At 59.2% G+C, this 57,671-nt stretch carries 48 protein-coding genes (2 of these 48 cut by a window edge); 32 read left to right on the top strand and 16 right to left on the bottom strand.

Annotation, left to right across the window (positions count from 1 at the left end; translation table 11 throughout):
• The 7 genes from SPHS8_RS15055 to SPHS8_RS15025 form a co-directional block, all read left to right on the top strand.
• Positions 1–687, top strand: the 3' portion of a protein-coding gene (locus tag SPHS8_RS15055) for a hydantoinase B/oxoprolinase family protein (RefSeq protein WP_236575190.1). The gene continues 1,116 nt to the left of window position 1, outside the view; the window shows 687 of its 1,803 coding nt (coding positions 1,117–1,803); the start codon falls outside the window, past its left edge; the stop codon is at positions 685–687.
• A 5-nt stretch (positions 688–692) separates the two neighbouring features.
• On the top strand, positions 693–2,222 hold the full coding sequence (locus tag SPHS8_RS15050) for an APC family permease (RefSeq protein ID WP_201516251.1): 1,530 nt from the start codon (positions 693–695) through the stop codon (positions 2,220–2,222).
• Positions 2,223–2,253: 31 nt separating this feature from the next.
• Positions 2,254–3,024, top strand: a complete 771-nt coding sequence (locus tag SPHS8_RS15045) for an SDR family NAD(P)-dependent oxidoreductase (RefSeq protein ID WP_201516250.1) — start codon at positions 2,254–2,256, stop codon at positions 3,022–3,024.
• Between the two features lie 57 nt (positions 3,025–3,081).
• Positions 3,082–4,410 (top strand): aspartate aminotransferase family protein, encoded by a 1,329-nt coding sequence (locus tag SPHS8_RS15040; protein ID WP_201516249.1) that lies wholly within the window; start codon positions 3,082–3,084, stop codon positions 4,408–4,410.
• Positions 4,411–4,415: 5 nt separating this feature from the next.
• Positions 4,416–5,210 carry an SDR family NAD(P)-dependent oxidoreductase gene (locus tag SPHS8_RS15035; protein ID WP_201516248.1) on the top strand — a complete coding sequence of 265 codons (795 nt, stop codon included), beginning with the start codon at positions 4,416–4,418 and terminating at the stop codon, positions 5,208–5,210.
• Between the two features lie 25 nt (positions 5,211–5,235).
• Positions 5,236–5,994 (top strand): SDR family NAD(P)-dependent oxidoreductase, encoded by a 759-nt coding sequence (locus SPHS8_RS15030; RefSeq protein ID WP_201516247.1) that lies wholly within the window; start codon positions 5,236–5,238, stop codon positions 5,992–5,994.
• Between the two features lie 78 nt (positions 5,995–6,072).
• Positions 6,073–8,466: a membrane-bound PQQ-dependent dehydrogenase, glucose/quinate/shikimate family gene (locus SPHS8_RS15025; protein ID WP_201516246.1), complete on the top strand. Its 2,394-nt coding sequence runs from the start codon at positions 6,073–6,075 to the stop codon at positions 8,464–8,466.
• Positions 8,467–8,494: 28 nt separating this feature from the next.
• Here SPHS8_RS15025 and SPHS8_RS15020 read toward each other — a convergent pair whose 3' ends face one another.
• Entirely contained in the window at positions 8,495–9,982 is a 1,488-nt protein-coding gene (locus SPHS8_RS15020; RefSeq protein WP_201516245.1) for a class I adenylate-forming enzyme family protein, read from the bottom strand.
• Between the two features lie 670 nt (positions 9,983–10,652).
• On the opposite strand from SPHS8_RS15020, the gene SPHS8_RS15015 reads away from it, so the two are divergent.
• The 10 genes from SPHS8_RS15015 (at position 10,653) to SPHS8_RS14970 (ending at position 23,113) form a co-directional block, all read left to right on the top strand.
• A complete protein-coding gene (locus tag SPHS8_RS15015; RefSeq protein WP_201516244.1) occupies positions 10,653–12,812 on the top strand; it encodes a TonB-dependent receptor in 2,160 nt (719 codons plus the stop codon).
• A gap of 135 nt (positions 12,813–12,947) precedes the next feature.
• On the top strand, positions 12,948–14,585 hold the full coding sequence (locus SPHS8_RS15010) for a carboxylesterase/lipase family protein (protein ID WP_201516243.1): 1,638 nt from the start codon (positions 12,948–12,950) through the stop codon (positions 14,583–14,585).
• A 145-nt stretch (positions 14,586–14,730) separates the two neighbouring features.
• Complete coding sequence (locus tag SPHS8_RS15005) at positions 14,731–15,138, top strand: nuclear transport factor 2 family protein (protein ID WP_201516242.1); 408 nt, start codon at positions 14,731–14,733, stop codon at positions 15,136–15,138.
• Positions 15,139–15,287: 149 nt separating this feature from the next.
• On the top strand, positions 15,288–16,526 hold the full coding sequence (locus SPHS8_RS15000; RefSeq protein WP_236575189.1) for a cytochrome P450: 1,239 nt from the start codon (positions 15,288–15,290) through the stop codon (positions 16,524–16,526).
• Positions 16,527–16,563: 37 nt separating this feature from the next.
• Positions 16,564–17,331 (top strand): SDR family NAD(P)-dependent oxidoreductase, encoded by a 768-nt coding sequence (locus SPHS8_RS14995; RefSeq protein WP_201516240.1) that lies wholly within the window; start codon positions 16,564–16,566, stop codon positions 17,329–17,331.
• A gap of 39 nt (positions 17,332–17,370) precedes the next feature.
• Positions 17,371–18,105 carry an SDR family oxidoreductase gene (locus tag SPHS8_RS14990; protein ID WP_201516239.1) on the top strand — a complete coding sequence of 245 codons (735 nt, stop codon included), beginning with the start codon at positions 17,371–17,373 and terminating at the stop codon, positions 18,103–18,105.
• 32 nt (positions 18,106–18,137) lie between these two features.
• On the top strand, positions 18,138–18,938 hold the full coding sequence (locus tag SPHS8_RS14985) for an MOSC domain-containing protein (protein WP_201516238.1): 801 nt from the start codon (positions 18,138–18,140) through the stop codon (positions 18,936–18,938).
• A 177-nt stretch (positions 18,939–19,115) separates the two neighbouring features.
• Entirely contained in the window at positions 19,116–20,087 is a 972-nt protein-coding gene (locus tag SPHS8_RS14980; RefSeq protein ID WP_201516237.1) for a PDR/VanB family oxidoreductase, read from the top strand.
• A 71-nt stretch (positions 20,088–20,158) separates the two neighbouring features.
• Positions 20,159–21,802, top strand: a complete 1,644-nt coding sequence (locus SPHS8_RS14975; RefSeq protein WP_201516236.1) for a long-chain fatty acid--CoA ligase — start codon at positions 20,159–20,161, stop codon at positions 21,800–21,802.
• A 102-nt stretch (positions 21,803–21,904) separates the two neighbouring features.
• Entirely contained in the window at positions 21,905–23,113 is a 1,209-nt protein-coding gene (locus SPHS8_RS14970) for a cytochrome P450 (protein WP_201516235.1), read from the top strand.
• A gap of 292 nt (positions 23,114–23,405) precedes the next feature.
• On the opposite strand, the gene SPHS8_RS14965 is transcribed toward SPHS8_RS14970, so the two are convergent.
• Together SPHS8_RS14965 and SPHS8_RS14960 are read right to left on the bottom strand one after the other, a co-directional pair.
• Positions 23,406–23,702 (bottom strand): hypothetical protein, encoded by a 297-nt coding sequence (locus SPHS8_RS14965; RefSeq protein WP_201516234.1) that lies wholly within the window; start codon positions 23,700–23,702, stop codon positions 23,406–23,408.
• A gap of 80 nt (positions 23,703–23,782) precedes the next feature.
• The gene (locus SPHS8_RS14960) at positions 23,783–23,959 is read right to left on the bottom strand and encodes a family 1 glycosylhydrolase (protein WP_201516233.1); all 177 of its coding nucleotides are present in this window, start codon (positions 23,957–23,959) and stop codon (positions 23,783–23,785) included.
• Positions 23,960–24,231: 272 nt separating this feature from the next.
• On the opposite strand from SPHS8_RS14960, the gene SPHS8_RS14955 reads away from it, so the two are divergent.
• The 4 genes from SPHS8_RS14955 (at position 24,232) to SPHS8_RS14940 (ending at position 32,033) form a co-directional block, all read left to right on the top strand.
• Entirely contained in the window at positions 24,232–26,835 is a 2,604-nt protein-coding gene (locus SPHS8_RS14955; protein ID WP_201516232.1) for a TonB-dependent siderophore receptor, read from the top strand.
• A 123-nt stretch (positions 26,836–26,958) separates the two neighbouring features.
• The gene (gene trxA, locus SPHS8_RS14950; RefSeq protein ID WP_201516231.1) at positions 26,959–28,215 is read left to right on the top strand and encodes a thioredoxin; all 1,257 of its coding nucleotides are present in this window, start codon (positions 26,959–26,961) and stop codon (positions 28,213–28,215) included.
• Positions 28,216–28,302: 87 nt separating this feature from the next.
• Positions 28,303–30,060 (top strand): ABC transporter ATP-binding protein/permease, encoded by a 1,758-nt coding sequence (locus SPHS8_RS14945; RefSeq protein ID WP_201516230.1) that lies wholly within the window; start codon positions 28,303–28,305, stop codon positions 30,058–30,060.
• Between the two features lie 38 nt (positions 30,061–30,098).
• Positions 30,099–32,033, top strand: coding sequence for a S9 family peptidase (locus SPHS8_RS14940; RefSeq protein WP_201516229.1), 1,935 nt, complete (start codon positions 30,099–30,101; stop codon positions 32,031–32,033).
• A gap of 92 nt (positions 32,034–32,125) precedes the next feature.
• Here SPHS8_RS14940 and SPHS8_RS14935 read toward each other — a convergent pair whose 3' ends face one another.
• Both SPHS8_RS14935 and SPHS8_RS14930 read right to left on the bottom strand, forming a co-directional pair.
• On the bottom strand, positions 32,126–33,154 hold the full coding sequence (locus SPHS8_RS14935; RefSeq protein WP_201516228.1) for a YeiH family protein: 1,029 nt from the start codon (positions 33,152–33,154) through the stop codon (positions 32,126–32,128).
• Between the two features lie 6 nt (positions 33,155–33,160).
• Entirely contained in the window at positions 33,161–33,412 is a 252-nt protein-coding gene (locus tag SPHS8_RS14930) for a DUF6356 family protein (protein ID WP_201516227.1), read from the bottom strand.
• 116 nt (positions 33,413–33,528) lie between these two features.
• On the opposite strand from SPHS8_RS14930, the gene SPHS8_RS14925 reads away from it, so the two are divergent.
• Positions 33,529–33,999 (top strand): Lrp/AsnC family transcriptional regulator, encoded by a 471-nt coding sequence (locus SPHS8_RS14925; protein WP_443018589.1) that lies wholly within the window; start codon positions 33,529–33,531, stop codon positions 33,997–33,999.
• Positions 34,000–34,024: 25 nt separating this feature from the next.
• Here SPHS8_RS14925 and SPHS8_RS14920 read toward each other — a convergent pair whose 3' ends face one another.
• From SPHS8_RS14920 to exbB, 3 genes are read right to left on the bottom strand one after another with little or no spacing between them, the layout of a single operon-like run.
• Complete coding sequence (locus tag SPHS8_RS14920) at positions 34,025–34,834, bottom strand: energy transducer TonB family protein (protein WP_201531063.1); 810 nt, start codon at positions 34,832–34,834, stop codon at positions 34,025–34,027.
• The gene (gene exbD / locus SPHS8_RS14915; RefSeq protein ID WP_201516225.1) at positions 34,809–35,231 is read right to left on the bottom strand and encodes a TonB system transport protein ExbD; all 423 of its coding nucleotides are present in this window, start codon (positions 35,229–35,231) and stop codon (positions 34,809–34,811) included. The genes SPHS8_RS14920 and exbD overlap by 26 nt, the downstream gene beginning before the upstream one ends.
• Before the next feature lies 1 nt (position 35,232).
• Positions 35,233–36,033 (bottom strand): tonB-system energizer ExbB, encoded by an 801-nt coding sequence (exbB, locus tag SPHS8_RS14910; RefSeq protein ID WP_201516224.1) that lies wholly within the window; start codon positions 36,031–36,033, stop codon positions 35,233–35,235.
• A gap of 358 nt (positions 36,034–36,391) precedes the next feature.
• Between exbB and SPHS8_RS14905 the strand changes: the two genes are divergently transcribed.
• Together SPHS8_RS14905 and SPHS8_RS14900 are read left to right on the top strand one after the other, a co-directional pair.
• Positions 36,392–36,925, top strand: a complete 534-nt coding sequence (locus tag SPHS8_RS14905) for an RNA polymerase sigma factor (protein WP_268933205.1) — start codon at positions 36,392–36,394, stop codon at positions 36,923–36,925.
• A 44-nt stretch (positions 36,926–36,969) separates the two neighbouring features.
• A complete protein-coding gene (locus tag SPHS8_RS14900; RefSeq protein WP_201516222.1) occupies positions 36,970–37,923 on the top strand; it encodes a FecR family protein in 954 nt (317 codons plus the stop codon).
• 154 nt (positions 37,924–38,077) lie between these two features.
• Here the strand turns inward: SPHS8_RS14900 and SPHS8_RS14895 are convergent, their stop codons facing one another.
• Together SPHS8_RS14895 and SPHS8_RS14890 are read right to left on the bottom strand one after the other, a co-directional pair.
• On the bottom strand, positions 38,078–39,097 hold the full coding sequence (locus tag SPHS8_RS14895) for a zinc-dependent alcohol dehydrogenase (RefSeq protein ID WP_201516221.1): 1,020 nt from the start codon (positions 39,095–39,097) through the stop codon (positions 38,078–38,080).
• A 285-nt stretch (positions 39,098–39,382) separates the two neighbouring features.
• The gene (locus tag SPHS8_RS14890; RefSeq protein ID WP_268933206.1) at positions 39,383–40,048 is read right to left on the bottom strand and encodes a TetR/AcrR family transcriptional regulator; all 666 of its coding nucleotides are present in this window, start codon (positions 40,046–40,048) and stop codon (positions 39,383–39,385) included.
• Between SPHS8_RS14890 and SPHS8_RS14885 the strand changes: the two genes are divergently transcribed.
• Entirely contained in the window at positions 40,047–41,309 is a 1,263-nt protein-coding gene (locus SPHS8_RS14885; protein ID WP_201516219.1) for an amidohydrolase family protein, read from the top strand. The genes SPHS8_RS14890 and SPHS8_RS14885 overlap by 2 nt on opposite strands.
• Positions 41,310–41,389: 80 nt before the next feature.
• On the opposite strand, the gene SPHS8_RS14880 is transcribed toward SPHS8_RS14885, so the two are convergent.
• Positions 41,390–42,145 (bottom strand): TetR/AcrR family transcriptional regulator C-terminal domain-containing protein, encoded by a 756-nt coding sequence (locus tag SPHS8_RS14880; protein WP_201516218.1) that lies wholly within the window; start codon positions 42,143–42,145, stop codon positions 41,390–41,392.
• A 503-nt stretch (positions 42,146–42,648) separates the two neighbouring features.
• Here SPHS8_RS14880 and SPHS8_RS14875 point away from each other — a divergent pair.
• The 3 genes from SPHS8_RS14875 to SPHS8_RS14865 all read left to right on the top strand — a co-directional run bounded on the left by SPHS8_RS14875 (position 42,649) and on the right by SPHS8_RS14865 (position 46,851).
• Positions 42,649–43,062, top strand: a complete 414-nt coding sequence (locus tag SPHS8_RS14875; RefSeq protein WP_201516217.1) for a VOC family protein — start codon at positions 42,649–42,651, stop codon at positions 43,060–43,062.
• 33 nt (positions 43,063–43,095) lie between these two features.
• The gene (locus SPHS8_RS14870; protein ID WP_201516216.1) at positions 43,096–44,160 is read left to right on the top strand and encodes a hypothetical protein; all 1,065 of its coding nucleotides are present in this window, start codon (positions 43,096–43,098) and stop codon (positions 44,158–44,160) included.
• A 180-nt stretch (positions 44,161–44,340) separates the two neighbouring features.
• Positions 44,341–46,851: a TonB-dependent receptor gene (locus SPHS8_RS14865; protein WP_201516215.1), complete on the top strand. Its 2,511-nt coding sequence runs from the start codon at positions 44,341–44,343 to the stop codon at positions 46,849–46,851.
• Between the two features lie 77 nt (positions 46,852–46,928).
• Here SPHS8_RS14865 and SPHS8_RS14860 read toward each other — a convergent pair whose 3' ends face one another.
• Positions 46,929–47,771, bottom strand: a complete 843-nt coding sequence (locus SPHS8_RS14860; RefSeq protein ID WP_236575186.1) for an SDR family NAD(P)-dependent oxidoreductase — start codon at positions 47,769–47,771, stop codon at positions 46,929–46,931.
• Positions 47,772–47,804: 33 nt separating this feature from the next.
• On the opposite strand from SPHS8_RS14860, the gene SPHS8_RS14855 reads away from it, so the two are divergent.
• A complete protein-coding gene (locus SPHS8_RS14855) occupies positions 47,805–48,536 on the top strand; it encodes an arylsulfatase (RefSeq protein WP_201516213.1) in 732 nt (243 codons plus the stop codon).
• 84 nt (positions 48,537–48,620) lie between these two features.
• Here the strand turns inward: SPHS8_RS14855 and SPHS8_RS14850 are convergent, their stop codons facing one another.
• From SPHS8_RS14850 to SPHS8_RS14840, 3 genes are all read right to left on the bottom strand, one after another.
• Positions 48,621–50,342 (bottom strand): PAS domain-containing protein, encoded by a 1,722-nt coding sequence (locus SPHS8_RS14850; RefSeq protein WP_201516212.1) that lies wholly within the window; start codon positions 50,340–50,342, stop codon positions 48,621–48,623.
• Positions 50,342–50,665, bottom strand: a complete 324-nt coding sequence (locus SPHS8_RS14845) for a hypothetical protein (protein ID WP_201516211.1) — start codon at positions 50,663–50,665, stop codon at positions 50,342–50,344. Before SPHS8_RS14845 ends, SPHS8_RS14850 begins: the two co-directional genes overlap by 1 nt.
• A 110-nt stretch (positions 50,666–50,775) precedes the next feature.
• Positions 50,776–53,130, bottom strand: a complete 2,355-nt coding sequence (locus tag SPHS8_RS14840; RefSeq protein WP_201516210.1) for a TonB-dependent receptor — start codon at positions 53,128–53,130, stop codon at positions 50,776–50,778.
• Positions 53,131–53,469: 339 nt separating this feature from the next.
• Here SPHS8_RS14840 and SPHS8_RS14835 point away from each other — a divergent pair, with 339 nt between their 5' ends.
• Entirely contained in the window at positions 53,470–55,416 is a 1,947-nt protein-coding gene (locus tag SPHS8_RS14835) for a cellulase family glycosylhydrolase (protein ID WP_201516209.1), read from the top strand.
• Between the two features lie 6 nt (positions 55,417–55,422).
• Here SPHS8_RS14835 and SPHS8_RS14830 read toward each other — a convergent pair whose 3' ends face one another.
• Positions 55,423–56,316: a LysR family transcriptional regulator gene (locus SPHS8_RS14830; RefSeq protein ID WP_201516208.1), complete on the bottom strand. Its 894-nt coding sequence runs from the start codon at positions 56,314–56,316 to the stop codon at positions 55,423–55,425.
• 129 nt (positions 56,317–56,445) lie between these two features.
• Here SPHS8_RS14830 and SPHS8_RS14825 point away from each other — a divergent pair, with 129 nt between their 5' ends.
• Together SPHS8_RS14825 and SPHS8_RS14820 are read left to right on the top strand one after the other, a co-directional pair.
• Positions 56,446–57,594, top strand: a complete 1,149-nt coding sequence (locus tag SPHS8_RS14825; RefSeq protein ID WP_201516207.1) for an isovaleryl-CoA dehydrogenase — start codon at positions 56,446–56,448, stop codon at positions 57,592–57,594.
• Positions 57,591–57,671: the 5' end (the start) of a carboxyl transferase domain-containing protein gene (locus SPHS8_RS14820; protein WP_201516206.1), read on the top strand. 1,521 nt of this gene lie beyond the right edge of the window; the window shows 81 of its 1,602 coding nt (coding positions 1–81); it begins with the start codon at positions 57,591–57,593; the stop codon falls past the right edge of the window. The genes SPHS8_RS14825 and SPHS8_RS14820 overlap by 4 nt, the downstream gene beginning before the upstream one ends.

Genomic DNA, 57,671 nt, shown 5'->3' with positions numbered 1-57,671 from the left:
GGCGTGGGCGTGGGTTATGCCGTGCTGTCTGGGCGCGACCATCGCTATGACGACGCGCCGTTCGTCAATCAGCTGGTCGTAGCGGCCAATGGTGGCCCCGCAAGTGACAGCGCGGACGGCTGGGTCACTTATGGTTTGCCAGTAGTCAGCGGTCTCATGTACCGCGATTCGATAGAGATCGATGAGCTTAAAATGCCCATCATCTACAAGCATATGCGCTTGCGAGGTGGCACCGGCGGTGCGGGCAGACGCCGCGGCGGTATGTCGTGCGATCTGGCCTATGGGCCGACCAACTATCCCGTTACCGCCATCTATCAGCTCGACAGCCAATATTATGCGCCAAAGGGCGTGCGCGGCGGCCAGGATGGGCTGACCGCAGGGGGCTGGCATGTGCTGGCAGACGGGACGGAGGTCGCGTTGCCCAACTCCATTCAGGTGGAGCTGAAAAGAGGCGAATATCTACGGGGCTTCGACTCCTCGGGCGGTGGATACGGGAATCCGCGTGAGCGTGATCCTGCGCTGGTGCTCGACGATGTGCTGGAAGGATGGGAAACGATCGACCGAGCAAGGGATGTCTATGGCGTCGCCTTCACGGGCCGGGTCGAGGATGAGACGCTGGCGGTTGATGCAGAAGGCACCGCTGCCCTGCGCAGGAACGCAGCCGTGTCCCAGTTCCAGGCAGGGTGAAGGCAGTGACGACGCCCAGCCTGTCCACCTCTCCTGACGTCATCCTGTCGTCCGCGCCCGCCGCGCATCCGGTCGAGCTTCATGGCAAGCTGTCCGGTAATATGGGCGCGTTCGATCTCACCATGACGGTGCTGGCGGCGTCCGCCCCCCTTTCCGTCATGGCGGCGTTCGCGCCTGTGTCGATGGCAGTCGGCAATGGTGTCGGCCTGGTGTCGTCCTTCCTGATCGCCGGCGGTGCCCTGCTTTTCTTCGCCTTCGGCTTCATGGCGATGGCACGGTCCATCGCCAACAAGGGGGAGGGAGCGGGTGCCTTCTACATCTATCTGACCAAGGGGCTGGGTCGGCAGTTCGGGCTGGGCGGCGCGTTTCTGGCGATATTTTCATATACGTTGATCCAGACGGGCACGATCGGCATGGTCGGCGTGTCGATCGTTGACTATCTGCATAGCAGGTTGGGCGTTCCAGCCTTTCCCTGGTGGGTGGCGACCGGCATTGCCTGGGCGATCGTTGGCGCCCTCGGCTACCGCCGCATCGACCTTTCAGCGCGCGTTCTGGGCCTTGCGATGCTGGGAGAGATCGCGATCGTTGCGGTTCTGGATGCAGCCGTATTCCTGCGTGGAGGGGCGACCGGCAGCCTGGACTTCACCCCCTATTCGCTTTCATCGCTCCTTTCCGGCAACGCGGGCATCGGCATCATGATGGCGGCCGCCAGCTTCCTCGGGTTCGAAGCAACCGCCATCTACAGCGAAGAGGTTCGATCGCCGGACAAGACCATTCCCAGGGCGACCTTCATGTCGATCATCTTGATCGCTCTCTTCTATTCCATATCGACCTTCCTTCTCGTCAACGCCTATGGCGTGAAAGAGGCGGGCATAAAGCTGCATTCCGATCCTACCGGCATGTTCCCCGACGCGCTTGCCGCCTATGTCGGCCAGCTGTCAGTGGATGCCATGTACCTGCTGCTGATCAGCAGCCTGGTCGCGGCCGTGCTGTCCTTTCACAACGCCATTGCCCGTTACTTCTTCAATCTGGGCTGCGACGGCGTGCTGCCGGCGGCATTCGGGAAGACCCATGCGCGCCATGGATCACCTGCGCTGGGGTCGCTGCTGCAAAGCGCCACAGTGGTCGCGGTCATCGTGCCCGTCGTCCTGTTCAACATTGATCCCGTGCTGCAATTCTACGCATGGGCCGTGGGCCTTGGCACCATGGGCATGCTGCTGCTGTTTGCGATCGCGTCGCTGGCGATCATCCGTTACCTTTCGTGGCAGGAACAGAGGGGTAGCCTCTGGAGCTACCGTATTGCGCCCGTGCTCGGGTTCATCAGTCTCACGGCGATTGCGATCTACGCGACGATCAACTTCGAAGTCTTCGTCGATGCCTCGCCCACATTGGCAACGATCTTCCTGGTGTCGGTTTACGCGACCTTCGTCGCTGGCGTTGGGTTGGCCATGCGCTGGCGAAAGACACGGCCGGACTGGTACGGCCAAATCATCACCGCGAGCACGTTCCCCGATGACGGCGCGCAACGACATTGATCCCCACATGCCAATGAACAGGTTTTGATCCATGAAATATGACGGAAAAGTGGTAGTGGTGACTGGAGCTGGTTCTGGCATGGGACGAGCAATGGTGAGCGAATTCGTTGCTCAAGGCGGACGAGTGGCCGCTCTGGGGCGCACGCTCGACAAGATCAGCCAGACTGTGGAATTGGCTGGCGGGCCCGAAAAGGTCATGGGCATCCGCGCGGATGTCGCGGTTGAAGCCGACGTGACCGCCGCCATTGACAAGGTTATCGCGCGCTGGGGCCGCATCGACCTGCTCTGCAATAATGCAGGCGTGCTCGACAGCTACCGCCCGGCTCATGAGGTCAGCCTGGAGGAATGGAACGAGGTGATGGCCGCTAATGCGACCGGGCCGTTCCTGATGGTGAAATACGCCATTCCCCACATGCTGAAGCAGGGCAAGGGCAACATCATCAACATCGCCTCGACCGCCTCATTCAGCGCGGCGGGTGGCGGTTCGGCCTATACTGCGTCCAAACATGCGGTGCTTGGCCTCACCAAGCAGCTCTGCTTCGAATATGGCGCGCTTGGCATCCGGGTCAATGCGATCTGCCCGGGCGCGACAGCGACGCCGATGGCCATCCCCGAAGCACAAACGGCGACCTCCCCGGACATGGAGGCTGCGGTGGCTAAAGTCCCCGCTCGGCGTTGGTGCCAGCCGGAAGAAATAGCGAAAATGGCGATGTTCCTGGGCAGTGACGATGCCGATTACGTGCACGGCAGCGCTTATGTCATCGACGGCGGCTGGCTCACGGCGGCGCGGGAAGCATTCTGAAAATGGCGGGTCATTGCCCCAAGGCGATGCCCTGTTCTGATACTGACGAGGTTTAAAATGGCTATCTGGCCCGATGAGGACTCCCAGTCAAAGCGGCTCTACGAACGCGGGCTCAAAGTCTATCCCGGCGGAATTACGCGTCTGGTTCCATGGCTTGAGCCCTTCCCGGTCTACACGAAATTCGGCAAGGGCGCCTATGTCACAGACGTTGATGGCACGTCGCGCCTGGACCTGCTCAACAATTTTGCGTCGCTCATCCACGGTCATGCCAATCCGGCGATCATAGAAGCCGTGTCCAAGCAGTTGATGCTGGGGACGGCCTTCACCAATCCGACCGAGGTGGAGATCGAGCTGGCTGAACTATTGTGCGATCGCATAGATACGGCCGAAAATGTCCGGTTCAGCAATAGCGGTTCAGAAGCGGTGATGTCCGCGATCAAGGCTGCGCGCGCCTATACCGGCAGGCCCGCGATCGTGAAGGTCGAAGGCGGCTATCATGGCTCCTACGATTATGCCGAAGTCAGCCTGGATACGCCCAAAGAGCAGTTCACCACGCCGCCCAAGTCGGTTGGCTATGCTGCCGGTGTGCCTGACCGGCTGCTGGAGGATGTCTATGTCATCCCTTTCAATGATCCGGAAACCGCCGCCAGCGTCATTCGTGCGCACAGGGATCGGATCGGCGCGATTTTGCTGGATGCAGCGCCAAGCTATTTGGGCTTTACGCCTGTATCGTCCGAATTTGCCGCCAGTCTGCGCGACCTTGCGACCGAAATCGGCGCAGTGTTCATCCTGGATGAGGTCATCAGCTTTCGGCTCGATCATGGCGGAGCGCAGAAAAAATTTGGCGTGAAGCCGGACCTCACCGTTCTGGGCAAGATCATTGGCGGCGGTTTTCCTGTCGGTGCGCTGGTCGGGTCGAAGGAGGTAATGCAGGTCTTCGATCATCGCGTGGGCAGGCCGCTGGTTCCCTGGAGCGGGACCTTCTCGGCCAATCCCATGACAATGACGGCGGGCAAGGTCACGTTGGAACTGCTGACCCCGGAACTGGTCGCGCATATCAACATGCTGGGCGATCGTGTTCGCGCCGGTTTGACGCAAGCCTTCGCCTCATCAGGGTTCTCAGGGCAAGTTACGGGTGTGGGATCCATGTTCAAGATCATCACGCATCAGCGCCCCGTCTATGATTATCGCAGCCAGCGGCACAGCCCTGCGGAAAGTGCGGCGATGATGGAATTGCAGCGCATGCTGGTGCTCAAGGGATTCCATGTATCGGGCGCAGGCATGGGGTTCCTTTCCACTGCCATGGTTGCGCAAGATATCGACAATTTCTGTGCGGCTACGGAGGAATGCCTCCGTCAGCTTCCTCATCCTGAAAGCGGGAAATGACCCAAATGTTCAGACATGAACGCCTGAAGGGAACATCGGACGCTTCGCCCGAGCGTGCGCTCGTCACCGGGGCGACATCGGGCATCGGCCGCGCCACCGCGCTGCGGCTTGCCGGACGGGGGGCGACCGTCTGCCTGGTGGGGCGAAATGAAAACGCGGCAGAAACATTGCGCGCCCAAATCGAAGATATGGGCTGCCAAGCACTCGTTATTCTCACCGACGTCAGTGATGGTCATGCGGTGGAACGAGCGGTGCGCAATTTCGCAGAAGCTTATGGCGGTATCGACACAGTGGTCGCGTCGGCTGGTATTGCTCCCAAAGGAAATGCGACTGAAACCAGCATCGAAGACTGGAAACAATGCATATCAATCAACCTGGATTCAGTCTTCTATCTTGCACGCTTCGCAATGCCGGAACTGATCAAGACGCAGGGTACGTTCACGATCATCAGCTCGGATGCGGGCATGTGGGGCGATTCCGACTTTGCAGCCTACATTGCTTCCAAACATGGCGTGCATGGGCTGATGAAGTCACTTGCCCTTGATTATGGACGTTACGGCGTCCGGACCAATGCCGTTTGTCCCGGGTTTGTCGAAACGCCGATGGCCGACAAGCTGTTGGCGAACCTGTCGCCTGAAAAGCTTGAGGCGCTTCGAAAGGCGGTGCCTCTGGCGAGATTTGCGCAGCCTGAAGACGTAGCCGACGTCGTGGCCCATCTATCTTCGGACGCAGCGCGCCACACCAATGGCACTGAATACCGGCTCGATGGCGGCAAGACCTGTGGTCACTACAAGCCCTGATAATCCCCACGGCCTATGAACTCGAATGGACCAGGAAGATATGGGTGAATTTTCGGGCAAGTCGGTCCTGATCACGGGTGCGGCCGGGGGGTTCGGCCGCGTGCTGACATCCAAACTTCTGGAAGCTGGCGCCAACATCGTCCTGGGCGACCTCAATGAGGCGGCGCTTGCGGAACTGGCGGCCTCGCTTCCTGGGCGGATCGCCTGGATGCGCTGCGATGTCACGGTGGAAGCGGACCAGAAGGCATTGGTCGATCTTGCAGTCGCCACTTATGGCCGCCTTGACATCGCCATCAACAATGCGGGCGGCACATCGCCCATGAAGAGCTTTCTCGACACGACCGAACAGGACCTTGATCGGAACTTCGCGCTGAATGCCAAGAGCATTTTCCTAGGCATGAAGCATCAGATTGCCGCGATGATCGATGGCGGCGGCGGCTCGATCATGAATGTTGCGTCCGTCGCCGGTATCGCAGGCGCGCCGAAAAATGTCGCTTACGGCGCGGCAAAGCATGCGGTGATCGGCATGACGCGCACCGCCGCGGTCGAATTTGCGCGCAGCAATGTCAGGGTGAATGCGGTCTGCCCCTATTTCAGCCTCACTCCGCTCGTCACGCAGAGCAACCTCATCGAACGCAAGAAGCAAATGGAAGCAGCCGTTCCCATGAAGCGCCTGGCCGAACCGGAAGAGGTCGCGTCTGCCATATTGGCGCTGGTGTCGCCTTCCAACAGCTATTTGACCGGTCAGGCCGTTGCCGTCGACGGCGGACTGACCGCTTTTTGATCCAGCGGACACCCCGCGGCGCCCCGCCCAATGCGGCTGGCTCAGACGAGCAGGCGGCGGTCGAAAAAGGAGCAGCACATGCCGGTTGACCCAACGGGAAGCGGCGCTCAGTCCAAGAGCGCCCCTAGCCGCTTATTGCTGAGCGTCTGTCGGCTGTTGGGCGCGCTACTTGTGCTTGTGGGGTTGATCCTGCTGCTGGGAGGTGCATGGCTCGTCCTGCTGGGCGGAACGCCATATTATCTGGTGTCAGGCGCTGCCTTGGCGCTCAGCGGTGGTTTGCTGGCGCGGGCGCGGGTGGCCTCATTCTGGGTTTTTGCGGCCGCCTATGCGGGCACGATCATCTGGGCATTCGCGGAGGCTGGATTGAATTTCTGGCCTCAACTGCCCCGGCTGGGACCCTTTCTTGTCATGGGAGTCATCATGGCGTCGCTCTGGGGATGGCTGGTCCCCCCGATGCGCCGCGCAGCCCGGTCGGCGATGGCAATGCAATTGCTCGTGATCGGTGCCGGAATTGGCGCCATGTTCCTGCCGCATGGCGTGATCCACAGCGCGGAAGCCCGAGCCGACGGCTTGAATGGGGTGAACACCCCGGCATGGCAGTGGCGATCCTATGGTGGGGACACAGGCGCGGGACATTTCGCGCCATTCACGCAGATCAACAGGGACAATGTTTCCCAATTGAAGCCCGCCTGGATATTCCGAACCGGAGAGATCAACGATAGTCCTGACATGCAGGCAACGCCGATCCAAGTAGGATCAAACCTCTATTTCTGCACGGCGCATAACCGCATATTTGCAGTCGATGGGGATACTGGGCGGCGCGTCTGGTCATTCGATCCCCATGTTCGTTCCGATGGCACCTGGAACAGGTGCAGGGGTGTCGCCTTCTATGAAGCTGCTCCTTCACCGGCAGGGGCTAAAGCCGAGGGCAATTGCGCGCGGCGCATTTTGGCCACCACCATCGACGCCCGGCTGATCGCGCTCGACGCGGCCAATGGACAGCTCTGCCGCGACTTCGGCCGCAACGGACAGGTCGATCTGACGGCCGGATTGGGTGAGATGAAGCCGGGATGGTACTATCCCACCTCGGCGCCGCTGGTGGCGCGGGGCAAGGTGATCGTCGGCGGCTGGATATCCGACAATCAGTCGGTCGATGAGCCGGGTGGGGTGGTGAGAGCATTCGATGCCGTCACGGGCCGCCTTGACTGGGCGTGGGACCCTGGGCGAAAGGTAGGGCAGCAGCAGCCCGGTTCCGCTCAGGACCAGTCCGTAAAATTCGCTCGCTCCACACCGAATTTCTGGGGCACGGCAACCTTTGATGAGCAGCTAGGACTCGTCTATGTTCCCACCGGCAATGGCACGTCGGACCATTGGGGCGGGATGCGCTCGCCCGAAACCGACCGCTACTCGACTTCCGTCATTGCCATCGACGTAGAGACCGGACGCCTCGTTTGGCATTATCAGACGGTACATCACGACCTGTGGGATTGGGATCTGTCCGCCCCGCCCGCATTTGTAAACATGCCCGATGGGCGCGGAGGTTTGGTTCCCGCCCTGGTGCAAGTTGGCAAGGCCGGTCAGATCTATGTTCTGGACCGGCGCAATGGGCGTCCGGTCACACCGGTTGTCGAGCGCCCGGTTCCGCAAACTGCTGCGCCCGGAGACTATCTGTCACCCACGCAGCCCTATTCCGTTGGAATGCCGCAACTGATCCCGCAACGTTTGAAAGAGCGGGACATGTGGGGCCTTACCTTCTTCGATCAGCTTGCCTGCCGTATCGCTTACCGCAAATTGCATTATGAGGGGCAATATACGCCCCCGGGTGAACGCGACACGCTGATCTGGCCCGGCTATCTTGGCGGCATGAACTGGGGCGGCGTGGCGATCGATCCCGCTCGCAAGCTGCTGATGGTCAACGACATCCGCCTGTCCACCATTGTGCGACTGGTGCGGCGCAAGGACGTGGAAGGCAAAGTCCAGGCCAATTTCAGCCATGCAGGTTATGAACTCCATCCCGTCAAAGGTGCGCCCTTCGGCGTGGAGTTGAAGAGCTTCCTCTCGCTCCTCGGATTGCCGTGCGAACAGCCTCCCTGGGGCAAGATCACGGCGATCGACCTTCAGAGCCGCCGTGTCAGATGGCAAGTGCCGGCTGGAACGGGTCTGGAGCAGACATTCAATCTCGCAGGCGTGGAACTGCCGGTGAAGCTGGGCATGCCATCCATCTCATCGACCATGATGACAGCATCCGGCCTCGTTTTCTACGCTGGTGCCAATGACCCTTTCCTTCGGGCGTGGAATTCCGCCAGCGGGCGCGAGCTGTGGAGGGCGCGGCTTCCCGCCGGGTCGCAGGCGACGCCCATGTCCTATCTTTCCCCACGCACTGGGCGGCAATATGTCGTCGTGGCTGCGGGAGGCACGCCCTATAGCGCGCGCGTCGGGGATTATGTGGTGGCCTACGCCCTGCCGCGATGAATTCCCGCCCGTTCGCGATCGGCAGCGCTCATTGTCCGCTTCGGGCAATCGCGAGGGCAAGGGCGGCCGTGCGATCGATCTTGCCCGAGGCCATTCGCGGCAGGCGATCCACAATGACATAGTTTTTGGGAACGGCATAGCAGGGCAGGTTAGCCGTCAGATGAGCCACAGCGTCATTGCAACTGAATTCCTGACCCTCCCGACATTCCACGACAGCGACGGGCACTTGGTTCAGCACTGGATCAGGCATGCCAACGATCGTGCAGTTGGCGACGCCGCGACATTCCGACAGCAGGCATTCGACGTGGGAAGGCAGGATCTTCTCGCCGCCGCGATTGATTATGTCATCAACCCGGCCGCTGAGATACAGCAGCCCATTCTGATCCATCTTTCCCAGGTCCCCGGTCCGTAACCATTCGCCGCGGGTCTTTCGCGCGGTTTCAGCCGGACAGCGCCAGTAGCCCAACATGCGCGTCGGACCCGCGACCCATATCTCGCCGACCGCACCCGTCGGCACATCCCTGTCCTGATCGTCGACCAGCCGCATTCTCACGCCTGGCGCGGGGAAACCGACCGATGCACCATGGTTATGGATAAGTGCAGGCGGGAGAAACGTGCAGGCGGATCCGAACTCGGTCAGACCATAGCCGTGGACTAGTTCCAGATGAGGCCAGCGGTCATCAAGTTCACGCGACCAGGCCGGGGGCATCGGCGATCCACCGAACACGACAAGGCGGGCAGGTCCGAATATCAGATCGCTTTCGTCCATCAGCATCAACATCCGCAGCACGCTGGGAACAGCGGTGACGAAGGTGGAGGGCGACAGGCGGAAAGCCTCGATCGCATCTTTGCGATGAAATTCTGACACCAGCACCGTCTCGCCACCGACGATCAGCATGTGCCCCAATTGATCGATAAAGCCGGTATTGTGGAACAGCGGCGAAAGGACGATCGTGTTGTCGTCCGGGCCGGTGTTCAAAAATCGCTGATAGGTGGCCGATGCCTCAACTATGGCTCGCGCGCTCAATACCGCGCCTTTTGGCAGCCCCGTCGTGCCCGATGTGAAGCTTATAACCGCTGGATCGTCGGCGGCGGGAAGAGGCGGAAGAGACAGTCGAGGCGGGCGTTCCCATGCTTCCAGCACGTGGAGCGGCACGTCGGCGATCCCGAACATATATTGATGCTTGATGTCCGCCAGGGCGAGCTTCGCCTCCAACAGCGAAGCGCAGTCCGCCATCTGCTTGGGCGAAATCCGGTTGTTGACGAGAACTGCGATGGCCCCCAAGCGCATGATGCCGAGATAAGCGACCACCCAGTCAATGCTGTTGTAGCCCACGACAATGACTCGGTCGCCTGCAGCCACGCCCAGATCCATGAGCCATTGCGCTCGGCACTCCGCTTCCTTCGTCAGTTGGGCGAAGGTCAGCAGCCTCGATCCGTGCCTGACCGCAGTCCGATCGGAACCATGCTCAGCCCAGTGATAGAGACTGTCCCAAAGGCGTTCGGGTTTGCACATCGGGGGCGGACTCTCTCTGGAGTGATCCGTCCGGCTGACAGCATCAGATAGGATCATCGCTATTGCGCCACTTCCTCTCGCCATATCCGAACGCCGATGAACGCAGGCAGCCTGGAAAGGCTTGTCTGTTGGCTGCAAAGATCGGCGTAACGTTTCTTTTGCCACTATCCATATCGTTACTCCCCCAGCGACGGCAAATGATCTTTGTCGTCGCGTGCGGATCGCGCGCCCGCTGGACACCTGTCAGGATGGCTCGACTACATGCCTACAACGGACGGCGTTCACCAGTCCTCCAGTCCCATCCTTCCTGCGCTGCGAAGACGGCCTGTTCTGCGGGATAAGATCATCCGCTGTCTTCTTCGACAGGGCTCCCACGATGACGCGAAGACGCATATCAGCCAATAGGCTTGACATACGAACAACCGTTCATTAATATTCTTATCACTCCAGCAGATCTTTACAGAGAGGACGGGGGGGAATCATGAAAATATCGGACAAACTTACGTCGAACGCGCGCGATCGACTCGGTGGCATCTCTCGCGTCAGGCGCGGCCGGAGGTCCATATGGCGACAGGCGTGTCGCGCCGGTCTTCTTGCGGGCGGATGCCTATCGCTTGTCATGGTCAGCCCGTCCTATGCGCAGGCGCCTGAGCCACAAGCCCGTGAGAGCATGGGTGAGATCATCGTGACCGCACAACGGCGTGAGCAATCGATCCAGAAGGTCGGCATCGCTATCACGGCGCTGTCGGGCGACGAACTGTCCAAACTGGGGGTCGCGACCGCATCCGACATAGCCCGCCAGGTCCCCGCGCTGGAATTTGACAGCGGCAGTGGCGGTGGGCTCAATGCCTTTGTTACAATACGGGGCGTGTCGCAAGTCGACTATTCGGAGCATCAGGAAGCGCCCAACGCGGTCTATCTTGACGAGGTCTATGTTCCGACGCCATCGATGGTCGCCTTTCCGGTCTATGACCTTGCGCGCGCGGAAGCGCTTCGCGGGCCGCAGGGAACGCTTTTCGGCCGTAATTCCACTGGCGGCCTGCTTCAGTTCGTGACCAAAGACCCCACCAAGGATTGGGACGGCTATTTCAATACCGAATATAGCAGTTTTTCCACAGGCCGAGTCGAAGGCGCTGTCGGCGGTCCGATAGCCGACGGCGTTTCGTTCCGTCTCGCGGGCTTTGGACAGATCGGTAATGGATGGTTCAAGAACAATAATCCGAGCGGCAAGGACAGTTTCGAATCCAACAGCTTCGGCATACGCGGGAAGCTTGCTTTCGACATCGGTTCTGACTGGAAGGCGATCGTGACGGGGTCGCTGAACAAGAGTCCGAGGCATCGGGAGGGCGTCTACAAATCCTACCCGGTCTATGTGGATGCCAATGGGGTTACCCAGTTCGTCCCCGCCAATGTCGATATCTACGGTACGGGCGCCGGCAATGATCCGTTCGGATATCGCGACCCCAGTAGTGACGGAACCGAAGGGTCGTTCAACGATGTCGGTTTCCTGAAAAAGCAGACCTATTATGGAACGCTGAAGCTGCAAGGGTCGGTCGGCGGTGCGACGCTGACGTCGATCAGCAATTATACCAAGTCGGACATCGATTATCTCGAGGATTCGGACGGTACGCCCAATAACATCTTCAATTTCGGAAGCGGTGGCTACACTCGCCAATTTTCCCAGGAATTGCGGCTGTCGGGCGATGCAGGTCCATTGAATTGGACAGTAGGCGGCTATTTCCTGGACCTCAAAGGTTCCTATTACACGGACTTCATCCTGATTGGCATCTTCGACGCCATCAACACATATCAGCAGCGCACACGCTCTTACGCCGCCTTTGGCCAGATCGAATATGAAATTCTGCCGTCGGTGAAGGTTACCGTCGGGGGACGCTACACCCATGACCGTAAAGTGTTCAATTCTCAGGTTGCGCTTGGGCCGCAAGACCCTAACTACACTGGCACATCTGCTGACCAATATTGGAATTTCAATGCCCAATCGGCAGCGGCATGGGGCAGCTCAAACAGGCAGAGCCGAGGAGACTGGACCGGCAAGTTCCAGCTCAGCTATGAACCCGACAACAATCTGCTGCTTTATGCGGGGGTCAGCCGTGGCATTCGTGCTGGTGGCTTCAATGCCACGGCTGACGGCACGCTCGGTCTCCAGCCCGATGGCGTGACGGTCGACTATTCGGCAGTTCCCTTCGGAAACGAGACGGTGGTTGCCTATGAAGGCGGTGCGAAGTTGCGCGTTTTCGACGGCAAGGCCAATATTCGCGCGAGTGCTTTCTATTATGATTATACCGGTTATCAGGCATTCAACTACAATGGCCTGATCTCCACCGTATCAAACAATGACGCCTATTATACGGGCGGTGAGCTTGAAATATTCGCGAACCCGATGGAAGGTTTGAATATATCCTTGGGCGCAGCCTATCTGGACGCGAAGGTAAAGGACATCGTGACGCCCGGAGGCGTTGTCGATGTCAGGCCAGTCAAGGCACCCAAATGGTCCCTGAACGGCCTTGTCACGAAGACCTTCGACATCGGCATCTATCAACTCGGCTTGCAATATGATTTCGACTATCAGTCGGAAAGCAAGGCCAATCTGATCGTGTCGCCTGTGACCACATTGCCGTCCAGCTGGATGCACAACGCGCGCATCAGCTTTGGTCGTGAAGATCAGGGATGGGAACTGTACGGCTTCGTCCGCAACTTTACGGACGTGAACCGCAAAGCCTTTGCCTACGACAATAGTTGGACGGGGCTGGCTCTTGGTTCCTTTGCTCCGCCGCGTACCTATGGCGTCGGGTTCCGTAAGGATTTCTGAGCCGATTGGAGCCGGTGGCTGCCAGCCGCCGGCCTTCCCCAAGAATGCAGGCTGGCATGCAGATAGCTGAGACGAGAGATCGTGACCGGGGTAGAGAATGGCATCGGACATTGTTGTGCGTCTCAGGAAACCGCAATGAACCTTGATCGGCGTCGTTTTGTGACGGCAGGTACGAGCGCTTTGTTCATGGGGCAGGGGTTGCTGGCAAGTTCGGCGGGAAACGCGGCTACGGTTGCCCGGCGCCTGGTCAAGACGGTCGAAGGCACGTTGCGTGGCTATGAAACCGCAAAGCTCGCCATCTTCAAGGGTGTCGCCTATGGAGAGGACACCACTCATCGGCGTTTCCAGGCGCCTGTTTCAGTGAAGCCGTGGAATGGCGTGCGAGATGCGTTTGCCTGCGGGTCGCCCTGCTATCAGAATAATCCTGATCCCCCCGCATGGCAGGACGCCCAGCCGGAGAGTGAGGATTGCCTGAAGCTCAATATATGGGCGCCCAAGGACGCGCGGAATGCGCCCGTCATGGTCTGGATTCACGGTGGCGGCTATTGGTGGGGTTCAGGCGGTCTGCCAGCCTATGATGGTTCTGCCCTGGCGGAAAGAGGCGGAGTCATCGTCGTTACGGTGAACCACCGGCTCAACGTCTTCGGTTATCTCAATCTTGGCGCCTTGGTTCCTGAATATGAAGGCGTTGGTAATCCCGGTCATCGAGATCTGGTGGAAGCACTGCGCTGGATTCGGCGGAACATCGCGGTTTTCGGCGGCGATGCTGATCAGGTGACGATCTTCGGGGAATCCGGCGGCGGCGGCAAGGTCACCGCCTTGCTTTCCACGCCTTGTGCGAAAGGGCTGTTTCAGCGCGCGATCGTGCAGAGCTGTTCAGCCCCGCGATTCCGGACGAATGACATGGCCCGAAAGGAGGTGCACGACCTTTGCGTGCTGGCCGGGATCGATCCAGACAACCCGAGCGCTCTGGCCGATGTGCCTGCGGCCCGGCTGAAGGTCGCCTATGCCGAATTCTTCAAGGGCGACGTGCTGAAGGGAGATATTGGCCTGTTGCCGATGGCGCCGGTTCAGGACGGAAATCTGCTGCCCTATCAGCCGCGCGACCCGCGGGCGATGGCCCTGTGGGCGGATGTGCCGCTCCTGGTGGGCACCACGCGTGACGAAGCAGTGTGGCTGATGTCTGTGAACGGGGCCTTGCCGAACCCGTCGAACGACGAGGAGCTTCTGGCTGAACTTGCGCCGATGCATGATCTTGGTCGGCTGCGGCTGAAAGCCTTGGTCCAGGCCTTGCGCGATCAGATGCCCGGTGCTGATTTGCAGCACCTGATGGTCGCGGCCGGAACCGCCATCTGGATGGGTGCCAATGCAGTGCGTCAGGCGGACATGAAAGCCGCTCTCGGCGCCGCGCCAGTCTATTATTATCGCTTCGATTGGGAAGAACCGATCGCGGGTAAATTCTGGGCCTTCCATGGAGCTGATGTGGGCTTTGTGTTCGGCACGCAGGATTTGCCGACGATCATCGAAGCGAAATCGGATGCCGTTGCGGAACGGACCAAGCGCTACCGCAGCGAGCAATGGCATGCCGTTCGCGATGCCATGATGGACAGCTGGATCGCTTTTGCCAAAACCGGGAATCCGGGCAACCCGACGGTGCCGGACTGGGGACCATATTCCCTTACCAGCCGCTCGTTCATGCGGTTCGATACCCGGCCTTTGGTGGACGAGGGTCCTCTTCCTGCTGAAGTCATTGCCCTGTTGTATGATGCTTGAACATGGGCTCTGGGCTTGCCCGATGCTGGACGCCAACGTCATCGCAGGAACATTGACTGACGGGCATGGCCATGCGTAGCTTTGTTAAAGGAACAATCGTTCATTATCAAATCCATATTTCATCTTTCGTGCTGATGAGGTCCCTATGAGCAAGGCTGAATTCAACCGCAAATTGATCAACGACTATCTCGATTGCTGGGAACGCGGCGATATCGAGACGGCGCAGAGCTATTGGTCTGACGACATGTTTTTCTTCCAGGCCGGCCACAGCAAACTGGCTGGAAAATTCGACAGTCCGGCAGATTTCAACAAGCGTTGGGTGCAGCCGTTGCTCGAAATGACCAACAACCGCTGGATGGTTACATCCAACCCGGAAGTCATCCTGTCGGGCGATGATGGCTGTGTCGTGAACATCTATGAAAAGATGGTGCGCGACGGAAAGGGGGCGATCGATACGAACAAGCTGGTCGTCTACACCATTCGCGGCGACAAGATTACCAGCTGTCGTATGTATGACGGCGATCAGGGTGCCATCGACGATTTCTGGTCGTGAAGGGTGAACGCGCGTGGGAAGTCGAGCAGGTGCTGCAGCTGAAATAGCGTGATGTGGCCACAGCATCCACTGACCGCTTCTTGACATACGAACAACCGTTAATTAATATAATTGCAACAGGGCGAGGTGGAGCAGCGATCATGGAAGTGATGGACGAGGCGAGTCTGAAGCAGTTCGATGTACCCGATCATATTCCAAGGGAACGTATCTACGACTTCGACATGTACAACCCCGCGGGCAATGGTGAAAAAGATTATTATGATATTTGGCGAACGCTGCAGGAACCCGGCGTGCCGGACATCATCTGGACCCCGCACAATGAGGGCCACTGGATCGCCACGCGCGGCAGCACAGTCTCGGAAGTGTTGAAGGATTACACCCGTTTCACCAGTGAGATTTTCTTCATCCCCAAGACGATGGGTGCGGAATGGGACGGTCTGCCGTCCATGTTGAACCCGCCTGAACATACGCCCTACCGTCAGATACTGAACCGCTACATGGGGCGCGATAAGATCATGGCGATGGAGCCTGAGATCCGGGCTTTGTCGATCGAACTGATCGAAGCGTTCGCCGCCGATGGGCATTGCGAACTGAAATCGCAACTGGCGAACATATTCCCGATCAAGATGTTCCTCGCGCTCACCAAGCTGCCTTATGAAGATGCCGACAAGCTGCTCCGTTATGTGGCAATGATGATGAAACCCGAAGGCACGGCCGAAGAAATGGCCGATAGCCTGGTCCGGGGGAAGAAGGCGCTGTATGATTACATCGCGCCTGTCCTAGCGGAGCGCACTGCCAATCCCGGTAGCGACATCATCAGCGGAATTGCTCATGCCACAGTTGATGGGCGGCCGCTGACCACGGATGAGAAGAACCGCCTGATCACGATCGTACTGCTGGGCGGGCTCGACACGGTACTGAACTTCATTCCGGTATGCTTCGCTCATCTCGCCCAGCATCCCGAGGTGGTGGAAGAGATACACAAGAATGCCGATCGTCTGGCGATGGTAAGCGAGGAACTGTTCCGGCGCTTTCCGCTCGTGAACGAGGGGCGAATGGTCGCGAAGGACATCGAATATGATGGCGTCCTGCTGAAGGCGGGCGACATGGTGCTTGCACCCACAACGATGCACGGCATCGATGATCGTGAGAATGAGTGCCCGATGAAGGTGGACTTCAACCGCAAGAGGAAGTCGCACAGCACTTTTGGCGCGGGCGCGCATGTTTGCGCCGGGATGCATCTTGCGCGGATCGAAGTGATGATCCTGCTGGAGGAATGGCTGAAGCGCATCCCTCGATTCCGCATGAAACCAGGGTTCAAGTTCGTCACGCGGAGCGGCATCATCGGTTCGGCTGACGCGCTCGAACTCGAATGGGACGTGAACTGAGGTTGCTCTCCGGCAACACGATCAACGCAAAAAGGTAATGACGAAGATGGGCAGACTGGACGGAAAAGTAGCGTTGATCACCGGCGGAAGTGCTGGCTTGGGCCGGGTGACCTCGCTCCTTTTCGCGCGGGAAGGGGCCAAGGTCGTGATCAGCGATCTTGCCGATGGCGCGGAAGCCGTCGCCGATATCGAGGCGATTGGCGGAGAAGCGCTGTTCGTGAAGGCGGATGTCAGTAAGTCGGCTGATGTCCAGAATATGGTGCAGGCGGCCGTCGACCGGTTCGGCCGGCTCGACATCCTCTACAATAATGCCGCCATCTGGTTCGAACAGCCGCCGCTCGCGGATATTTCCGAAGAGGATTTCGACCGTGTCTACCAGGTGAATGTCAAGGGCGTTTTCCTGGGCATGAAATATGGCATCCAGCAAATGCTGAAACAGGGTGGCGGCACCATCGTCAATTGCGGGTCTATCAATTGCTTCGTCGCAGAAGCGGGATCGAGCGACTATGCGACCACCAAGGGCGCGGTGCTGATGCTGACGAAGCAGGGCGCCGTTGAATATGCGAAGAAGAACATTCGCATCAACTGTGTGTGCCCCGGTCCGATGCTGACGCCTATGGTGCGCGCGGCGGCCGAAAAGGCTGGTCAGACGATCCCGGAATTTTCCCAGCAGTGGAAACTTCCTCGTGGGCTGGTTGCCGATCCGCTGGAAGTGGCGAAGGTCGTTCTGTTTCTGGCCAGCGACGATTCTTCCAATCTCTTCGGCGCGTCTATCTTGGCGGATGGAGGCTACACGGCACTATAGCCGGTTGGTCAATGTAAGATCCGGAAGGACGAACGAAAGATGAGCATGCAAAGCGGCCGCGTCGATGGGAAGGTCGCGCTGATCACCGGCGGCGCAAGCGGTATGGGAGAGGCCATCGCCACCCGGTTCGTGCGGGAGGGGGCGTCGGTCGTCATTGCCGACACCGACGCCAGTCGCGGTAAGGCGCTGGAGGAACGGCTAGGCCTACAGGCGCGCTTCATGCCGCTGGACGTGCGGTCGGAGGGAGATTGGAACAGCGCCGTCAATGAGGTCGAGCGGCAATTTGGTCCCCTCAGCATCCTCGTGAACTGCGCTGGTATCTTGAAGGAATCGTCGCTCGAATACACGACGCCGGAGGAATATCGCCTCCTGACCGATGTCATGCAGTTTGGTGTTTATCTGGGCATGCGCGCCGTCGCGCCATCCATGCGCAGGGATGGCGGCGGATCGATCATCAACATTTCCTCGACCGCGGGCATAGTTGGCTATCCCCAGACCTTCGCTTACACGGCAGCGAAATGGGCTGTGCGTGGCATGACAAAGGCAGCGGCGTTGGACCTTGCGGACGGAAAAATCCGCGTGAACAGCATCCATCCCGGCAATACGAATACGCCCATGATACAGTGCAATGACTACTCGGTGGAGGATGTGCCGCTCAAGCGCAACGCGAGCGCGGAGGAGATCGCCCATCTTGCGCTGTTCCTGGCATCCGATGAATCCCTTTATATCACCGGTGCGGAGCATGTAATCGATGGCGGTTTCACCGCATATTGATACGACCGGTAGACGGGAACGAAAGTAGGGGCATGATGAAGGTCAAGGACATCGGCATGACCTTCGTCAAATGCACCCGGTTCCTGAGCGTGGACACCGCGCGCATTGAGATGCATGGCATCGACGGCGACAGGGAGTTCATCCTGCTCGACCAGCATGGTGCGCCAATGCCGCCTCATCATCATGGGCTGTTCGCGCCGCTCGCCTTCTCTTTCGATCCGACGAGCGCGCGGCTGACTCTGACCTTCCCCGACGGCCGCACCGTCGAAGGCAGCGGAGCAGGGAGCAGCGCAACCATGGCGCTGGACTATATGGGTATGCGGACGATCAATGTCCGTGATATTGATGGGAATTGGAACCAGATTCTAACCGAGCATGTCGGCCGACCCGTGCGCATGGTCCGCACCGTCCGGGCCGGTGGCGGTATAGATGTCCTGCCGATTACCTTCTTCACCACGGCCTCACTCCGCATCCTGTCCAAAAAACTGGGACAAGCCGTAGATGCACGACGATTCCGGGCGAATTTGGTGATCGATCATGACCAGCCCTTTGCGGAGGACAGCTGGGAAGGCTGCACCTTGAGGATCGGCGAGGCGTTGCTGCGCGTGCGTAGCGGAGTGCCGCGTTGCGTGGTGACTCAGTATGATCCGGAAACAGGCGAAAATGACATGGCGGTCGTTCCCGCTTTGGGTAAGTTCCGAAACCGCGTTCACCTGCCCGATGGGCTCATGCCGCATTACTGCACGCCTGCTTTCGCTGCCTATGCCGAGGTACTCGAGTCCGGTATCGTACGGCGGGGAGATCAGGTGCAACTTACGGACAGGCCGCATTGACGGAGCTAATGTGCGTTGCTATAAGAACGATCGTTAATTAATATTGTCATGCGCCAAAGAGCCATTGCCGATCAGGCCGATATCCCGCTCCTCTTCATAGAGGCTTGCAAAAAGCGAGGGTAACCGCCGGTACGACTCTTTGCGTAGCTGGACGATGAGGGTGTGAGGATTGTAGGAATGACCACCGGAAACCCGCATTTGGGCGAGTCCAAGCTTGACCTCGTCATCCTGTCGCGGCGCGTGGCGGCCGAAGGCGTGGTCGTACTGGAGTTGGGATCGAGCGATGGTGCTGACCTGCCAGCGTGGGAGCCGGGTGCGCATATCGACCTGGAACTGGCTAACGGGATGATCCGGCAATATTCGCTGTGCGGGTCGCCATCGGATCGCAAGTGCTGGACGATTGGCGTGCTGCGCGAGCCGGAAAGCCGGGGTGGGAGCGCTTTCATTCATGATGTGCTGAAGGAGGGCATGACGGTCCACGTCGTCGGCCCCCGCAACCATTTCAAGCTGGAGCCGAGTGGGCGCTACATCTTCATCGCGGGCGGCATCGGCATCACGCCGATCCTGCCCATGATCGCAGCCGCCGATGCTGCGGGGGCGGACTGGACATTGGCCTATGGCGGCCGCTCGCGGGGATCAATGGCCTTTATGGAAGAGCTTTCCGGTCGCGGTCCTGCCGTTTCGGTGCAGCCTTTTGACGAAGTTGGTCATATCGACCTGGCGTCTCTCCTCGATCACCCGGATACCAGCGCGCTCGTCTATTGCTGCGGCCCTGAGCCGCTGCTTTCCGCGGTGGAAGGCAAATGCGGGAACTGGCCGAGCGGCGCTCTCCATCTGGAGCGCTTTTCTGCCAAGCCGCTGGAGCAGCCCTCCTTCGACGGCCCGTTCGAGGTCGAACTGGCGAGCAGCGGTCAAGTTTATACCGTCACGCCTGGTGAATCGATCATGGAGGTGCTGGAGGATGCGGGCCTCGACGTTCTCTGCTCCTGCCGGGAAGGTGTATGTGGCAGCTGCGAAACGGCCCTCATTTCTGGACCAGCCGACCATCGCGATTCCGTCCTGTCCGAGGATGAGAAGGCACAGAACAGCCGGATCATGATTTGCGTATCGCGCAGCCGCACCGGCGAGCGGCTTGTGCTGGATTTGTGACGGTCGCAGCATGTCGGTGTCGTAAGCTGCTGATAACGGTGAACTTGATCGTGGAAGAATGTGAGCTGTAGATGATCGGGACGATGATGGATTATGAGCTGACGATAGGCTCTATCCTGCTGCATGCGGACCGTTTTCACGGAACCCGCGAGATCGTAGCGCGCCAGCCCGACGGCAGCATCACGCGTAGTTCCTATTCGCAGGTTCTCAACCGAGCGCGGCAGCTGTGCAATGCGCTGACCGGCCTGGGTGTGGTCGCGGGAGACCGAGTCGCCACTCTGGCCACCAATTCCTTACGGCATCTGGAGGTATATTTCGCCGTTCCGGCCATGGGTGCGATCATCCACACCGTAAACCCTCGGCTGTTCCCGGAGCAGATCGAGTTCATCATCAATCATGCGCAGGACAAGGTCCTGTTGGTTGAGCCGCAATTCGTTCCCCTTGTCGAGCAACTCAGGGCAAGCCTGAAAAATGTTCGTCACATCATTGTCATGGGGTCGGGCGGCAGTGACGCTGTTGGGCTTTTGCCTTACGAGGAATTGGTAGAAGCGGCTTCCGGCACCTTTGACTTTCCGGTGATCGCCGAACGGACCGGATCAGCGCTCTGTTACAGTTCTGGCACGACCGGGGTGCCCAAGGGAGTTCTTTATTCCCATCGCTCGGTAGTATTGCAATCACTGGTGATTTCGGGCGTCGACTGGTTCGCGGTCCGACGCCGGGACAGCCTGCTTCCCATAGTCCCCATGTATCATGTGAATGCATGGACGCTGCCTTTTGCAGCGGCGATGAATGGGTCGAAGCTTGTCCTTCCGGGCAGCGCCCTTGATTCACGCAGCCTGTTCGAACTGATCAGCAGGGAACAGGTGACGCTGGCCGCGGGGGTGCCCACCATCTGGAGCGACCTGATCCAGTTTCTGGAAGCGCAAGGCAAACGCATCGACTCGCTTGAGCGCGTAATCGTGGGTGGGACGGCTCCCACGCCTTCGATGATCAAAACGCTGGAGGAAAAATACGGCGTTCAAACCTGTCATGGCTGGGGGATGACCGAAACCAGTGCAGGCGGCCTTTTCAACGCTCCGCATGATTGGGATCATCTCGCCAATGAAGACAGGCGCGTCATGCTCGGCAAGCAGGGACGCACGCCCTATCCTTTCGACATTCGCATTGTCGATGCAGGCGGGGAAGAAGCTCCCTGGGATGGGAAGACTTTCGGCAACCTGCAGATTCGTGGTCCAAGCGTCACATCCTGCTATTATAACGGCGGTGGCCCCCCTGTCGAAGCCGCTCAGGACGGATGGCTCCCGACTGGCGACATCGCGATAGTTGATTCCGCTGGCTATGTCGAAATCGTGGATCGCGAAAAGGACGTCATCAAGTCCGGCGGAGAATGGATCAGTTCCATCGCGCTGGAAAATATCGCTACGTCTCACCCCGATGTTGCCGAAGCCGCGGTCATCGGCGTTCCGCATCCAAGATGGGATGAAAGGCCGCTGCTGGTCGTCGTTCCTCGCGGGGGCTGTCGACCGGATCCCGCCGACCTCATCGCCTATTTCGCAGGCAAGTGCGCGAAATGGTGGATTCCCGACGAGGCCGTGTTGGTGGACAGCATCCCACGGCAAGCAACCGGCAAGGTCTTCAAGGCGCGGCTACGGGAAGACTATGCACACGCCAGAGCGCCAAGCGCGCCCAGTGAAGCCGGCCCAAATACGGTCTGAATTGCCAGGCCCCCGCTTTTCCTCACGCATTTTTCGGCGGGCCTGCTGATATGACCAGCAACAGACATTCGGACATCAAAGAATAGCGGCGGGAGCAGGTAAGTGGTTCATATCCAGGATGATCTGGCCAAGGCACAGGACGAGTTCCTGCCGCTTGGTGACCCTGAATTTGTCAAAAATCCCTATCCCTGGTTCGAACGGCTGCGCAAGGAACGCCCCTTGCATCGGCTGCCGAATGGCACCTATGTCGTGTCACGCTACCATGACATCGTCAAATATGGGCGGTTGCCCGAGCTGACGATATTGGAACCGGAGGACGCGCCGGAAAATGCCTTTACGGCGGGCTTTGGCGATACGATGCTCAGCAGGGAAGGCCCGGCGCATGTCGCGCTGCGCGGCCGCACCGCCAAATGGTTTACCCCGCCGCTGATAAGACAATATGCAGCTGCTGCCGAAAAGGCGGTCAACCAGGTGCTGGATGATTATCAGCCTGGCGAAGTGATCGACGGGCACCACAAGCTGGGCATGATCCCGACGCACGCGCTGATGTGTGACGCGCTCCAACTGCCCACCGACGATCCCGAGTCCGCCGTGAGTGCCATGCTGGACGTGATGCGTGGTATCAGTTCGGTCGCCACCGCTAAAGATGACGAGATCGCCGCGCAGGGTTTCGCTTATTTGCGGTCTCGCGTGATGGATCTGATTTCCTACAAAAAGGAAAATCCTGGCACGGGGCTGGCTGATGCGCTTATCAAGGCTGAAGAAAATGGAGAGATCACACGCGAGGAGATGATCCAGACGCTTTCGCTGTTCTGGGGGTCTGGCGCGCATAATCCATCTTACCTCATTGGTGCGGCGCTAGAATATTTCGCAGGACATCCTGATCTTTATCAGATTTATCGCGAGAAACCGGAAAAGCGGCGCGCGATCCTGAATGAGATCATACGACTGTTCCCTGCGGAATTGTCATTCATACGGAATACTACGAAGCCGGTGGAGATATTGGGCACGCTGATTCCGGAACGTACGCCGGTCCGCTTCCTGCTCAATTCGGCCAATCGCGACCCTGATGTTTTCCCCGATCCGGACAAGGTGGATCTCGATCGTCCGCCCAAAGCCATGCCGCTCAGTTTCGGTATCGGCCCGCACGCATGCGCGGGGACGGCCATTGCTCGGATCGGGGCGGAGATTATCTTCGACATCGTTGCCAACCGGGTGAGGCGGATTGAATTAGCTGGAGATTCAGTCTTCGATGCCACGGACAGATCGCGCGCTTTTATCAGTCAGGCGCTCAGGCTTTATCTCGACTGACAGGAGTCCGCTTCCATGACGCGATAAGAGCGGCGACATGATAGCGTTTGGGATTGCCGCTGCCAATCGTGATCCACCGTCTTCATTGATGCCAGCTGCTTTAACCCCACGCGCGACAACGGCAATAGTTTGATTTTTGCATATGGTCCTTGGGTATGCACTTGGCGCGCCGTGAATTGGAAGCCGCGCTGCCCTCGCATCAATAGAGCAGCGTGATCTGATGAGCAGATTGAACCGCTTGTCCCCTGCGGTTTAGTCGGCGCAGGGGACGGGGTAATAACTTCCCTGCGTCTCAGTTTCCGTTGATCACCTTCGCTCGCTCGGCTGGCGTCAGGGCTTCGGCGTTGATATCGGACTCGTCGATCGCCTCTTCGCGCGCTTCCCCCGCCTCGCGGGTGGCGTCCGCCTTGGCCTGCATCATGTCCTCGGCGGTGCCGCTCATATTGTCTGCCATGGCGTCCATCTTGTCGGCCTTATTCTCTGCTGCTTCCTGCGCCTGTTCGCCCAACTTGTCGTCACCCTTGCCGCCGCACGCCGCAAGGGTCAGGCTCATGCCGATAATAGCTGCCAAGGTCGTTGTGCGCTTCATAATCTCACTCCCTCTGTTGAACCAGCTTAACGTCCAACAGCGGACTTGGCTCCGCGCCATCATCAGAGTCAGCAAAGTTCCTAATTCCAGTTTCGGCGCGCCATTCTCCCTAAATGCCGGGCACTCGGCTTTACAGTGCGCTTCTGGGTGTCTCTGTTCACTGCAATCAGGCCGAACTTCGGACGATAGCCAAAAAGCCATTCAAAATTATCGAGCAAAGACCAATGAATGTATCCGCGCAACGTCGAGCCTGTCATCGATGGCGGCTCTAAGGCCGCGTGATGCTGGTGGACGCGCGCTTCTCTTGACAACCGACGGAGAAGGCAGGTGTTCCCATGGGTGCAACCCAACCTTATCCAGGTGCGCCAGGTGCTCTCCGTCGAACGACCGAACTTCTGGATCGCCCAGATTGCTGTACGTCGAAATGAGCAGCGATTTATCGAACCAGCAATTTTGGCGGCCTACCGTTTGCGGGTCGGGGGACGGCGAGACGTTTCCTCCGTGTAGCAGTTGCGAGACGAGGGGGAATATGAACTTTTTCAAAAGAATGTGCCTGGGCACTGTAGTCAGCAGCTTGGCTCTTGGCACCGGCATTCTGCCGGCTGGGGCGCAGGCGCAACAAACGGCGGCTACTGGCGTGGAGTTGAACATTCCCCCCGGCCCGGTCAACCGAGCGGCCATCGCTTTTTCGCAGGCGGCGGGCGTGCAGTTGATCCTTGATTCCAGCGTCGCGAACGGCGTTTCCTCGCCAGGTGTGCGCGGCCGTTATCCAGTCGCCGACGGCTTGGCCCGCTTGCTTGCGGGCACGGGCCTGACATTCCGTTACAGCAGCAGCAATGTGATCGTGATCGAGCGTGCACCCGAAGCGTCTACATCTGGCGCTCGCACATTCGATCGCGTGCTGGTCGAAGGAACGCGTGAGACGGGAAATGGTGCAGGCGGGGGTGCCTTCGCTGCGCTTGACGGCTTTGGTTCCGGTGCTGGGGCTAGCGGCAGTTCGGACGTGACGGCGACCGAAGGTACGAGGAGCCTGACAAGCAACGGTGTCACGGTCGGCGGCCGTACCCCCGTAGCGCTCAAGGATATTCCCCAGTCGGCGAGCGTCGTCACGTCGGCGCGGCTTCAGCAACAGAATATCACCAATGTTCAGGACGCCTTGCAGCAAATGCCAGGTATCACTGTGCAAACCGTGCAGACTGGCCAGCAGAGGTATCTGTCGCGCGGCTTCATCGTGGATTCCTTTGCAACCGATGGTGGGGCCGTCAGCACTTTCCTGCGCGATGCTCCGGCACCCGACATGGCGCAATTTGACCATGTCGAAGTTCTGCGCGGCGCCGATGCCTTGTTCGGTGGCGCGGGCAACCCCAGCGGCACCGTAAACCTTGTGCGGAAACGTCCGCTGGATCATCAGCAGTTTTCATTCGAGCTGCAGGGCGGTTCGTGGAACAATTACCGGGGGGTGATCGACGCTAACGGACTGCTGACTGAAGATGGCCGCGTTCGCCAGCGTTTTGTCCTGTCCTATCAGGACAAGGAGGCTTTCTACGATTTCGAGCAATCCAGCACCATCAACCTTTATGGTGTCACCGAAGCGGACCTCGGCCCGCGCACGCTGGTGCGCGTGGGCGGCTCTTACCAATATCGTGATATTCAGGGACCGATCAATTTCGGCTTGCCGTTCGGCAATGACGGAAAAGATCTGCAACTTCGCCGATCCTTCTCCTTGAGTTCGCCTGATGATTACCAGAACTCACATACTTACGGCGCGTTCGGACAGATCGATCATCAGTTTTCCGACCGCTGGTCCGTGGTCGTGAAAAGCGAGTGGCAGAAATATACGCGAGATGCGAGGCAGATCGCATTTTCAAACAACGTCGCATCGACCCAAGTAAATCTGCCCGTCAGACATCTGGCCACCGCAGCGATGCTCGAAAATGAGCTTACGAGCTTCAACGCGTCGGCGGCGCTTTCCGGTCAATTTGATCTTTTCGGGCAAACCCAAAAGGTAACGCTGGGCGCCGACTATCTCAAGACCAGGCAAAAGAATACGGCCGATCAGGCGAACGTTTTCTACACCTTTCCGCTCGCCCAATATGATCCCGATCTGATTGTGTTTCCCTCCACGCTTCCCGACGGGTCGATCCGCACGCAAGAGGCGCGGCAAATCGGCGTCTATGGCAAGCTCGATCTTAAACCGCTGTCCTTCTGGCATCTCAGCCTTGGCGCCCGCTTGAACTGGTTCGAACTGGATTCTACCAATTTCGTTCGATTTGGAACGTTCACCAGCACTATCGTGGCGCCGACCAACAAGGTGAACGCCCATCTCAGTCCCGGTGTCTCAACCTCCTTCGACATCACCGAAAATCTGAGCCTCTATGGAAGCTGGTTCCAGATTTTCACGCCGCAGGCGACCTTTATCACTGCCGAAGGTGACACATTGCCGCCTGTTACCGGCGACACCTATGAGGTTGGGGTCAAGGGCAGCTTCATGGACGGGAAGATCAATGCATCGCTCAGCTTTTACAAGCAGATGAGCGAAAACAGGGCCGTTCAGACAGGCTTTGGATCTATCCGTCCTGGGTATAGCTGCTGCTATGTCAATGGCGGGCAGTATCAGAACAAGGGGATCGATTTCGAAGTGGGCGGGGAGGTGCTGAAGAACCTTCAGGTCCAATTATCCTACAATTATGTGAAGGAGGATTTCGACCGGGACGTCGCTAATACGGCTGGCGGTGCATTTGTTACGCAGCAGCCGAAGCACCAGATCAAGTTGTGGAGCGACTATGATGCCGGATCGTTGCTGAAGGGGCTCCACCTCGGCTTGGGCTTCCGCCTCGAAAGCTCGCGATATACCGTCGGAACAGCCTGTATAAACGGCGACTTCGACACAAATTCGGGCCTCTGCAAGAGGGATAATTTGACCGTCCCGTTCACGCCGTTCAACTTCACGCAGCCCGAATATCACATCTTCGATGCGCGCATAGGATATGACATCACGGACGCATTGTCGGCCTCGTTGAACGTCACGAATATCAATGACGCGAAATATTATCGCACCATCGGCAGCAACAGGCTTGGCAACTTCTACGGAGAACCGCGCGCCTTCATGCTCGCCTTGCGCGGGCGGCTGTAAAGCCGCGCATATCCGCCGGTGATTTGGCTTCGGTCCACACCGGCGGTGATTTGACTGAAATGAACGGCGCATCGCCGTGTCCTGCCGGACGGCGACGCCCGGCAAGAAAATGGAGCATTGACCTTGATCGACACCGACGAAAGCAGTTTTGACCAGAATGTCCAAGGCGAAGTGCCCGTGCTGGTCGATTTCTGGGCGCCGTGGTGTGGGCCTTGCCGCGCGTTGCTGCCTCATATCGAGAAGATCGAAGAGGAATATGGCGACCGGCTGAAGATCGTGAAGGTGAATATCGAAGACTGGCCCGCCATTTCGGCACGGTTCAATGTTCGCAGCATACCGACCCTGATCCTGTTCTCGAACGGTGAGGAACAGGGGCGGGTGACCGGTCCGACGCCGGGGCGCCTCAAAGTGTCGGTCGAGCAATGGTTCAGTGAACTCGGGCTGGATGCACAGGGCACTGCGGCGCTCTCCGAGGTCGACGCGCCGAAGCAAAAATCGCAGGAGTGGCGTAGTTTTTCCGGTGATGAGGCTGTGAAGGCTGCGTGCCTATCTCGCTGGGAGAATGCCAAGGTTCCTTCGATATCCAATGCGCCCGCTCTCATATTGCCGGGAGACGGGGCTGACTTCCAGGATGTCGTTGGCGTTCCGGCCGCCTTGGGCGCGATCCTGGACATGATGTGGATACTGCAGGATTCGAGCGATCCGTCGACCCTCGATCTTGTGCACCAGCAGATCACCCATGTGGTGCGGGCCATTCCGGTAGGTGTCGATACCGGCAGCGTGCCCTTCGCGTTTCTGTATGACTTCGTCTATAATTCACAGTGGAACATCCCCCATTATCTGAATGACGAGACGGCCGTCGATTTGCTGGCACAGGTGCGGGCATTGCATGATCGGGAACGTGCGGATCAGGCAGTCCCCGAAGCGGAGTGGGAAAGGCTTCAGCGCGAAGCCATTTTGCTGGATCAAGCCGATGACGGCGGGCGTGCCTCTCAAGCCCTTGAGGAATTGGCCCATCCGCTCTGCCAGCAGCCCGCCATGCTGATCAGCAAGGTCGTAGATATGGCTATCCGGGACTTTGACGTTTATCCCGATTGGAGCCGGGAAGATGGTGCCCTGATCGTAACGGCGAACCGGGACGATTTTGACGCCGTCAGGGAAAAGCTGGGCGACAGGCCCAAGAATCCCGCCGAAACAGAGCGCTGGTCCAATTTGGTCGATGAGCAAATGCGGCAGGCAAGGCAGAACAGGCGTCTTGCCGAGCCCGAACTATGGAGACGCTACGACGCCTGGCTGGTCTTCCGCATGAAGGTTCGATTGAACATCGTCCGGCATATCGCGGACGATCTGATCAGCCGCCTTTCTTTGCTCGGTAAATAAGCGCTTTTCGGAATTTCCCGGAAAAATCGAGTTCTAATCCTCTGTCTTATACCTTCGTTCCAGTTCCGCCGTCGAAAGGCCTGTTTCATGCTTCCCGCCCAAACGCTCCGCGATCGCAGAGACTACCGGATCGACGGACGGTTCCTGCGGCGCATGTTCGTATTTTCGCGCCCCTACTGGACTCGCAAGGGTGCGTGGCCTTCTTGGTGCGCGCTCGGCGTCTGGATCGCCTTCGCCTTTGGCGAAACCGCCTTGGGCGCGAAGCTTTCGTTTCTGACCAAACAGATGAGTGACGCGCTCATTCAGCGGCAGGAGGTCGCCTATTGGCAATATTTCCTGTTGCTGGCACTGGTTGGACTTTTGATTAGCCGCCCGCCGGATGTCGGCCTGCTGAATCATCTGTTCAACTATCTGTTCGAGCGGCTCGTTCTGCACTGGCGCACTTGGACTACGCGCGATCTCGTAGGCCGATTCCTCGGTAACCGGGTCTATTACCGGATCGAGCAGGATGCCGATCTCGATAACGTCGATCAGCGCATGCAGGCGGAAGTCGGCCAGTTGTGCCGTATGATCACGTTACTGCCCAATGTCATATTCGGATCCTTGTCAGGACTGAGCGTCCAAGGCTGGATCCTCTATAGCATCACGCCCGTCCTGTTCTTTGGCGTTCTGATCTACGGCGTCACGATGACGGTGGTCATCTTCCTGATCTATCGCCCCTTTATCCGGCTCAGCTTCGATTCTACGGTGGCGGAGGCCGACCTGCGTTTCGGCATGTTGCACGTCCGCATCAACGCGGAAACGGTGGCCTTGTACCGCGGCGAGATGGCGGAGGCGGCCAGCATCGACAATCGCCTGATGCGCGCCATCAGGATCGGGATCGCGCAGGCACGCTATCAGGTGGTGATGGGCGGCATTAAAGCTGGGCTCGGCGCGGTCTGGCTGGCGCTGCCGGCCATGATCCTGGTGCCGATGTATTTCGACAATCAAATCAGCTTCGGCACCATCGCACAAGCGACGGCTTCGGCGGCCCTGCTGCTGAACAATTTCAAGACCATCACTGATTTCGTGCCGGTATTCGCCAACAGCGCGCCGCACGTTGTGCGCCTTGTCGAGATCATGGAGAAGGCGGACGCCGTCGCCAAAAACACGACCGATAGCAGCCGATCGATCCGCTTCAGCCATGACGACAATATCCGCATCGACAAGCTGACCCTACAGACGCCGGGTAAGGAGCGCACGCTGCTGCGCGATTTGACGATGACGATCCAGGGCGGCGAGAATGTCCTGATCGTCGGCCGGACCGGCGTCGGCAAGAGTTCGCTGCTGCGCGCGCTCGCGGGGCTTTGGCGCGAAGGGAAGGGCGAGATCGGCATGCCGTCCCCTGACGAGATGCTGTTCCTGCCCCAACGGCCCTACATGCTGCTCGGAAGCCTGCGCGAGCAGTTGCTCTACCCCAACACGGATCGGGTCATGCCCGAGGCGCAATTGCAGGAACTGCTGGAAAAGGTGTCCCTTCCAAATCTGGCGGCGATGCATGGCGGCTTCGACAGCGTGATCGACTGGGCGCGCGTGCTGTCGCTGGGAGAGCAGCAGCGGATCGGCTTTGCCCGGGCGCTTGCGGCCGCGCCGCGCTATGTCGTGCTGGATGAAGCGACGAGCGCGGTGGATGGGGGAACCGAGCGGCAACTATACGAGGCGCTGGCGCAAAGTGGTGCGACCTATCTCAGCGTCGGACATCGCGCCACATTGCTCGCCTATCACAGCCGGGTCCTCCAGCTGCTGCCGGGCGGCGACACCGTCCAGAGGAAAAGCGATCCGGCTGATCATGTAGAACTCGCCTGACCCGACGCATCTTTTTCACTTTCTCCCAAGGACCTGTCATGCCCCTTTCCGACACCGCGCTCATTCCCCGTGCGGACCTTTTCGGCAATCCAGAACGCGGCGGGTGCCAGATCAGCCCTTGTGGCCGGTGGCTTGCCTTCTCCGCGCCTCGCGATGGCGTCATGAACCTGTGGGTATGCGAGCGCGGCGCTGATCTTGCAGAAGCGCGGCCGATCACGGCCGATCGCGGGCGCGGAGTCACGGAATTCTTCTGGGCTCATGATGGGGTCCATCTGATGTTCATGCAGGACAGCAATGGGGACGAGAATGTCCACCTGTTCGCTGTCCCGGCAGCAGGTGGAGAGACGCGCGACATGACGCCCTTTCCCGGCGTGCGCGCTTCGACGTTCCCGGCGGAACGGAAGCATCCCGGAACTTTGCTGGTGATGCTCAACCAGCGCGATCCGCGCTATCCCGACATCTTCCGCCTGGACCTGGCGAGCGGCGAATTGACGCTGGTGCTGGAAAATAGCGGCTTCGGCGGCTTCGTCATCAATGACGATTACCGGCCAGTCCTGGGCATGCAGCCGCAGCCTGATGGTGGCATGGCGCTGGTCAAGCTGGAGGGCGACAAACGTGAAACCTGGCGCATCATCGACGAATGCGATGTCACCAACACGCGTCCCGCCAGCCTGCATGCGGATGGCAGGACGCTCTACATGCTGGATAGCCGGGGCCGGGATACGGCCGCGGTGGTCAGCTATGACCTGTTGGGCGATCCGGACAAGGGCACGGTGATCGCAGAACATCCACGCGCCGACATCAGCGGCGTGTGGACCGATCTTGAAAGCCATGCGCCGATCGCCTGGACCGCGACGTTCGAGCGGCGGGAGGTCCATCTGCTCGGCGATCAGATCAGGGCCGATGTCGAGTTTCTGGACAGCCAGGATTTAGGCGAATGGTCGGTCGCCAGCCGGACTTCGGATGACCGGATATGGACCTTGCGGGTTGCGACCGACGTCAATCCGCCCAGCATGTACCTCTACGAACGGGACGGCATGGTGCTGACCAAGCTCTATGACATGCTGCCTAAGCTCGCTGGGGCGCCGCTGGCCCATATGCACGCCCTGACGATCACCAGCCGCGACGGGTTGCCGCTCGTCAGCTATCTGACGCTGCCGCGCCATGCCGAGGTGCCAGGCCAGCCGCTGGCCAGTTCAGAGCCATTGCCGCTCGTCCTGCTCGTCCATGGCGGACCGCGCATGCGTGACGCCTGGGGCTTCAACGTCACGCATCAGTGGCTCGCAAACCGCGGATATGCGGTACTCGCGGTCAACTTCCGTGCTTCAACCGGCTTCGGCAAGTCGTTTCTGACTGCGGGCGATGGCGAATGGGGCGGCAAGATGGATGACGATCTGGTCGATGCTGTCAGCTGGGCCGTCGAGCAGGGCATCGCTGACCGTAACCGGCTATGCATCATGGGGGGCAGCTATGGTGGATATGCGACCTTGTGGGGTTTGACCGCCCATCCTGATCTCTATGCTTGCGGCGTCGATATCGTCGGGCCGTCCAACCTGGAGACGCTGGCGGGATCGATCCCGCCCTATTGGGAAGCGGCGAAGAACCAGCTTTACCGGATGATCGGCCATGCCGAGACGACCGAAGGCCGTGCGCTTATGCGCGAACGTTCACCCGTCCACCGCGCAGGCCGCATCGCCAGGCCGCTCCTGATCGGGCAAGGCGCCAATGATCCCCGCGTCAAGCAGGCGGAAAGCGATCAGATGGTTGCCGCGATGAAGGCCAACGGGGTGCCAGTGACGTACGTCCTTTATCCGGACGAAGGGCACGGGTTCCGCCGGCCTGCGAACAACATCCGTTTCCAGGCTATTACCGAAGAATTTCTGGCGCAGAACCTGGGTGGACGCAGCGAACCGCTCGCTCCGGGAGAGGTCGATGGCAATACGGCGGTCATTGTCGAAAATTCATTGACCTGAAATCACCACCGCCGCTTGCAGCCTCCTCAAGCTGCAAGCGGCGGCTTCCATTGTCTGCAGCCTCCTCAAGTCGCAGACAACGGCTTCGGTCGTCAGCCGATCAGCAGCAGCGCCACGGCTAACGACAACATGAAGGCCACCACCGTCGCCGCGACGATGACCATGAGGGGTTTGACGCCCGCCTCCATCAGCTTGGGAAGCGGCGATCGAATTGCGGTCGCAGTGACGGCAGCAGCCAGTAGCGCGGTTGCCGCCTTGGCTGAAAGCACCGACATGGCAGACGGGATGATGCCGGTCGAATTGACGGCTGCGAGCAGGAAGAAGCCGGCGACGAACCAGGGGAAGGGCGTTCCTCCACCAGATGCGCCTTCCCGCCGCACGATCAGCGGCACAATGGCGAGGACGGGGGCGAGCAGGGCCACGCGCGTCAATTTGACGATTGCCGCAATCTGTCCCGCGCCGTCGGAATAGGCATAGCCAGCGCCAAGCGCCTGCGCCACGTCATGGATGGAAGCTCCGAGCAGGAAGCCCGCATTTATATCAGGCAGATGCAAAAAATGAGCGGCGATGGGATAAAGCACCATCGCGCCCGCGCTCATGGCGGATATGCCGACGAGCACCAGCGTGAGTTGCGCATCATTCACGCGCTTGGGCCCCAATGTGGTGGCGAGCGCCATGGCGGCGCTGCCCCCGCAGATGGCGACCGATCCGCCAGCCAGGATGCCGAATGGCGTGTCATATCCCGCCAGCCGGGCAGCGAATATGCCCGCAGCAATGGTGATTGCGACGATTGCCGCGATGGAAACAAGCGCGACCGGGCCCAGTCCCGCGATTTCTCCCATGGTGACGCGGGTGCCTGCCAGGACGATGCCCCAGCGCAGCAGCGACCGGGCGGCGAAGTTCAATCCAGGCTGCAGTCGGACGTCACTGGATAGGAAGTTGAGCGACAGTCCGAGCAGCAAGGCCATCAGGGTCAGCGGCGCGCCATAATGATCCGCCATGAATCCGGCCGCAAGCGTTCCCAGCGCGACGATGACAAGCCCCGGTGCAAAATCCCTTCCGCGGGATCGCTTGAGGGGTGGCACATCGCAATAAAGGTCAGCGCCAATCATGGCCCGCATGACGATTTATTCCGCGCTGCTGGGGACCAGCGGCCCCTTTTCGCGAATGCTGTTGCGGCGCTTCAGGACCATCGCGTCATGAAGCCGTTCGACCATGTCACTGCCGGTGGTGATGAACAGGCCCGGAATGACGGCGTGCACCATGCAGGCAAGGCCAGCTGTCACCATGGAGAAGCCGAAGCGCGATGCCATCACGAAATGTTCGCCATAGGTCTCGTTTACGGCCGCAGGATGTTCTGTGAACAGCTTCTGGATCATGGGCTTACCCCCAATTTTTCGATAAGGCGATCCTACTCCCCTACCTGGGGAAATGATTTTCTATTTTTCGAAAATAACGGAATAGGGTAGTAAATCATGCCAGGGAAATGCTGAACATGGAGAATATCATTCTCGACCACACTGACCGCAAAATTCTGAACCTGCTTCAGCAGGATGCAACACTCACCGTTGCGCAGATGGCCGATCAGGTGGGACTATCGCAGACGCCATGCTGGAAACGGATCAAGCGATTTGAGCGCGACGGGCTGATCAAGGGGCGCGTGACGCTGCTCGACCGTCATCAGCTGGGCCTTGGCGTCATCGTGATCGTTACGGTGAAGACCGCCGATCATAGCGACCAATGGCTGCAGACATTTGCGGAAGGCGTATCCCTCATCCCCGAAGTGGTCGAATTCTTCAGGATGAGCGGCGATATCGATTATCTGTTGAAGATCGTCGTGCGTGACATCAGAGATTATGACCGCATCTATCGTAAACTGACCAAGATCGCGAAGTTGAGCGACGTCAGTTCGTCCTTCGCGATGCAGGAAATCAAATCGACGACGGTCCTGCCGCTTCCATCGTGAAGCGGCAGGACTGTCATTTGCCCGGCTATCTGGCGGTTGCGACCTTATATTCGACCGGCACCACGAAATCGATCCGGTCGCCTGCTTCGCTAGAGGGAGGAGCGGGCAGGGGCGACGCGCGGCGCGCCAAATCCAGCGTTGCACGGTCGAGGAGGGGATTCTTGCGGCTTCGTTCGATCGAAGCGTCCAGCACCTTGCCGGAGCGGTCGATCGTCAGGTGCAGATAGACGATATCCTCGATGCCCCGCCGCTGGGCTTCGCCAGGATATCTCTTCTTGCGGTCCAGCGTCGCCACCACCATCGCTTCCCACCGCTTTTCGGCCGAGGCAAAGCCTTGCGCGGCTGCCCCCTTGACCGGAGCCGCCATCGCAGGGGCAGGCGGGGCGATCGGAACCGGCGGAGCGCTGGCCCTGTCGGACTCCTGCTTCTTGCGCGGAGCATCGTCCTGAATTGTTGGCCGCGGCGTCACCTTCTTCTGCGGCGGGGTGACCACAGGTGCGGAGGCGGTGGGAACCTCGGGTATGTCGAGCGGCTCCTTTTCAGGCACCGGTTCATCCACCGCCTTTGATCGCTCCGCCTCGGGACCGGGCGGAATCGGAGAGGGCGGCTGCGGCATCGCCATTGGGTCAGGCGCCATGGTCAGCGCAATCGCTGGCGGCAATGTGGAAGGAGGCGGGGGGGTGTTGACGATGCCGACCGCAAGACCTGCCACTACCAGCGCGTGAGCGCCGATAGAGATCATCAGGCCGCGTGACCAGCGCTGTCCGTCCCCTGCCGTCATCCGCCCGCTTTCCGGCAGCGCCTGGGGTTCAATCCGCTCCGCTGCTGACGGCAACGAGCGAGACCTTGTAATATCCTGTGTCGCGAAGGGCATTGAGCAGACCCATCAAATGTTCGTAATCCACAGCCTTATCGGCACGCAGGAAAATCTGCGTTTCGCGATTTCCCTTGGTCTCCGCCAGCAAAGCGTCCCCAATCTTCTGGCGATCGACCTTCCTGTCACCGATGGATACAGCGAAATCCGATTGCAATGTCACATAGACGGGCTTCGATTCGGGTTGTTTCTGCTGGGCGTTTGATACCGGCAGATTGACCGGCACGTCCACCGTGCTGAGCGGCACCGTAACCATGAAGATCACCAGCAGCACCAGCATGACGTCGATGAAAGGGGTGACGTTGATTTCGTGCGTTTCGGCAAGGCCGTCATCCGCATGTGCGATATGGATGGCCATGTTAGACCTCCATGCCCAGCGACCCGGCCTTGTCGGAGGTGGGATTGCGATGCAGCTCGATTTCAGGCGAACGGCCGTGCCGCCGCTCTGATTCATGCTCCAGAACACAGGCCACCATCACCGCCGCTTCCGACAGCATCCGGCGATATCCCGCGATCGATCGTGACAGCGTGTTGTAGATCAGCACCGCCGGAATGGCGGCCGCAAGGCCCAGGGCCGTTGCGAACAGAGCCTCGGCAATGCCGGGCGCGACCACGGCGAGGCTTGTCGAATTGCTCTGTGCGATGCCCAGGAAGCTGTGCATGATCCCCCACACGGTGCCTGCGAGGCCGACGAACGGCGCGGTTGCGCCGATGGACGCGAGAACGTTCGTGCCCTGCAGCATGTGGTGAATGGCCCTCGCTTCGATGATGGGGAAGCGGACGCCGACGCGTTCCTCTACGCCGCGAATCGCGCGGAACGACGGTGAATTGCCGATGCCGTCCAGTTCCGACCGGACCATCTCCACCATTTCCTTGATGGCAGGGTAATGGACGGTCGCAGCTCCATCGAGCGACGTGGCGCGCGATAGAAGGTCCACGTCATTCTTCAACGCGACCTTGGCAGCGCGGAGCTGACCATGTTTGACGAACCAGATTGCCCAGGTTGCAATGGACGCGATCACAAGGATCGCCATCACGCCCTTCACCACCGGATCGGCATGAGCGATGATCTCGAATAGCTGATTATTGGACGTGCTGACCGTAACTCCGCCGACCGGTTGCGCCCAGGCAGGCGAAACGAGCGCAAGACTGATCGCCATGCCCCATGCCCCTGCGAATATGGATCTGCCTTGTGGATATCGCGTCATCTTGAAAACCCATCATCCTATTGCCGCTCTCAGGAAGGAAACGACCCGCGATGGGCCTTCCCGCAAAGCAGGTAGCAAGAAAGTTTTGGGCGTTCGAACCAGGGTAGCTTCGCGCAAACTGCGCATGCGCAGGCCGCGCCGATATAATACGCACTTGACGGCCCCGATGATAAAGGAAATGTTCGCCTTCTTGTCAGATTGCGCCGTCCTGCGGGAGAGAAGGCAGGCGTCAGGTCGCGGGGCGGGTCATGTCTTGTATCACATCGCGTAATGTAGCCAGTTTGTTTCAATTTTGCGTCGGCCGGGCACGATGAGGCGGTTGTTCACCGCAAGAAAGCCGTTGACCGTCCAGCAGCTGGCAGACCTCTTCAGTCATATGCAACCCGATTTACAGGCGGTTGGCGTGAGGCGGACGGGGAACCCTGAAACAGCGGCCGACCTGGTCCACGAAGTCTTTTTGAAATTGCAGTCGATCCGCACGCCCCTCTACAGCGACGGCGAGGCACGCGCCTATATCTACAGGATGATGCAGAATTTGGCGATCGACCATGTGCGAACCGAAAGCCGGCGGTCTGCGATAATCGACGGAGCGCAAATCCTGTTCGAGGATGCGGTCATGTCGCCGGAGGCCATAGCGATCTCGCGAGATCAACTGCGTCGGATCGATCGTGCGCTCGGCGACCTGCCACCCAAATGCCGGGAAGCGTTCGTGATGACCCGCGTCACCAACCTGACGCACAAGGAAATTGCCGAACGGCTGGGCGTTTCGGTCAGCCTGATAGAAAAATATCAGCTTCGCGCTTTGCGCCACTGTCGCGATTTTCTTGCTAACGATCTGCAATAGTTGTTTTATAATAATGTGTAGGGTAGCTCTTCATCAATCCAAATGTGAGCGATTATGACATGATGCGGCTGGTGCATTCCTCCTCTGCCCGGTCAGACGACAACGCCGACGAACAAGCCCTGAACTGGGTCGTGCTCCTGACGTCAGGCCGTTTGACGGAAGAAGATGTCGCCGCGTTTCGGCGCTGGCGGGACCGTTCTTCCGGCAATAGAGAAGCGCTGGCGAAGGCGCGCGAAGCTTGGCGGCTGACGGGCGAAGCTCTGCCGCGTCTACGCCGCCGGGATTCATTCCGGCAATTCTGCCGCAGCCGCCTGACGCTGGCAATCGCGGCCTCCCTGGCGCTTACCATCGGGCTCAGCTATCAATATCAACATAGCTGGCAATATGATTATGTGAGCGGCGTCGGCGAACGTCGCCCGGTGACGTTGGCGGACGGCAGTGAACTGATGCTGGGCGCGGATACCGCGCTGAAGGTCGACTTTTCGCAGGGCCAACGCCGGATCACCCTTGGGCGCGGGCAAATCATGCTGCAAGTCGTCCATGACGATGCGCGGCCGATGATCGTGTCGGCCGGTGCCGCAAATTACAGGGATGTCGGCACCATTTTCGGGGTCACCCGTGATAATGCGGCTTCCCAGATGGTAGTGGCGGAAGGCCTGGTCGAGGCGCAGGGCCGCAATCGCCGGGTTACTCTGGGGCAGGGCTGGTCTGCCTCTGTCGATGGACAAGGCTTCGTTCGCACGCGGCGGGTTGAGCCGACGCAGGAGCTTGCCTGGGCGAAGGGCCGGATGATCTTCAATGATCGTCCGCTGCGCGATATCGTTGGGGCGTTACGGCCATATTATCGCGGCCGGGTGTTCTTGCTTGATGCCACCGCTGCCAATCAGCGTTTGAGTGCGGTCGTCCAACTTGACAGTATTGACCTCTGGCTCACTGGCTTGAGCAAGACCAATCTCGTCAAAGTGAATTCAATCGGCAAGTTCCACCTGATAAGCTGACAAGCCTGCAAGTGCATTGGCGCGCTGTTCGCTCGGACATTCCGGTTCCGGCATGCCCTTTGACAGGTTCGGCACGGATCAGCCTTCAGCGGGAAACTGATCGCGGCGACAATGCCGCATAGCCATGCTTTGTCGAAGTACATCCCCGCAGAGATCAGGGTTTGATGAGCACCTTGCACTGGTCTGTTGGCTTTCGCAGCGCTTCGAATGCGGCAGGAAGCTCGTCCAGGCTGACGGTCGACGTGTGCAACGGCCGGGGTTCGACCTCTCCCCGGGCGAGCGCGTCGATGACGGCGGCGAAGTCGCTTTCCGTATAAGCCTGGCTGAACCGGATCGTCACTTCCTTGCCCATGGCAACGATCGGCGCGAAGCTGTCCTCCTGGAAGACGACGCCCGCGACGACGACACAGCCGCGTACCGCCACCAGGTCCACCGCTTGCCGGATCATGCCCGGCAATCCGACGCATTCGAAGACGACAGCGGGACGCGCCTCGCCAGTGGTCTTGCGAAACGCTTCCAGCACGTCCTCTTGAGCCGGATCGATGACGGCGGTCGCGCCTACTTCCAGAACACGATCCCGGCGGACGTCCGACATCTCGCTGACCACGACGTGCCGCGCGCCGGCATGGCGCGCGAAAAGCGTGACAGCTGCGCCGATGGGGCCGCCACCGAGCACCAGAACCGATGCGCCGCGTGGCAGTTCGGCCATTCCGACAATGTGGTGACCGACAGCCAGCGGCTCGACCATGGCGCCTTCCGCGAAGCTCACGCCGTCGGGCAGCCGCTGCAACATCGAGCCGCGTGCCGCGACATATTGCGCGTAGGCGCCTTGAGCAGTGAGAAAGCAGCCCGTAAACAGATTCTGGCTGCACAGTGCAGGAAGACCCTGGTCGCATGTGTCGCAGCTGTTGCAAGCGTTGAGCGGCAGCGCTGTCACGCGATCTCCAGGACGCCAGCCTTTAACTGCTGATCCGACGGCAGAAATCGTGCCAGCAAATTCATGGCCCAGAATGAGCCCAGCAGGCGTATGCGCGCCTTCGGTCATGTGGAGGTCTGATCCGCAGATACCGGCATTTTCCACCGTTAGAATGACCTGATCGGGCGCGGGGGTGGGATCGTCCACCGTCTGGATCGATAATGGCTTGCCCACGCCTTCGAAAATAGCAGCTCGCACGATGATCCTCTCCTGCCACCGGTCACGTCCGGAGGCTTGTTGGCCGACTATAGATAAGCGTCGGCATTATGGCGCATGTAACGGCCCGTTACGCCATATGCAACGCAACGCAGGATAAGCCGTCGCGATCAGCGTGCCGTCGGCTGGTCAAAGCTCGCAAATAGCTTGAGCAGGAAGTCCAGATTCTGCGGAATCTGCCGGGTCGATAGTTGGACTTTTGACATGGGCGGAAATCCTATTCCAGCCAATCACTGCCTGCACCACGTAAAACTTCGGTAGTTTGCATCAGACATCCCTTTGTTCCGTCAGGCCGTTCCGAAGGATACCTAGGGAAAGAATCTCTGCCGACGATTGCAGAAAACCCCGGCTGGCAACGGCGTCCGGCACGCGGCCATCCGCATAAGCATCGCTTATTTCCCCGATAACATTGCGGACGTGCATGCGTGCCGCCACGAACAATCTTCTATCATCGGGCGTTTCCGGAAACTGCGCCTCCAAATAGTGGACCAGCGGCATAACCTGGTCGCGGACAACCTCCTCCCGCATCATCCGCTCCAGGTCCGGTACGCGTTCTTTCTCTTTCTGCATCAGCCGCAGAAAAGCTGCTGTACGCGGGGCTGAATAATGGTCGAACAAGGCTTCGCCATATCGGACGAGTGCTGGGACTAGCGGCATGTCGGGTGGCAGGCTCAGCGCGGCCTTGGTACCCTCTGACGATAGCCACTCCAATACCGCCAGGAACAAGGATATCTTGTCGGGATAGCTGGCGTAGAGCGTCCTTTTTGAAACGTTGGCTGCGCTGGCGATCGTGTCCATCGTCACCGCAAGGCCATTCTCAATGAACAGCCCCATGGCCGTTTCAAGCAGCTTATGGTGACGGTGTTCCAGATCCTGCCGTCTGGGCCGACCACGGAGTGACGGATCATTCCTTATCGATGACGCACGAGCCATGGGCAGGTCCTCGCAGAAACCGTCCAAACTGCAAGCCTGTTTACATGAAAACGAAATCGTACCATTATCGAAAGATAGGAGAGGAACGACAGATATGCGAATCATCGACGTCGACAGCCATTTCAACGAACCAGCGGACTGGTTCGCGCAAGCCAATCCCAGCCTCGCCGCCAAGCTGCCTAAGATGACGGTAGCCGAACAGCTGCTCGACATCGTCGTCGGAGACCTTTTCTCCTCCGTGCCGCCAGCCTTGCGTCCGGATCCGTTGAAATTGATCCCGCCCTATGTGCTCGACGCCTATGAGAAATCACTGGCTGGCGGTGAGCCGCCGCAAATCGCGGTGGATGCGGGTGCCTTCGCCCCAGAGGCGTGGCAGCCCGCGCCGCGTATTGCATGGATGGACAAGCGCGGCATCGAAAAGCAGATCTTGTTGCCCTCCAACGGATATCATCCTTATCGGCACGCCATGCGCAACGATCCATCCTTGGCTCTTCCGGCGCTGGATACGTACAATCGTTGGGCATTGGAGCAGATGCACGGTTACACCGACCGCCTGATCCCGGCCGTGGTAGTTGATCTGATCGACGTGGAATGGTCGATTGCGCAGGTTATCTCGGGCCGTGAAAGAGGATCGCGCGCCGTATTCGTCAAAGCCGATCCCCATGGTGGAAAAGCGCTCAATCACCCGGACTTCGAACCTTTCTGGGCTACATGTGAGGATCTTGGCGTGGCGATCCTTTTTCATGTTGGCGGCGGCCGCGCGGCCATGCATCCCGGCTGGGCAAATAATGGCGGGGACCTGAGCTCTTTCTACAGGCTCGCCAATTTGTCCCGGCGTCTTGTGCCGCAACTCGCGGTTGCGGCAATGATCTTTGGCGGTGTGCTAGACCGCTATCCCAATCTTGCTGTCATCGTGTCGGAACTTGGGATCGACTGGTTACCCGATTTCCTGGAAACAATAGATAGGGAAGCCGATAACAGCCGCCCGCGAATGCTCAGCTTCGCACCTTACAGCCTGCCGCTCAAACCCAGTGAATATGTCCAGCGACAGGTACGCGTGTCGGTTGTGCACCAGCAGGACGTGTTACGCCCGACGATTGATCGCGTCCCTGAGGGTATTATCGTCTTTTCATCCGACTTTCCTCATGTCGAAGGACATCAGGAAGCAGTGGCGCTGTATGACGCACAGATGGAAGGGATGAGCCAATCGGCACGAGAGAGCTTCTTTGGAAGATCTGCCGCGGAACTGTTGAAATTATAGCCGAATCCCGGAACGCGTTCCGCTATATGGTCCGCGTGTCCTAGCAAGGGAAACTTCCGTTAATCAATTCCCTGCTTCGCTCAAAGTGATGGCATGTCTGATGTCGGATATTCTTTGAAAGGTCGTTGAGAATCTCTGTCGCGAAGCGCCAAGGCTTGGCGGGCGACCGTGACGCCGTGTAACAGGATATATAACCCATATTCCCAATTGGTTTCCGTCACCTCACGGCCGAAGACATCGATAAACTGCCGCAGCAACACTGCCTCGTCAGGCGAACGGCTCAAAACAGATTTCTTTATAATGTTAGAACGTGAACGCCCTTCCCTGCGAAGCGTCCGGTCCCGCTTCGATGCAGCGGCCGCGCCAATGACAAGGTGAGCAACGATCCGGCGAAGCTGGAGCGCTTCCTCCCCGGTAAATCCGCGTTTGGTCATCGCCTGCAGCCATGACTCGCCGGAGTCGACTTCCAGGGTCGGCGATTGGACGCCATTGATCCAGGTTTCGAGCAGCTCCCCATCCATGGTGAGCACTTCGTACAAGGCCCGGGCGTCTTCGAGGATCCAACTGCACCAGTGCTGGCCATTATCTTCTGGATTACGAAGCCGGCGGGACGCCTTGGCGGAGGCGATCCGGACCAATTCGTCGCGGTCCTTGACATAGCCATATAATACCGCCTTCGCGACACCCAGCTTTTCTGCAACGGCGGCCATCGTCAATTGGTGCAATCCGACGGCTAAGGCGGCGTCGATCACCTGGCCAAGTTCCAGTTTACGGGGGCGCCCCCTTGGCAATGCCTTCACCGCCTCTTTGGCCTTCAAGCCAGTATCCTTGGTCATAATCCGGGTGTTTCGCGCCATATGGTTGCTTATCTTCCGATAGCATAGTTGGCTCTGCCGCCAACGCATCATCATTACCGATATTTATCGACCATGTGGTCGAAAAAGGTTGCTTCCCGAGTAACCGGGATATATTCACGGATCAAGCTACGCGAACCCTCCTTCAAGAAATCGCGAGCTGGGAGAGGTTGGCGATGGCGGACCCGGAAATATGTGAAGCAGACCGGTTAAGTTCGACGCGAGTATGCGCGTCCGGCTTCTTTCAAGCCGTGCTGATCCTCTGCTGCACAGCTACTGAAAAGCCGGGTTCCCTGCTGCTCCTGACCCTATTCCGGTTCAATGGGTCAACGCCGTCTGCGTTGATTGCGATGGCTGATTAGAACCATGCCGATCTCCCAGATGCGCTTGTTGCCGGAGAGATTGCGTCGCCTTCACCTCTCTAATCGACGTGCCGCAGCATCAACGATGCGCAGCGTAAACATGATGTTTAAGGAACGATCCATATGACGGAATCACGTAAAGCAAGCTTTGCATTCACAAAGCTGATTGTCGACGACGAAGAAGCTCAAGCCGAATATTATCATCAGGTATACGGCCTCAATAAGCTTCATCGCGTCCAGAATGGCGATAGTGGCGCGGGTGGCTCGATACGCGAAGTCATCATGGGCCCAGGAGACACTATGTCTTCGGAGTCTTTGGTTATGTTCAAGTTTATCGATCGTCCGGTCCCGCGCGACCAGGAAGTCATTTTGGGCTTTATTACCGATGACCTGGATGCGCTTGCCTCGCGGGTTTTGGCGCATGGCGGCAAGCATAACGGCCCCATCAAATCAATGCCGGAACATGGCGTGCGCGTACTCTTCACCACCGATCCAGAAGGGCGGCTGAGTGAAAATGTCGAGCTGCTGGCAAAGTGAACATGTCAAACGTCCAACACTGAGGAGCCTGCCATGAATGCACCTTTTGTCATTCGTCCCGTCGCAGAGCCGCGCATCGTGGATGGCGTCTATACGGAGGATCAGCATGCCCGGATGATGGATGTTATCCGCCGTGAAGGGCCATGGAAGCTTGTGCTTGCACAGCATTTCAAGTCGGTCGAGGAACTGATCGCCACTGGCTCTGGATCAATGCCGGAGGGTGTGACGCCTACCTTGGACATGTTCGTCTCGCCACATTTTCGCGGCTATTTCGCCCAGCACGGCGTGTGCCAGTTCGAGGAACTTGAGGACATGTTCTATAACAGCGGCAATATGGCGCGCGTCCGTTCCTACTGGAATGCGAAATATGCGGCGCCGGAGTCCATGAACTTCATTATCCAGGGTGCTGCGCATATGTCCGATCCGGCTCACCTTGATGCGACCGAGTTTCGCGGCATCACCCATCGCAACACGCCCATTTGGCTCATGAACACCATGACGAAATCTGGCTTGTTTCAGAAGTGGCTGGTGAAGAAAGCGCAGATCGTGTCTTGGTTCTACCGCGGCACTATTGGTGGCGGCTTCACTTACTGGCCCGACGGCCCACAGGCCGCGCCCAAGCGAATTGCGGCGCCTATGTGGAACAGAGGCGTCGTCGTACAGAATGAAATGATGTTCCATCGCGGCGAAGCATGCGGCCCGCTGCACCGGCGCAAGCCCGAGGGGCTTGCATTCGAGTCCGTGATTTCAGCCGACCCAGAGGTCGCCGATGGTTGGCGGATCAAGACGGGCGACCGCGTGATCGATCGCATTTCCGCCGACGAGGTGCGGTTGATGGTTCACTGGGGCGCTAATGTCTATGCCGACATGGACGAGATGAAGATGATCCTTGAACATAAGGATGATCTTACACATGAGCAGGTGCTGGACATGTTCTGCGCGGATCTGCGCAAACGGGGCGTGAGCTTCGGGATGCCGTCCGACTTCCTGCACGATCGTGACTTCATCCGTGTGCTTACCGGGACCTACGACATGGGACGCCCGAGCATCTATCCGCGTGAAGCGCCTGGTCCTCATGAGGAGCAGATCGCCGCGTAAACTTGCGGCTACAAAGGCTCACAGTGCTCATGATCGAATTGAATATTTTCGGATGTCCGGAAAAATCAATCTTTCAATGAACCGCAAATCAATACTCTGCTCTTTTATAAAGAGCGGCCTCATAGGGGCCGACATACAATAATAATACCAAAAAAATCAGATCAATTTGAGGGAGAGTGTATGAGAAGGGTAAGGAACAACTTCGATGTCTCGTTATTGGCAGGCGCGGCATTTCTAGGTGCAATCGTGCCAGCTCAGGCACAGACGGGAGCGTCGGATGCGGCTGCGCAAACGACGCAGATCAGCGATATCATCGTCACGGCGCAACGTCGCGAAGAGCGCGCGCAGGACGTGCCGATCGTCATCAGCGCCTTCTCGCCAGAACGAATCCGCGAACTGAATATCACCGAGCCGCAAAAGCTCTATGGCAACGTTCCTTCGTTGGTCGTCGGCACCCAGGGACAGGCGAGCCGAGACGTGCAGAGCTTCTCCATCCGCGGGCAATCAACAGGCTTTCTCGCGCTACCGTCAGTTGCGACCTACTTTAACGAAGTACCACTCATCGCTTCGATCAGTCTCAGCCTTCAAGGAGGCCCGGGCCAGTTCGTCGACCTTGAGAATGTTCAGGTTCTTTCTGGCCCTCAGGGCACTTTGTTTGGCCGGAACACGACTGGCGGCGCGGTTCTGCTATCCGCGCACAAGCCGTCCACCGATCGGGTGGAAGGCTATGTGCAGGGATCCTATGGCAATTATGACCTTGTGAACATCGAGGGCGCGCTCAACGTCCCGCTGATCGAGGACAAGCTCGCCGTTCGAGTGGCTGGCGCCTATTATGACCGCACCGGCTATACCCAGGACATCGTCTGGGACAAGGATCGCGATAACCAGCATTGGTATACCGGCCGGGTCAGCATTTTGGCGACCCCGACTGAGCAACTGACCAATAATCTGATGATCTATGGTTCGAGATCGCGGAACAACGGCGCTGGCTATATCAATCGTGGTTTTCGGATCGGATCTTTGGTTACAGGAAACTGCGCAACGCCGGCCTGTGCGGCGATCTATAACCGACAGACGGAGATCTCTCAGCAGATCGGTCCACGCAAGACCCGCAATGATGCTGACAGCTACAGCAATATTGACGCCTGGGGCGTGATCAACACGACAGATTTGGAACTGAGTGAGGAACTCACACTCCGTAACATCATAAGCTATCAGAAGCTTAAATCTGATTACGGCAATGACAATGATGGTACGCCGTTGCAGGCATATCAAATCTCGCAGAGTGCGAACTTCCCGGACTTCCCCGTCGCTGGGCTGACTGATGAATTCGGTATACCCGTCAATGGATATAACAATGCGGTGAATCTTACGGGGCCGCGCGACCATCTGAAACAGTTTACCGAAGAACTGCAGTTGCAGGGGAGAGCGCTCGATAACCATCTCACCTATGCGATCGGCGGCTTTTATATAGACACGAAGCCAGCGTCGGTGTGGCAGAGCGCAGCTGTCCAGTTCTGCTCACCGGATAATACCGGCAACCCGGTCACTTGTGCGGGCACTCGTTCCCTGAGCGGGGTTACCAACAAGTCGCGGGCCTTGTACGCCCAGGGAACGTTAGACTTCGGGGCATTTTCTCCTTCGCTCGAAAATCTGCGATTGACTGCAGGTTATCGTTATACCTGGGATACGGTGAAGGGGTTCAATACTTCATGGTCGCCGCGGGCCGACGGCACCGTGATTTGTTCTGTGTTGGGGCCGATCCCGCGCCCCAGCCCCGCGGATTGTCGCTTTGACGCGACTCTGAAGACTAAGGCTCCGACATGGACCATTGGCCTCGATTACAAGCCAATCGATGGCTTGATGGTCTATGGCAAGGTAACGCGCGGGTACAAGGCAGGCGGATTCAATTCGGTGGCTGTAAACTCCGAATTCCGGACATTCGATCCTGAAAAGCTCACCAGCTATGAAGCTGGTTTCAAGTCCGACTGGAGCATTGGCTCAGTGCCGGGTCGTCTGAACGTCACCTATTTCTATTCCGACTATAAGAATATCCAACGCCCGGGTTCCGACTTCAATCGGACCACCTTTGCAGGCGGCGCCAAGATTTTGTCGGCGACTGCCACGATCCAGGGTGTTGAGGCAGAAGCATCAATCCGCCCGTTTGAGGGACTGGAGATTGGAGGCACGTTCAGCCACACCGACGCCGACTACAAAAAATATCAGTTCACCTCGCTCGGTGCGGATCGCACCTGCCTCCCAGGCGGCGGCTTTGCAGTCGTTCCCTTCGGCGGCACCGTCGATGCGAGCTGTATACCGTTCCAGTTCGTGACGCCTTACATCTACAATATCCGCGCCACGGCGAAGCTGCCGATGGGCGAGGACATGGGCGAACTGTCCTACCTCATCAGCTATTCCCACTTTTCCAAGCAGCATACGTCGCCCACTGGCGACCCGTCTTTCGAACCGGGATCGACGCTGGAGCCGTATGGTCTGTTGAACATGTCACTCGATTGGCGGAATATCCGCCAGACGGGCCTGGACGCGAGCCTGTTCGTCACCAATGCGACGAACAAATTATATCGCGTTGCAAATGCCAATAGCTATAACGGCCTCGGCATCTTCGCGTCGCTTTACGGCGAACCGCGTATGTATGGAATCAGGCTGCGTTACAGCTTCGGCAACAACTAAATAGAATTTGAAAGATCGACGGACGCTCACACCGTGAGCGTCCGTTTCTTGCGTAACTGTTTTGGCAGTCCTGTATCTCAGGAACCAGTGAAGGCTGTAATCCCTCCATCAACGACCAATTCTGTGCCAGTGATGTAGTTCGCCTCGTCAGAGGCCAGAAACAGGGCGGCATGCGCTACATCCCAAGCGTCGCCCATCCGCGCCATGGGGACTTGCGCGTTACGGCGAGCGACCATTCCTTCATAGTCGCCTGCATTATATTTGTCCGCCAGCCGCTGAACGATCGGCGTCATCATCAGTCCGGGAACGACGCAATTCATTCGCACACCCTTGGCGGCATAGGAAACTGCGGTAACCTTGGTGAAGTGGATCAAGCCGGCCTTGGCAGCGGCATAGGCAACCTGGTCTTTGCCTACCCAGCGTTGCCCAGCGATAGAGGAGATGTTGACGATGGCGCCCGCGCCCTGGCTTGCCATCACCGACAGCGCGGCCTTGCTGGTCAAGAAAGCGCTCGTCAGATTGAGGTCGAGTTGGCGGCGCCAGACGGCTTCGTCCATCGTCTCGGGATTTCCAGGCTCCGAGCGGCCAACATTGTTGATCAGCACGTCAAGGCGGCCAAAGCGGCCGACGCAATCGTCAACGAGCGCCTGTACCTGCTCTCCATTTGTCACGTCGCAGCTTGCCACGTGCATGATATGGCCTTCGCTTTTGACGATCTCGCAAGTCTCGGCGGCTGCATCCAGATCAAGATCGACGCCTAGCACCGTTGCGCCCTGACGTGCGAGCAGAACGGCTATCGCCTTTCCATTGCCCCAACCCGGAGCAAAGGAGCCGCAACCCGTGACGATGGCGATTTTATTATCCAGCCTTAGCATCCAATCCCTTCCTTCCCACTTGCGGAACGGGGATGGCAGCGCCATGGCGCGATGACAACTTCAATTGCGGAGAGTGCAATGCCCCAGCCACCGCGCGTCATGCTCATCAGCGCTCTTGCCCAATCACCAGGGCCCGCGATGGACGCAATTCGCGAAGAGTGGCCGGAAGCCATCGCCCATAATCTGATCGATGACTCGCTTGCGGGTGACTATGCGGCGCTCGGCGAGATCACGGACGATATCTACGAAAGATTTTTGACGCTCGGCCGCTATGCGGCCGCAAGCAGTGATGGGCGTGCGCCGACCCAAGGCATATTGTTCACTTGTTCAGCCTTTCGTCCTGCAATCGAAAAGGTGAAGGTGGATCTCGACATCCCAGTCATTACACCCAATGAAGGCGCTTTCGACGAAGCCCTGAGCCTTTGCCGCGACAAGCCGGAGGGCGGCCGCATTGGCCTGCTGCTCACATTTCAGGGATCCGTGGCGCCGCTGGTGGCCGAGATCAACGCCATGGCTGATGCGATGGGTCAGGCGCACCCGACTGTCGTGCCGGCGGTTGCGGCCGGAGCGCTGGAGGCGCTCCAAGCAGGCGACGGCGAACGGCATGACGCCTTGAGCGCCGCCGCAGCCGCTACATTGCCGCCAGTCGATGTGATCGTCGTCGGGCAATTCTCCATGGCGCGCGCAGCCCCTCTCGTGAGAACACTGCGATCTGAACCAATATTGACTACACCGCACATGGCGGTGCGCAAGATACGGCGCTTGATCGAGGAGGCAGAGCGGCACACGGGACCCGAACCCGCTAATTGAATGGCCGAGAAGCGCCGTTACCAAGCTCGCGTCAAGAACGTTCAGGTAGGTTGGCCTAAATCCTCGTTCTTTCCGGGTTCCGCATCATCCTTGCGCATGCCCGAAGTCGGATGTCTGGTGAGATTGGCGATCCCGCCCGCCACGCCTGATAGCCGCCTGGACGCGGGCGACCAACTCGCTGCGACGATATGGTTTGCCAAGCACGTCTAGCGCTTCGGGCTGCGGTCCCTGAAGAGCCATCTCGTCATTATAGCCGGTCGTAAGCAGTACTGGGACTTCAGGCGCGCGCGCCCTGACCTCCTGCGCTAGGGCGAGGCCATTGTGGGTTCCCGGCATCACCACGTCGGAAAAGACGAGGGCGACGCCGCCATTTGCCGTCAGTTCCTCAAAGGCAGCCAGGCCTTGGTCATAATCATGGGCGACCCGGACATGATAGCCCGCCTCCCGCAAAGTCGCTTCGGCAATGTCTGCGATCATCGGCTCGTCTTCGACGACGAGGACCGTCTTGCTGCTCTGCCGATCGACCTCATCAGGCCGGAAGCCCCCGGTGTCGGGTTCCAAAGCCATCTGCCGATCATCATCGACCGGGATGGGGAAGAAGAAGCGGACCGATGTGCCTTGGCCCTCGACGCTATCGATCTTCAGCGCCCCCCGCGACTGTTGCGCAAAGCCGTGCGCGGTGGCGAGGCCCAACCCTGTACCTGCTCCCTTCGGCTTGGTCGTGAAAAAGGGTTCAATCGCGCGTTGCAGCGTGTCTTGGGACATGCCGGTGCCGTCATCATCCACCCGCATCACGACATATTGGCCATGATCGAGGCCAGGCACGGGATGTTCTGCGTCCACCGTTTCCGTGCCGGTGGAGACCGTAATTACGCCGCCGGTGGCCACCGCGTCGCGCGCGTTGACGATGACGTTGATGAGGGCCATTTCCAGATGATTGGGATCGGCCTCGATCTCAGGCAGCCGCCGCCGCAGGTTCAGTTGCAGGTCGGCACGCGACCCCACCGTTGAATCCAGCAGTTCAGCAATGGAACTGATGAGGCCGGTCAGTTCGATCCGCCTTGGTTCCAGGCGGCTGCGACGGGCGAAGGACAGGAGCTGAGCGGTCAGCTTCGTCCCCCGCTCCGCCGCCTGCGTGGCAGCGGCATGATAGCGCCTGAACGTCCGATCATCGTCCCGCCGCGCGGCCATCATGTCGAGGCTGCCGCCGAGGACCTGAAGCAGATTGTTGAAATCATGGGCGAGCCCAGCCGTCAGCTGTCCAATGGATTCCATCTTCTGCGATTGGAAGCGGGTGGTCTCGGCCTCCCTGCGCGCGGTGACGTCGAGCTGACTGGCGAAGAAGTAGAGAAGCTCGCCGTGCTCGTCATAGACCGGCCCGATGAAAACCCCGTTCCAAAAGGGGGAGCCGTCGCGCCGATAGTTCAATATCTCCACGCTGATGGCGTGACGTGCCGCGACGGCCTCACGCAATTGCCGCACTACTTCACGGTCGGTCTGAGCGCCCTGCAGGAACCGGCAGTTGCGGCCGACCACCTCATCGAGGTCATAGCCGGTGAGATCGAGAAAGGCATTGTTTGCAAAAACGATCGGATTGTCGTCCTGCGCCGGATCGGTCAGGATCATTGGCATGCGCGTCATCTCGATCGCGGCGAAGAAGACGCTGCCACGTTCGTCGAGCGACGGGTTGGTGATGACGCTTTGCTTCCAGTGATGCTGCCCGCTTTGGCTGCCCAATATATTGTCGTGCGGCGTATCCATTTCGCCGCGCGATGGGGTGCCGGTGGCTGCCTTGTCTTCCTCCATCAGTCGATCTCGCTCGCCATATCTGCACGCACCGGTGTTAAAGAATGGCTGAGGTTCTGCGTTGGATCAACCGGTGCGGAAAAGATGACGCGCAGACCCGGCCGATTGTCATCATCCTCGATCACCCCTGACAGCCGTTTGACCATGGCATTCAACCTACGCAATCCAAATCCCTGCCTGTTGCCCACGTCCTTTTCCCTTGTCAGCGACAATAAGCCGAAATCGGGCGCGGTGCTGCTCCAGAACAACCAAAATCGGCCTTGGTGCCCCGCCATATGCATATTTCTGCGCGTTGATGACGAGTTCACCAGCATGAGTCCCATATTGACGGCATTATTCAGCTGACACTTGAGCGGTCGATACGACCTAAAATGAAAAAGGGGCCAGCAGGGTATCCTGCTGGCCCCGATCTCAGATAAAAGTTCCGTCGAAATTAGAAGCGGAACATTCCGGTCAAACCGAACTCACGCGGATTGGTGACGTTCGCGGTACGATAGCCGGATTCATACGGCAAACCGGGCACTGGCGAGCCGGGGATGCCGGTGTTGAACTGCGTGGTCCCCAGGCTGATATTGGTGATCCGCTTCTGATTCAGCACATTCTTAGCGAAAGCGGTGAGTTCAAAGCGATCGTCTTCAGTCCGGAAGCCCGCGAAGATGTTCAGCAGGGTGCGCGAGCGATAGTCGTAATCGACCTGGTCAGCGTAGAAGCCAGGACGATAGTTGACCAAGGCCCGTACAAACGGGGTGACCTGACCCATCGGAAAACGGATTTCCGTATTGGCCGTCAGGTTGAAGTCCGGCGTCTGCGACAACCGTCCATTGGTCTCGCAATAGCTGACATTGCCGGGGCCCGTGACAGCGGGAGAAGCTGCATCCTGGTTCGGCGAACCAGTACCGGCATAGTCATTGCAGGGCACGACAGCATTATCGTAGCGTGCACGGACATAGGAAGCGCTTACACCCAGGTCCCAGTTATCGTTGACGCGGCCATCGATCGACGCTTCCACGCCCTTGATCTTTGCATCGCCATTATAGTTGAAATCGAAGCCACCCGTCGGCGGGCTGGCTGCAGCCGACTCATAATAGATGCCGGTGAAGCGGTTCAGGTAATTTTCCAGGGTCTGGTAGAAAGCCGCTACAGTGAAGTTCACACGGTTGTCCAGCAGCTTGCCCTTCAGGCCAACTTCAAAGGAGTCGGTTTTTTCGGGCTGCGTACGGATCAGGTCCCGGCTCACACCCAGCGGAACCGCCACGCCCGTGCTACCGGCGCGGTAGGAATGCCCATAAGCGAAATAGGCATTGAGCCGCGGGTTAAACTCGTAGGAAACCGTCACACCGCCGGTCAGCGGCTTGTTGGTGAACCGCTGCAGGTCGGCCGGGACGCCTTGCTGCGGCGGAAGCACGAATGCGGGCGCACCGATCGCCGGATTGCCAGGCGACGACACGAAGATGTCGGTCGTCTGGACATTCTTGAGGATCGAATAACGCAGGCCGCCTTCGATCGAGAAGCCGTTCGAACGATACCGCAGATTGCCGTTAAATGACCAGGTCTGCGTATCCACGGGGGTGAGTACCAGGGTATCGATCGGCACATAGGCGCCAAATGCGATCGGGAGAGGAGCGAAGAACTGATCTGCGCGCTGATTGGTGACAACAGTGCCAGTCTGCTTCGTGTAGAATGCGCCTACGCCCCAACCTAAGCCTTCCTTGTTGTTGGAGGCAAGACGAATTTCAGCCGAGTCCACCTTGTAAGGCGAGCGGACCGTGGATGCGTACACATAATCCGGGATGGCGTTGCCCGCGTCGAGATCGCGCTCAGCAGTCAGCCTGCTGTACTGATGAGCTCCGACGAACGACAGGGTTGCCGGACCGAGATCATAGTCGAATGCCAGGTTAACGATGTGGCTCTCATTCTGGTTGCGGAAGCGGCCGTCCGAGACTGCGGCATAGTCCGAAGCGTCAAGCGCCGGACCCGACCGGTTGAAGCCATCTGCCAGAGCGCCGGAACCAACAACCTGCTGGTTCTGAAGATTGTCGGCGAACAGATACTGATAGCTCAGATAAGCGGTGAAATCGCTGCTCGGACGCCAGCCCAAGGTCACGCGCGCGCTTTCGGTGCGGCTGCGCGAGCGTTCGTCGCGCGTGATGTTGCGCACATTGTTCAGGCGGTTGCCATCGACGAGGCCAGCAACGCGGATCGCGAGCGTGTCGTTGAACGGCAGCGAAACGCCTGCCTGGACGTTGTAGCCAGCGCGCGACGTCGCGGTCGCCTGTGCATAGCCTTCGATCTCGTCGAAGTTCGGGCGGCGCGTCGCGATGGTGATGGAACCGGCCGGGGCGGACAGGCCGCGCAGCAGGCCCTGCGGCCCACGCAGCACTTCGATCTGCTGAATGTCATACAGGGCGGTGTAGACGGTCTGCGCGTCGGTCGGAATTTCGTTGTAATAGACCTGCACCGCCGGGCTGGTGCCCTGGTCGGGATCGAAGGTCACGCCGCGCAGGGTCGTCGTGTTGTTGCGGCCCGAAGTGTTGGTGAGTTCAAGGCCCGGCGCGAGCTGCTGCACGTCCTTGGCGTCGAAGATGTTGAACTTCTGGAGCTGCTCGCCGGTCGCGACGTTGACGGTCATCGGCACCGACTGGAGCGAGCGCGCCTCACGAGTTGCAGTGACGACGATCTCGTTTACGTCATTGCCTTCGCTGCCGGCGGCATCCTGTGCCAAAGCAGCTGCCGGTGCGATCAGAGCGGCGCTGCACAACAACGCAGCGAGGGTATTCGCCTTTTTCATGTCATCCTTTCCAAGGTTCAGGGATTAGGTCCCGCGAATGGTGCCGCCGCTAGACGCGGCGTGGCCAAGCCGCAATCCGGTTCAGCATCTGACAGCATTTTTCGAACGAAACCGTGCTTTATATGCAACAGATGGTCAGAGGATTTGACGGTTTATCCCATCAATCCCGCCTATTAGCGCTGCTGATATGACCATTTGCAAATCGCGGGGTCGCCTAGCGGGTCGGCGTAGGAAGGATCGGAAGGGAAGCTAAGTAATGCGTTAACGCTCGATCACGGACTTGCTATTAGTACATAATCGTTCGAATAATGAGAGATCGTTCGAGGAGAGGCCAGGATCATGAAAATGCCCCAATCGTTACTGGTGACCTTCGCCATGTGCATGGCGAGCACCGCTCTTGCCGCACCAGCCGAGCAGCGCATTGCTCAGCAAGGCCGCTGGTTCGTGGATCAGACTGGCCGCACGATCATGATCCATGGTGGCAATGTCACGCTTCCCGAATTCCGGGCTGGCGGTTCTGATGATCAGCGATGGAGTGCCGAGACGCCCTCCCGCATGGCGGAACAGGGCTTCAACGGCGTGCGGCTCGTCATCTTCCTGTCGGGTTTGATGCCGCAACCCGGCGTCATCGACACAGCCTATATGGAGCGCATCGCGAAAACCGTGGCGGCGTACAAGGAAGCGGGCATCTACACCCTCATCGATTTCCACCAGGATCAATATTCTGCGCTGGTTGGCGTACGGGGCATGCCGGATTGGGCGGTTTTTGCTGACGGTCATCAGCGTATCCCCGGCATGAATTTCCCGATGGGCTATTTCAAGGATCCTGCGGTACAGCGTTCCTTCGACAATTTCTGGAAGAACCATCCGGTTCCCGGCACGGGGAAGGGTGTCCAGGATCTTTATGTAGAGGGACTGGCAGCGGTGGCGCGGCGGTTCCGGGACGATCCGGCGGTGATTGGCATCGATGTCATGAATGAACCAGCGACTGGAAGCAGATGTGCGCAGCCTGATCCGGCCAAGGCGAACTGCCCGGAGTTGGAACAGGAACTGCTGAAACCCTTTTACGAAAAGGCGTCGCGGGCGATCAATGAAGCTGCGCCAAGGATGATCGTCTTTGTCGAGCCCTTCATGCTCCAGGGGGCTCTCGGCACGCCGATCAACACGCCCTTTGCCGCCGCGCAGGGGACGCGCGGCTTTTCATTCCACAATTATGGCCCGGTCAAAGAAATACGCGACCGGGTGAACGATGGCGCGCTGGCCCATGCTCAACAGGAGAAGGCGGCGATCATCAATACGGAGTGGGGCTTCAGCAACGATCCCGCCGAGATCGCGGGACAGGCCGCCGACTTCGACATGCGCCACATATCCTGGCTTGCCTGGACGCGGGGCGCGTTCGAGGCTCTGGTCGATCCCAAGCTGCCTGATCGGGGCAATGGCAATCGCGTCGCCCTGCTGCGCGCCTATGCGCGCCCCTATGCAGAGGCGACGGCGGGCACGCCGGTGACGATGAGCTTCGACGGTGCGAAGGGCGTGATGCGGTATCATTATACCTCTGCACCGCCCGGTGGTGGCGCGGCGAAGGGCGAGACCATGATCCGCATCCCGGCGGTCAACTATCCGGGCGGCTACACTGTCACGGTAAGCGGCGGCACGGTCCGTTCGGCAAAGAACGCGCCGGTCCTGCGGATAGCGAATGCGCGGGGCGCCAGGGACGTGACGGTCACGCTCAGCCGCGTCGGGGAATTGCCGCCGCTTCCGGCGGGCAAGGGCGAGCCCGACCGGAGCGAGGCCGCCTTGCGCGCGCTGCCGCCGATCCCGGCGGGTCCGCTCACGCGCAATTCCCTTCTTGGCCACATCGTCGTGACACCGGGCGGGCGGGCCCTGCTAGACCGGCAGGTGCCGGGCATGCTTGCGGGCATGAGCCATGTCCATGGGTGGGAGAAGATGACTCTCGCCAGCGTCCAGCAGTTCGACAGCAATACGCTGAACGAGGCGAAGATGAAGCAGATCGAGGCGGAGCTTGCTACGCTGAAGGTCGTGGCGGGGCCGGTCAAGGTTCAGGCGGCAGACCGGCTCAGCACCGAGTCCCTCACCAGCGACCTGCTCGCCGATCCGCGCGCGCGCGCGATCCTCGACCGCGAGGCTCCGGGCCTGTCGACTTCTTCTCAGCAAGGACTGTTTCCCCAGACGCGGCTGCGCGCGCTTCAGCCTGCCATGCCGGAAATCTTGACCGACGCCGCGCTCGACCGGATCGAAAAGGCGCTGGCGGCGCTGCCGAAATAAGGCAGCTTATGCGGGTCGGGGAAATGCCGTCCCGCGATCGGCCAGCCGCTGTTCGATGGCCAGGAACAGGGGAGGCGGCGCATTGAGCAGATGCTCCGCCTCCGCCGATGCCGCCCACCCCAGAGTGCGCTTGAGGTCGAACCCTGCGAGGAGGGGGCGGGTGACCCCGTCCCGCCGGTAACAGAGCGGCATCACGGTGATGCCCAGGCCCGCGGCGATCAGGTTCAGGACGCGATCGTCATCAGTGGACCGTAAAGCGAAATGCGGCCGCACGCCCCGTTCGGTGAAATGGCGGCTGGTGTCGGACAGCGCCTCGCAATGACGGCGAACGATCATCACCTCATTGGCCAGTTCCTCTGCCGCGATGCTTTCTTGCCCGGCCAAGGGGTGATCGGCGGGCATCGCCAGGGCATAGCCTTCGGTGCAGACCGGCTTTTCCAGAAACCGCTCGCCGCCGCGCTGGACCAGGGTCAATGCTATGTCGATCCGGCCTTTCGCCAAATGGCTGGTCAATTCCCGTTCGCTGCCGAAGATCAGTTCGAAGCGGTAATGCTTCATTGGCCGCGCCGCCGCGACGGCCTGCGCCACAAGTACGCTCGGCACGCTGCCCAGAACGCCCAGCCGCAGGGATGGTGGATGATCGGTCGGGCTCATCGAACCAATGGCGAGGTTGAATTCCCGCTCTATTCTGCGCGCATGGACAAGGAAACGGCTCCCCGCTTCGGTCAGTTCGACGCGCTGGTTGGTCCGCACGAACAGCGGCGTCCCGAGGGTGCGTTCCAATTTCGCGATCCCGACCGACAGCGTGGGTTGCGACACATTGCAATGCGCGGCGGCGCGCGAGAAATTGCCCTGATCCACGACGGCCAGAAAATAGCGGAGGAGATAGCGGTCAAGCATCGGGGATATGGAGCGCGAACCTTGGAGCGAGTCTGATCATTATAGATAGCGTTAATAGCATGGATGGCGAAACTTCAATTTATCGCTTGAGCAAAGAGATGATAAGGCATGGCGGCAGGAGAGTTTTCCATGACCGATTTCGATTTCGCCCTGGGCGACAATGCCGACATGATCCGGGAAAGCGCCGCCCGCTTTGCCGCTGACAGGATCGCCCCGCTCGCGGCGGAGATCGATGAGAAGGACTGGTTTCCCCGCGACGAACTATGGACCGCGATGGGCGATCTGGGCCTGCACGGCATCACCGTGGAGGAGGCGTATGGCGGCCTTGGCCTGGGCTATCTGGAGCATGTCGTCGCACAGGAAGAGGTGGCTCGGGCATCGGCCTCCATCGGCCTGTCCTATGGCGCGCATTCCAACCTTTGCGTCAACCAACTGCGCCGTTGGGGCAATGAAGAGCAAAAGGCCAGATATCTGCCCAAGCTGATCTCTGGCGAGCATGTCGGCAGCCTTGCCATGTCGGAAGCGGGCGCGGGCTCCGACGTGGTGTCGATGAAGCTGAAGGCGCAGAAGAAGGGCGATCGCTACATTCTCAACGGCACCAAATTCTGGATCACCAACGCGGCTTATGCCGATACGCTGATCGTCTATGCCAAGACCGGCGAAGGATCGAAGGGCATCACCACCTTCATCGTTGAAAAGGGGATGAAGGGCTTTTCGATCGGGCAGAAGATCGCGAAAGTCGGCATGCGCGGATCGCCCACATCGGAACTGGTGTTCGAGGATTGCGAAGTCCCGGAGGAGAATATCATGGGCCCGTTGAACGGCGGCGCGGCTGTGCTGATGTCGGGGCTCGATTATGAGCGCACCGTGCTGTCGGGCATCCAGCTCGGCATCATGCAGGCCTGCCTAGACGTGGTGCTGCCCTATGTCCGGGAGCGCAGGCAGTTCGGAAAGCCGATCGGCGCGTTCCAGCTGATGCAGGCGAAGATTGCGGACATGTATGTCGCGCTCAACAGCGCCCGGGCCTATGTCTATGCCGTGGCGAAGGCATGCGACGCGGGCAGGACGACGCGTTTCGATGCGGCGGGCGCGATCCTGCTGGCGTCGGAAAATGCGATGAAGACCGCGCTGGAAGCGGTGCAGGCGCTGGGCGGGGCGGGCTATACCAAGGACTGGCCGGTCGAACGCTACATGCGCGACGCCAAGCTGCTGGATATCGGCGCGGGGACCAATGAAATCCGCCGGATGCTGATCGGCCGGGAGTTGATCGGGGCATGAGCGCGCCGGTTCTGGATACGAAGCTTTCGCGGGAAGGAGAGGGCTTTCGCGCGAACGCCGCGCATAATCGCGCGCTG

Source organism: Sphingobium sp. S6 (assembly GCF_905120495.1).
Classification (GTDB): Bacteria; Pseudomonadota; Alphaproteobacteria; order Sphingomonadales; family Sphingomonadaceae; genus Sphingobium; species Sphingobium agri.
Note: the sequence above shows the minus strand (reverse complement) of the source record. Positions and strands in the feature narration are given on the sequence as shown.

What these genes read in the sequence shown, in the direction of transcription:
- SPHS8_RS14855 (WP_201516213.1), top strand. Translation starts at nt 47,805, where the DNA reads ATGCCCCAGCCACCGCGCGTCATGCTCATCAGCGCTCTTGCCCAATCA.
- SPHS8_RS14840 (WP_201516210.1), bottom strand. Translation starts at nt 53,130, where the DNA reads ATGAAAAAGGCGAATACCCTCGCTGCGTTGTTGTGCAGCGCCGCTCTG.
- SPHS8_RS14995 (WP_201516240.1), top strand. Translation starts at nt 16,564, where the DNA reads ATGACGAAGATGGGCAGACTGGACGGAAAAGTAGCGTTGATCACCGGC.
- SPHS8_RS14980 (WP_201516237.1), top strand. Translation starts at nt 19,116, where the DNA reads ATGACCACCGGAAACCCGCATTTGGGCGAGTCCAAGCTTGACCTCGTC.
- SPHS8_RS14835 (WP_201516209.1), top strand. Translation starts at nt 53,470, where the DNA reads ATGAAAATGCCCCAATCGTTACTGGTGACCTTCGCCATGTGCATGGCG.
- SPHS8_RS14845 (WP_201516211.1), bottom strand. Translation starts at nt 50,665, where the DNA reads ATGGGACTCATGCTGGTGAACTCGTCATCAACGCGCAGAAATATGCAT.
- SPHS8_RS14985 (WP_201516238.1), top strand. Translation starts at nt 18,138, where the DNA reads ATGATGAAGGTCAAGGACATCGGCATGACCTTCGTCAAATGCACCCGG.
- SPHS8_RS14830 (WP_201516208.1), bottom strand. Translation starts at nt 56,316, where the DNA reads ATGCTTGACCGCTATCTCCTCCGCTATTTTCTGGCCGTCGTGGATCAG.
- SPHS8_RS14825 (WP_201516207.1), top strand. Translation starts at nt 56,446, where the DNA reads ATGACCGATTTCGATTTCGCCCTGGGCGACAATGCCGACATGATCCGG.
- SPHS8_RS14875 (WP_201516217.1), top strand. Translation starts at nt 42,649, where the DNA reads ATGACGGAATCACGTAAAGCAAGCTTTGCATTCACAAAGCTGATTGTC.
- SPHS8_RS14905 (WP_268933205.1), top strand. Translation starts at nt 36,392, where the DNA reads ATGAGGCGGTTGTTCACCGCAAGAAAGCCGTTGACCGTCCAGCAGCTG.
- SPHS8_RS14935 (WP_201516228.1), bottom strand. Translation starts at nt 33,154, where the DNA reads ATGCGGGCCATGATTGGCGCTGACCTTTATTGCGATGTGCCACCCCTC.
- SPHS8_RS15020 (WP_201516245.1), bottom strand. Translation starts at nt 9,982, where the DNA reads ATGTGCAAACCCGAACGCCTTTGGGACAGTCTCTATCACTGGGCTGAG.
- SPHS8_RS14960 (WP_201516233.1), bottom strand. Translation starts at nt 23,959, where the DNA reads ATGACAGGCTCGACGTTGCGCGGATACATTCATTGGTCTTTGCTCGAT.
- SPHS8_RS15040 (WP_201516249.1), top strand. Translation starts at nt 3,082, where the DNA reads ATGGCTATCTGGCCCGATGAGGACTCCCAGTCAAAGCGGCTCTACGAA.
- SPHS8_RS14880 (WP_201516218.1), bottom strand. Translation starts at nt 42,145, where the DNA reads ATGACCAAGGATACTGGCTTGAAGGCCAAAGAGGCGGTGAAGGCATTG.
- SPHS8_RS14925 (WP_443018589.1), top strand. Translation starts at nt 33,529, where the DNA reads ATGGAGAATATCATTCTCGACCACACTGACCGCAAAATTCTGAACCTG.
- SPHS8_RS14990 (WP_201516239.1), top strand. Translation starts at nt 17,371, where the DNA reads ATGAGCATGCAAAGCGGCCGCGTCGATGGGAAGGTCGCGCTGATCACC.
- SPHS8_RS14975 (WP_201516236.1), top strand. Translation starts at nt 20,159, where the DNA reads ATGATCGGGACGATGATGGATTATGAGCTGACGATAGGCTCTATCCTG.
- SPHS8_RS14945 (WP_201516230.1), top strand. Translation starts at nt 28,303, where the DNA reads ATGCTTCCCGCCCAAACGCTCCGCGATCGCAGAGACTACCGGATCGAC.
- SPHS8_RS14865 (WP_201516215.1), top strand. Translation starts at nt 44,341, where the DNA reads ATGAGAAGGGTAAGGAACAACTTCGATGTCTCGTTATTGGCAGGCGCG.
- SPHS8_RS14870 (WP_201516216.1), top strand. Translation starts at nt 43,096, where the DNA reads ATGAATGCACCTTTTGTCATTCGTCCCGTCGCAGAGCCGCGCATCGTG.
- SPHS8_RS14860 (WP_236575186.1), bottom strand. Translation starts at nt 47,771, where the DNA reads ATGGCGCTGCCATCCCCGTTCCGCAAGTGGGAAGGAAGGGATTGGATG.
- SPHS8_RS15005 (WP_201516242.1), top strand. Translation starts at nt 14,731, where the DNA reads ATGAGCAAGGCTGAATTCAACCGCAAATTGATCAACGACTATCTCGAT.
- SPHS8_RS14885 (WP_201516219.1), top strand. Translation starts at nt 40,047, where the DNA reads ATGGGCAGGTCCTCGCAGAAACCGTCCAAACTGCAAGCCTGTTTACAT.
- SPHS8_RS15015 (WP_201516244.1), top strand. Translation starts at nt 10,653, where the DNA reads ATGGGTGAGATCATCGTGACCGCACAACGGCGTGAGCAATCGATCCAG.
- SPHS8_RS14890 (WP_268933206.1), bottom strand. Translation starts at nt 40,048, where the DNA reads ATGGCTCGTGCGTCATCGATAAGGAATGATCCGTCACTCCGTGGTCGG.
- SPHS8_RS14850 (WP_201516212.1), bottom strand. Translation starts at nt 50,342, where the DNA reads ATGGAGGAAGACAAGGCAGCCACCGGCACCCCATCGCGCGGCGAAATG.
- SPHS8_RS15010 (WP_201516243.1), top strand. Translation starts at nt 12,948, where the DNA reads ATGAACCTTGATCGGCGTCGTTTTGTGACGGCAGGTACGAGCGCTTTG.
- SPHS8_RS15035 (WP_201516248.1), top strand. Translation starts at nt 4,416, where the DNA reads ATGTTCAGACATGAACGCCTGAAGGGAACATCGGACGCTTCGCCCGAG.
- SPHS8_RS15045 (WP_201516250.1), top strand. Translation starts at nt 2,254, where the DNA reads ATGAAATATGACGGAAAAGTGGTAGTGGTGACTGGAGCTGGTTCTGGC.
- SPHS8_RS15030 (WP_201516247.1), top strand. Translation starts at nt 5,236, where the DNA reads ATGGACCAGGAAGATATGGGTGAATTTTCGGGCAAGTCGGTCCTGATC.
- SPHS8_RS14955 (WP_201516232.1), top strand. Translation starts at nt 24,232, where the DNA reads ATGAACTTTTTCAAAAGAATGTGCCTGGGCACTGTAGTCAGCAGCTTG.
- SPHS8_RS15000 (WP_236575189.1), top strand. Translation starts at nt 15,288, where the DNA reads ATGGACGAGGCGAGTCTGAAGCAGTTCGATGTACCCGATCATATTCCA.
- SPHS8_RS14965 (WP_201516234.1), bottom strand. Translation starts at nt 23,702, where the DNA reads ATGAAGCGCACAACGACCTTGGCAGCTATTATCGGCATGAGCCTGACC.
- SPHS8_RS14930 (WP_201516227.1), bottom strand. Translation starts at nt 33,412, where the DNA reads ATGATCCAGAAGCTGTTCACAGAACATCCTGCGGCCGTAAACGAGACC.
- exbB (WP_201516224.1), bottom strand. Translation starts at nt 36,033, where the DNA reads ATGGCGATCAGTCTTGCGCTCGTTTCGCCTGCCTGGGCGCAACCGGTC.
- SPHS8_RS14940 (WP_201516229.1), top strand. Translation starts at nt 30,099, where the DNA reads ATGCCCCTTTCCGACACCGCGCTCATTCCCCGTGCGGACCTTTTCGGC.
- SPHS8_RS15025 (WP_201516246.1), top strand. Translation starts at nt 6,073, where the DNA reads ATGCCGGTTGACCCAACGGGAAGCGGCGCTCAGTCCAAGAGCGCCCCT.
- exbD (WP_201516225.1), bottom strand. Translation starts at nt 35,231, where the DNA reads ATGGCCATCCATATCGCACATGCGGATGACGGCCTTGCCGAAACGCAC.